Source organism: Mycobacterium hippophais (assembly GCF_027529605.1).
Taxonomy (GTDB): Bacteria; Actinomycetota; Actinomycetes; order Mycobacteriales; family Mycobacteriaceae; genus Mycobacterium; species Mycobacterium arseniciresistens.
Map to the genome: position 1 here is coordinate 55,512 of NZ_JAPZPY010000017.1, position 53,841 is coordinate 109,352.

Below are 53,841 nucleotides of genomic sequence, written 5' to 3' on the forward strand. Positions count from 1 at the left end.
GAACTGGCCGAGTCCGGCGCCGAACTGCTCAAGGCGGGCAGCCCGGACCTCGCCGTCGCCACCTCGAAGACGTTCCGGTCGCTGGCGCGGCTCACCGGCGCGGCGCCGTCGGGAGCAGGGCCGCGGGTGAAACGGACACTCACGGCCACCGGGTTGCGGCAGCTCATAGCTTTCATCTCTAGGATGACGACGGCCGACCGTGCCGAACTGGAAGGGGTGAGTGCCGAGCGGGCGCCACAGATCGTGGCCGGAGCTCTGGTAGCCGAGGCGAGCATGCGCGCACTTTCGATCGACTCCGTGGACATCTGTCCATGGGCATTGCGGGAAGGCCTGATTCTGCGGAAACTCGACAGTGAGGCCGACGGCACCGCCCTGGTGGAAACGTCCGTGCGAGATGCGCGACGAGAGGTTCTCAGGCCCAAAGGCAGCACACGATGACAGGACCAGAAGACAACGCCGGCGGCACCCGGCCCATTTCGGTTGCCGAGTTGCTGGCGAAGAACGGAACGATCGGCGCCCCGCCCGTCGGCGGCCGGCGCAGGCGTCGGCGCGGTAATACCGACTCGGTGACCGTCGCAGAGCTGACCGGTGAGATCCCGATCATCTCCGACCGCGACGTCTCGCACGACGACGTCCGCGACGACGTCCGCGATGACGACCACCATGAGGACGCGCCCGTCGACACCGACGGCGGCAACGACGTCACCGGCAGGCTCCCGACCAACGGCACCGTGGAACGGGCGCCGGAACCGGAGGCCGAACCGGAGACGCCGGTCGACGAGGACGAGGACCCCGAGGCCGACTACACGGCTCATCTGGGCAGCCGGGACGCCGACCCCGATCCGGTGGACTTCCAGCCGCCGCGCAAGCCGCACTACGCGCACGCAATGCGCCGCCAGCCGTCCACGGCTGCCGCGGGCGCCGAGGACATGAGCCCGGACCCCGCGGTGCTCGACCTGGACGCCACCTATGGCGAGGCCTACGGCGACGACGCTCTCGACGCCCCGCTCGACCTGGCGGATCCGGCGGAGGCCGACTACGCCGGCTACTCCGGCACCGCGGACACCGACGACGACGAGCCGTCCTACATGCGGGGTTCCCAGAACCCGTTGTTCGGCGGTCAGACCGTCGCCGACGACCTGGCCCGCGGACGTGGCGCACCTGACGTCGACGACCTCGACCTGGACCTGCACGGCCCGGTGCGCGAGACGCCGGACACTCCGATGGCGGCGTTCATCCGCGGTGCCTGGATCGTCGGGCAGTGCATCCTCGCGGTGGTCTTCGGCGCCGGCCTCTTCGTCGCCTTCGACCAGCTGTGGAAGTGGAACAACATCGTCGCGCTGGTGCTGTCCGTGCTGGTGATCCTCGGCCTCGTCGTCGGGGTGCGGGTGGTGCGCAAGACCGAGGACATCGGCAGCACGCTGATCGCCGTCGCGGTCGGGGCGTTGGTCACGCTGGGGCCCCTGGCGCTGCTGCAGTCCGGCTAGCCGGCCAGTGCGTCCCGCCATCAAGGTCGGTCTGTCGACGGCCTCGGTCTACCCGCTGAGGACCGAGGCGGCGTTCGAGTACGCGGCGCGCCTCGGCTACGACGGTGTCGAGCTGATGGTCTGGGCCGAGGCGGTCAGCCAGGACATCGACGCCGTCGGCGAGCTGTCCGAGCGGTACGGAGTCCCGGTGCTGTCGGTGCACACGCCGTGCCTGCTCATCTCCCAGCGGGTGTGGGGCGCCGACCCGGTGGCCAAGCTCGAACGCAGCGTGCGTGCCGCCGAACAGCTCGGCGCGCAGACCGTCGTCGTGCATCCGCCGTTCCGCTGGCAGCGCCGCTACGCGCAGGGCTTCACCCAGCAGGTCGCCGATCTGGAGGCAGGCAGCGACGTCCTCGTCGCGGTGGAGAACATGTTCCCGTTCCGGGCCGACCGGTTCTTCGGCGCGGGTCCCACGTCGATTGAGCGGATGCGCAAACGCGGCGGCAGGCCAGGCCCCGGCATCTCGGCGTTCGCGCCCTCCTACGACCCGCTGGACGGCAACCACGCCCACTACACGCTCGACCTCAGCCACACCGCGACCGCGGGCACCGACGCCATCGACATGGCGCAGCGGATGGGCGACGGCCTGGTGCACCTGCACCTGTGCGACGGCAGCGGCGCATCGGTCGACGAACACCTCGTCCCCGGCCGCGGCACCCAGCCCACGGTCGAGGTGTGCGAGACGCTGGCCAACGGCGACTTCAGCGGACACGTGATCCTGGAGGTCACCACGTCCGGGGCGCGCAACGCGACCGAACGCGAGGCGCTGCTGCGCGAGTCGCTGCAGTTCGCCCGGACCCATCTGCTGCGCTGACCACGCGCCGACACCCGAAGGATTCCACCGTGCCCGGATCGACCTCGTTCACCGATGCCATGACGCTGACCGCGGTCGAGCAGGACGACCGCACCGGTGTGTACGACGGTGAGCTGAACGAGCACTGGACGATCGGGCCCAAGGTGCACGGCGGCGCGATGCTCGCGCTGTGCGCCAAGGCGGCGCACATCTCCTGCGGCGGTGCCGGAGAAGACGGCGGCTTCCAGCCGATCGCCGTCTCGGCCAATTACCTGTGGGCGCCCGATCCCGGGCCGATGCGGGTGCGCACTTCGATCCGCAAGCGCGGCCGCCGGGTCAGCCTCGTTGACGTCGAGCTCACCCAGGGCGACCGCACCGCGGTCACCGTCGCGGTCACACTGGCCGACGCCGAGCATCACGTCCCGCCACTGCTGAGCTTCAACCCGGTGGTGCCGCTGATGACGCCGGAGCCGCCGCCCGGGCTGGAGCCGATCGGCCCCGGCCATCCGATGGCCGACATCGTGCACCTCGCGCACGGCTGCGACATCCGGCCCGCCCTGCACACGCTCGGGCCGCGGTCGGACGGCGGGCCGCCGGTGTTCGAGTACTGGGTGCGGCCGAAGGACAGCGCGCCCGACGTGCTCTTCGCGCTGCTGTGCGGCGACGTCTCGGCGCCGGTGACATTCGCCGTCGACCGCAGCGGCTGGGCGCCCACGGTGCAGCTGACGGCCTACCTGCGTGGTCTGCCGGCCGACGGCTGGCTGCGGGTCATGTGCACGGCCGTGCAGATCGGTCAGGACTGGTTCGACGAGGACCACATCGTCGTCGACGTGGAGGGCCGCATCATCGTCCAGACCCGCCAGCTGGCCATGGTGCCGCCGCCCGCCTGATGCCGTAGGCGTCGATCGACGGGGTCGCGCTGCGGCATGGAATGCTGTGGCCCATGTCGAGGATCGCGATCATCGGTGGCGGCAGCATGGGCGAGGCGCTGCTGTCCGGACTGCTGCGGGCGGGCCGTCAGGTCAAGGACCTGGTGGTCGCCGAGAAGTATCCGGACCGGGCGAAATTCCTCGCCGAGAAGTACTCGGTGTTCGTCACCTCGGTCGCCGACGCCGCGGAGAACGCGAACTTCGTGATCGTCGCGGTGAAGCCCGCCGACGTGGAGAACGTCATCGACGACATCGCCCAGGCCGCCGCACACGCCGAGACCGACACCGCAGAGCAGGTCTTCGTCACCGTCGCGGCCGGCGTCACCACGGGCTTCTACGAGAACCGGCTGCCCGCGGGCGCGCCGGTGATCCGCGCGATGCCCAACGCCCCCGTCGTCGTGGGCGGCGGCGTCAGTGCGCTGGCGCCAGGCCGTTTCGCCACCCCGGCGCACCTGAAGGAGGTGTCGGCGATCTTCGACGCCGTCGGCGGCGTGCTGACCGTCCCGGAGAGCCAGCTCGACGCGGTGACCGCGGTGTCTGGCTCGGGGCCGGCGTACTTCTTCCTGATGGTCGAGGCCCTCATCGATGCAGGGGTCGCCGCCGGCCTCAGCCGCTCGGTGGCCACCGATCTGGTGGTGCAGACGATGGCCGGATCGGCCGCGATGCTGCTTGAGCGGCTCGACGAGGCGCAGCCGGCCGGGGAGGCGGCGATGGGCACCACGATGAACACGACCGCCGCGCAGCTGCGTGCCACCGTTACCTCGCCTGCGGGCACTACCGCCGCTGGGCTGCGGGAACTCGAACGCGGCGGTTTGCGGGCGGCGGTGGCCAGCGCGGTCGAGGCCGCGAAAACACGCTCTGAGCAGCTAGGAATTACATCTTCGTAGTTCGGCGATTTGAAATTGATTAGCCCACACCCGTCGCAGTAACCCCACCCGCCACGCTATTCTCCTCGTGTATGCACGGGTCGGTGCCAGCGGTGGGGAAGCCGCTGGAACTGCCCGGCCTGATGGATTGGGTTGCGATGACGTCTATGAACGGGCCATCGGCACGGGATTCGGCTGGCGGGAAGCGGGACGGCGGAGGTTCCGACGGTCAACCGCCACGAGCCCAATTCCTCACCGTCGCCGAAGTGGCGAGCCTGATGAGGGTGAGCAAGATGACGGTGTACCGGTTGGTGCACAACGGAGAGCTGCCCGCAGTGCGCGTTGGCCGCTCGTTCCGGGTGCATGCCAAGGCCGTTCACGACATGCTGGAGAGCTCGTACTTCGACGCAGGCTGATCGGCTCTCCGCGCTGAAGCCGGCGCAGGGACGGGCGTTTTCCCTTCACGGGGGCCGCCCGGGTAAAGTATGCCGGTCGAGTCAACGCGGCTCGGGGAGACTTTAGGTAGCGGAGTACATGGGTTCAGTCATCAAGAAGCGGCGTAAGCGTATGTCGAAGAAGAAGCACCGCAAGCTGCTTCGTCGCACTCGGGTGCAGCGCAGAAAACTCGGCAAGTAGCTTCGAGCTTCCGCCTATAGGCTGGCCGGATGGAGAGTTCTGGCGACTCCGCCTCGGGCGACGCGGTGCACTACCCGAAGGTCGTGCTGGTCACCGGAGCCTGCCGGTTCCTCGGCGGTTACCTGACCGCCCGGCTTGCGCAGAATCCGTTGATCAACCACGTCATCGCGGTGGACGCGATCGCGCCGAGCAAGGACCTGCTGCGGCGGATGGGCCGCGCCGAGTTCGTGCGCGCCGACATCCGGAACCCGTTCATCGCGAAGGTGATCCGCAACGGCGACGTGGACACCGTGGTGCACGCCGCGGCGGCGTCCTACGCGCCCCGCTCGGGTGGGCGGGCGACGCTCAAGGAACTCAACGTGATGGGCGCGATCCAGCTGTTCGCCGCCTGCCAGAAGGCGCCGTCGGTGCGCCGCGTGGTGCTGAAGTCGACGTCGGAGGTGTACGGGTCGACCTCGCGCGATCCGGTGATGTTCACCGAGGACAGCAGCGCCCGCCGGCCACCAGGCGAGGGGTTCGCCCGCGACAGCATGGACATCGAGGGCTATGCGCGCGGCCTGGCCCGCCGCAGGTCGGACATCGCCGTGACCATCCTGCGGCTGGCCAACATGATCGGGCCCGCGATGGACACCGCGCTGTCGCGCTACATCAGCGCACCGGTGGTGCCGACGGTCGTCGGTCACGACCCGAGGTTGCAGCTGCTGCACGAGCAGGATGCGCTCGGCGTGCTCGAGCGGGCCACGATGGCCGGCCGGGCGGGCACGTTCAACGTGGGCGCCGACGGGATCATCATGATGAGCCAGGCGCTCCGGCGGGCCGGCCGGGTCCCGCTGCCGGTGCCCCGTTCGGCCCTCTGGGCAGTGGATTCGCTGCGGCGCGCGACTCGGTACACTGAGCTTGATCGTGAGCAGCTCAACTACCTGAGCTACGGCCGGGTGATGGACACCGCGCGCATGCGCAAGGATCTCGGTTATAGCCCAAAGTGGTCGACCGTGGAAGCTTTTGACGATTACGTTCGCGGTCGAGGTTTGACGCCGATCATCGACCCGCGGTGGGTACGCTCAGTGGAGAGTCGCGCCGTGTCGGCAGCACAGCGCTGGGGAAGATAGACACTCAAGAAATCGGGTGGGAAGAGGTACCAACGTGCCGGGCGAGCCAAAAGCCAAAGTCATTCCGTTACATGGAAGTTCGGGCCGCGCGGCGGCCTCGCGGCGTGCCGCGCAACGCACCGAGAGTGCTCGCAGACATCCCTCGCTGATGGCCGACCCCGGCGGTCGGGCGTCGGCCGAGCAGATCGCTGCGGTGGTCCGTGAGATCGACCAGCGGCGCGGCGGTCCGGCCGCCTCCGGCCCTGTCGAGGAGACCCCCACCGAACTCGCCAAGCGCATCGCCGCGGCCGCCGAGTTCGTCCGCAAGCGGATGTCGGGCGACTACGTCGTCGACGAGTTCGGGTTCGACAAACACCTCAACGACGCAATCTTTCTGCCTTTGCTGCGGGGGCTCTTCAAGTCGTGGTTCCGGGTCGAGGTCAGCGGCATCGAGAACCTGCCGGAGACCGGTGCGGCGCTCGTGGTGGCCAACCACGCCGGCGTGCTGCCGTTCGACGGCCTGATGACGTCGGTCGCCGTGCACGACGAGCACCCGGCGCACCGGGACCTGCGACTGCTGGCCGCCGACATGGTGTTCGACCTGCCGGGGGTGGGTCAGGCCGCCCGCAAGGCCGGCCACACCATGGCCTGCACGTCCGACGCGCACCGGCTGCTGGCCGCCGGCGAGCTCACCGCGGTGTTCCCCGAGGGCTACAAGGGCCTCGGCAAACACTTCAAGGACCGGTACAAGCTGCAGCGCTTCGGCCGGGGCGGGTTCGTGTCGGCGGCGCTGCGGACAAAGGCGCCCATCGTGCCCTGCTCGATCGTCGGGTCCGAGGAGATCTATCCGATGATCGCCGACGTCAAGCTGCTCGCCCGGCTGCTCGGGCTGCCGTACTTCCCGATCACGCCGCTGTTCCCGCTTGCCGGACCGCTCGGCTTGGTGCCGCTGCCGTCGAAGTGGCACATCGAGTTCGGCGAACCGATCGAGACCGCGGGTTACGAGGAGTCGGCCGCCGACGATCCGATGGTCACCTTCGAACTGACCGACCAGGTACGCGAGACCATCCAGCAGACGCTCTACCAGCTGCTGGCCGGTCGCAGGAACATGTTCCTGGGCTGAGCCGCCGGGCCGGGCCTATGCGCCGGTGGATCTTTGCCCAGCAACCATTTTGGCGATGGCTTCGTCGCGCCGCGCCTTGATGGTCGCCGACACCTCGTCGGCCTCGCCCTCGTGGGCGGCTTCGCCGATCACGGTCACCACGCTGGTGAGCACCGGTTCACCGCGCTCGTCGCTCACCTCGCCGCGGACCTCGGTGACGACGGTTCCGTGCGCCTCGATCACCGAATCGAGGTAGGAGTCGAAGAACAGCTTGTCGCCGTCGACGATGGGGCGGTGGTAGGTGATCTTCTGGTCGCGGTGCAGCACCCGCTCCATGTTGATCGGCACGTCGAACTGGTTGAAGATCTCCGCCTGCACCTTGCGGCCGGCCACCGCCAGGAAGGTCAGCGACGCGATGAGGCCGTCGTAGCCGCTCTCCTTGGCCGCCTCCTCGCTGTGGTGGGCGGGGTGCTCGTCCTTGACCGCGCGCGCGAATTCACGGATCTTCTCCCGGCTGACCTCGAAGTAGTCGGGATACCGGTAATGCGTGCCGATGATGTCTTCAGCGATGGCCATGACTGCGCTTGCTCCCCACTAGACCGTCCTGCGGTGGCCTGTTCAGCGCGCGAGCCTATCAGCGCAGGTGCCAGCGACTCTCCTGGCGGCGGGACACGACGGCGGCCAGCGCTCCGCCCAGCGCGCCGAGGGCGACGGCCGACGGCACGCCCACCTTGGCGGCCTTGCGCGCGGTGCGGAAGTCGCGGATCTCCCAGCCCCGTTCCCGCGCGACGCTGCGCAGCGCGGCGTCCGGGTTGATCGCGACGGCGGTTCCCACCAGCGACAGCATCGGCACGTCGTTGAAGCTGTCCGAGTAGGCGGTGCACCGTCGCAGGTTCAGGCCCTCGCGGATGGCCAGCGACCGCACCGCATGCGCCTTGCCGCTGCCGTGCAGGATGTCGCCGACCAGCCGGCCGGTGAACACCCCGTCGACCGATTCGGCGACGGTGCCCAGCGCGCCGGTCAGGCCGAGCTTCCTGGCGATGGTGGCGGCCAGCTCGTACGGCGTCGCGGTCACCAGCCACACCTGCTGGCCCGCGTCGAGGTGCATCTGGGTCAGCGCTCGGGTGCCCGGCCAGATCTTGTCGGCGATGATCTCGTCGTAGATCTCCTCGCCGACGGCCGCCAGCTCGGCGGTCGAGCGGCCCTCGATGAACGACAGCGCCTTGGTCCGGCCTGCGGCCACGTCCTCGCTGTTCTCCCGGCCGGTGAGCTGGAATTTCGCCTGCGCGTAGACGAAACCCAGGACATCGCCGTAGGTGAAGTACTTGCGGGCGGCCAGCCCCCGCGCGAAGTGCACCAGCGACGACCCGTGCACGAGGGTGTTGTCGACGTCGAAGAACGCCGCCGCGGTCAGGTCCGGCGGCGGGGCGGGCGCTGTCGACGGGGCTTCGGCCTCCAGGTGGGTGACGGCGGCCTCCGCGCTGGCGTCACCGGCGATCTGCTGGCGTGCGGCCTCCGCGGAATCGGACACGGATTCACCCTAGGTCACCGGCGCCGCATACTTGCGGGGTGCACCGGCGGGCAGTGACGTTGCTGACGAGGGAGGGCTGCCCGCTGTGCGCGCAGGCGGCGGGACGGCTCGATGCGCTGGCCGGCGAGCTGGGATTCGCGCTGTCGGTGGTCGACGTCGACGCCGCCGCGGCGGCCGGGGACGCCGCGCTGCGTGCCGAGTTCGGCGACCGGCTGCCCGTGGTGCTGCTCGACGGCGTCGAACACAGCTACGGCGAGGTCGACGAGGAGCGGCTGGCCGACGACCTGCGCAAGCGTTAACCCCGTCACGAATTTGGTGACCTGACCACCTGGCGATTAACGTGGTTATGTGGTGATGAGGCCATGAGTGTGCTGCTCTTCGGGGTTTCGCACCGCAGCGCGCCGGTGTCGGTGCTCGAAAAGTTGAGCACCGATGAATCGGATCAGGCGAAGATCGTCGACGAGGTGCTCCAGTCGCCCCTCGTGACAGAGGCGATGGTGCTGTCCACCTGCAATCGTGTCGAGGTCTACGCCGTGGTCGAGGCGTTCCACGGTGGCCTGTCGGTGATCGGGCAGGTGCTGTCGGAGCACTGCGGCATGTCGCTCAACGATCTGACCAGGTACGCCTATGTGCGGTACGCCGAAGCCGCCGTCGAGCATCTGTTCGCGGTGGCCAGCGGCCTGGACTCGGCCGTGATCGGCGAGCAGCAGGTGCTCGGCCAGGTCCGGCGCGCGTACGCCGCGGCGGAGGCCAACCAGACCGTCGGCCGCACCCTGCACGAACTGTCGCAGCGCGCGCTGGCCGTCGGTAAGCGGGTGCACTCCGAGACCGGGATCGACGCCGCAGGCGCGTCGGTCGTATCGGTCGCGCTGGGAATGGCCCAGAACAAGCTCGGGACGCTCGCGGGCCGCACCGCGGTGGTGGTCGGCGCCGGCTCGATGGGCGCCCTGTCCGCGAAGCACCTGATCCGCGCCGGTGTGGGCTACGTGCACGTGGTCAACCGGTCGCTGCCGAGGGCCCGCCGGCTGGCGGAGGTGCTGACCCGGCACGGCTTCGCGGCCGACGCGGTGGCCCTCGACGACATCGCCACCGTGCTGGCCGACGCCGACGTGGTGATCACGTCGACCGGCGCTGTGCGTCCGGTCGTGTCGCTGGCCGATGCCCACCGCGGACTGACCGGCCGGCCGGAACAGCGCCCCCTGGTGATCTGCGACCTGGGCATGCCCCGCGACGTCGACCCGGCGATCGCCGGCCTGCCCGGCGTCTACGTCATCGACATGGACCGCATCCAGCGCGAGCCCTCGGCGCGCGCCGCGGCCTCCGACGCCGACGCCGCCCGCGCGATCGTCGCCGCCGAGGTGTCGGCCTACCTGACCGGCCAGCGGATGGCCGAGGTCACCCCCACCGTCACGGCGCTGCGCCAGCGTGCCGCCGACGTGGTGGAGGCCGAACTGCTGCGCCTGGACAACCGGCTGCCCGGCCTGGAGGCCGCGCACCGCGACGAGGTGGCCAAGACCGTGCGGCGGGTGGTCGACAAGCTGCTGCACGCGCCGACGGTGCGGGTCAAGCAGCTGGCCAGCGCACCTGGCGGGGACAGCTACGCCGAGGCGCTGCGGGAGCTGTTCGAGCTCGACCCGCAGGCGGTCGACGCCGTGGCGGCAGGCGAACTGCCGCTGGTGGCCGGGGGCGACGCGATGAGCGCCACGGCACTCGACTTCGACAAGTCCGAGTAGCGCTTGACGCCTTCACAGGATCCCGGGCCCATCCGGATCGGCACCCGCGGCAGTCTCCTGGCGACCACTCAAGCCGGCTCCATCCGGGACGCGCTGGTGCAGCGCGGGCACCGGGCCGAGCTGGTCATCATCTCCACCGAGGGCGACCGGTCGTCAGCACCGATCGCGGAGATCGGCGTTGGCGTGTTCACCGCGGCGCTGCGCGACGCGATCGCCGACGGCCGGGTCGACATGGCCGTGCACTCCTACAAGGATTTGCCGACCGCACAGGACGAGCGGTTCGTCATCGCGGCGACACCGCGGCGCGAGGACCCAAGGGATGCCCTGGTGGCCCGTGACGGGATGGTGCTGGGGGAGTTGCCCGTCGGCTCGGTGATCGGCACGTCGAGCCCGCGGCGGACGGCGCAGCTTAGAGCACTGGGTCTCGGTTTGGAAATCCGCCCCCTAAGAGGCAACCTAGATACCAGGTTGAACAGGGTTACAGGCGGTGATCTCGACGGCGTCGTCGTCGCCCGGGCGGGACTGGCTCGCATCGGACGATTGGGCGATGTCACCGAGACCCTCGAGCCGGTGCAGATGTTGCCGGCGCCGGCTCAGGGGGCGCTCGCGGTGGAATGCCGCGCAGCGGATTCCGGGCTGGCGGCGCTGTTGGCGGAGCTCGACGACGCCGACACGCGTGCTGCGGTCACCGCCGAACGGACTCTGCTCGCCGAACTGGAGGCGGGCTGTTCCGCACCGGTGGGCGCGATCGCGGAAGTGGTCGAGTCCATCGATGAGGAGGGCCACATCTTCGAAGAGCTGTCGCTGCGCGGTTGTGTGGCGACGCTGGACGGATCCGACGTGATCCGTGCGTCCGGCATCGGAACTCCGGGTCGGGCCAGGGACCTGGGCGTCTCCGTGGCCTCGGAGCTGTTCGAACTGGGCGCGCGCGAGCTCATGGCGGATCTCAACTGAAGCTGTAGAGCGGAGTGAGCGACAGATGACTCGGCAAGTGGGCGTACGAGGCCGTAAGACGAAGCCCGGCCGCATCACGTTCGTGGGCTCAGGCCCGGGGGACCCCGGCCTGCTGACCTCGCGGGCGCAGACCGTGCTCGCCAACGCCGCACTGGTCTTCACCGACCCGGACGTGCCGGGTGCGGTGCTGGCGCTGGTCGGTACCGCGCTGCCGCCGCCGGCGGGACCGGCACCGGCCGAGGTGTCCGCGCCCACCGACCCGGACTCCGTCGTGGGCACGGAAACGGCTGCAGCGCAGACGATCCCGGGTGGTCCGGAGGTGCGTCCCGCGCTCGGCGATCCGGCCGAGGTGGCCAAGACGCTGGTCGCCGAGGCGCGTCACGGCGCCGATGTGGTCCGGCTGGTCTCCGGTGACCCGCTGTCGGTGGACTCCGTCATCACCGAGATCAACACGCTGGCCAAGAGCCACCTGGACTTCGAGGTGGTGCCCGGACTGCCGGACACCACCGCCGTGCCGAGCTACGCCGGCTTGCCACTGGGCTCCACCCACACCGTCGCCGACGTGCGCGGGGACGTGGACTGGGCCGCGCTTGCCGCCGCACCCGGACCGCTGATCCTGCACGCCACCGCGTCGCACCTGCCTGACGCGGCGCGCACGCTCATCGAATACGGCCTGGCCGATGCGACGCCCGCCGTCGTGACCGCCAACGGCACCACCTGTCAGCAGCGCTCGGTGGAGTCGACACTGAGCGGCCTGATCGACAAGTCGGTGCTGACCGCACCCGACGCCAGCGGCGCGCTGTCCCCGCTGACCGGGCCGCTGGTGGTGACCATCGGCAAGACCGTCGCGCACCGCGCCAGGCTGAACTGGTGGGAGAGCCGCGCGCTGTACGGCTGGACCGTGCTCGTCCCGCGCACCAAGGACCAGGCCGGCGAGATGAGCGACAAGCTGGTCGGCCACGGCGCACTGCCGATCGAGGTGCCCACCATCGCCGTCGAGCCGCCGCGCAGTCCCGCGCAGATGGAACGCGCGGTCAAGGGTCTGGTGGACGGCCGGTTCCAGTGGGTCGTGTTCACCTCCACCAACGCCGTGCGTGCGGTGTGGGAGAAGTTCAACGAGTTCGGCCTCGACGCCCGGGCGTTCTCCGGGGTCAAGATCGCGTGCGTCGGACAGGCCACCGCGGACAAGGTGCGCGCGTTCGGGATCAATCCCGAGCTGGTGCCGACCGGCGAGCAGTCCTCCCTGGGCCTGCTCGACGACTTCCCGCCGTATGACGAGATCTTCGACCCGGTGAACCGGGTGCTTCTGCCGCGCGCGGACATCGCCACCGAGACCCTGGCCGAGGGCCTGCGCGAGCGCGGCTGGGAGATCGAGGACGTCACCGCCTACCGGACGGTGCGCGCCGCACCGCCGCCGGCGAACACCCGCGAGATGATCAAGACCGGCGGCTTCGACGCGGTCTGCTTCACCTCGAGCTCGACGGTGCGCAACCTGGTCGGCATCGCAGGCAAGCCGCACGCCCGCACCATCGTCGCGTGCATCGGGCCCAAGACCGCGGAGACCGCGGCGGAATTCGGACTGCGCGTGGATGTGCAGCCCGAGATCGCCGCGGTGGGTCCGCTGGTCGACGCGCTCGCCGAGCATGCGGCGCGGCTGCGTGCCGAGGGCGCGCTGCCCCCGCCGCGTAAGAAGAGCCGCCGGCGGTAGCGGTGGCCTTCCCCCGGCACCGGCCGAGGAGGTTGCGCTCGACGCCGGCCATGCGCCGGCTGGTGGCGCAGACGTCCCTGGAGCCACGGCACCTGGTGTTGCCGATGTTCGTCGCCGACGGCATCGACGAGCCGCGCCCCATCTCCTCCATGCCGGGCGTCTTCCAGCACACGAGGGACTCGCTGCGGCGGGCGGCCGCGGACGCGGTGGCGGCCGGGGTGGGTGGCCTGATGCTGTTCGGGGTGCCCCGCGACGAGGACAAGGACCCACTGGGCTCGGCCGGGTCGGCGCCCGACGGCGTCCTCAACGCCGCGCTGCGGGACCTGGCCGCCGACCTCGGTGAGCAGACCGTGCTGATGGCCGACACCTGCCTCGACGAGTTCACCGATCACGGGCACTGCGGGGTGGTCGACGAACGCGGCAGGGTGGACAACGACCTGACCAATGAGCGATACGTGAAACTTGCTGTCGCGCAGGCGGATGCGGGCGCCCACGTCGTCGGCCCGAGCGGCATGATGGACGGTCAGGTGGCCGCCATCCGCGACGGACTCGACGCCGCCGGGCACACCGACACCGCGATCCTGGCCTACGCCGCCAAGTTCGCGTCCGGCTTCTACGGCCCGTTCCGCGAGGCGGTGGCGTCGAGCCTGCAGGGGGACCGGCGCACGTACCAGCAGGAGCCCGGCAACGCCAGGGAGGCGCTGCACGAGGTGCGGCTCGACATCGACGAGGGCGCCGACATCGTGATGGTCAAGCCGGCGATGAGCTATCTCGACGTGGTGCGGGCCGCCGCCGACATCTCGCCGGTGCCGGTGGCGGCCTATCAGGTGTCCGGTGAGTACGCGATGATCTGCGCCGCCGCGGCCAACGGCTGGATCGACGAGCGCACCGTCGCGCTGGAGACGCTCACCGGGATCAGGCGCGCCGGCGCCGACCTCGTCCTCACGTACTGGGCGGCCGACGTGGCCGACTGGCTGGCGTGACGGAGACGACCGACCGGCCGCCTGACGTCGACACCGGATTCTGGCTGTGGATGGTCGCGCTGCCGCTGATGGTGATCGGCTACGTGGTGGACGTCGTGGTGTCGCCGGTGGGCCCGGCGGTGCTGCGGTACGCCTCGGCGGGCCTGGTGGCGGTGGTGCTGTCCGCGGTGGTGGTGACGTTCCTGATCCTGATGCGCTCCGGCTACCGCTGGGCGCGCACACTGCTGACCGGTGGCGGCGTGGCCTCGGTGGTGTACGCCGCGGCGAACCTGTTCACCACCGAACGGGAGACCCCCGCGGCGCTGCTGTACGCCGTCGCGACCATCGTCGGGTCGGTGCTGATCGGCGGCGGGATCTTCCTCCTGCACCGCAAGGACGCCCACGGCTGGTTCACCAGGTGAACCGTTAGGCTGGCCCGGATGTCGGCACCGCAGCAGCCCCTGAGCAGACCACGCGTCGTCGACGTGGCGTTCTGGCTGCTCGCCGTCGGCGCGGTCGTCCTCATCGGCGGTGGCATGCTGGCGGCCACGGTGAGCTTCGACGCGGCCCGCGGCGCGATCGACTCGGCCGTCTCCGACGAGCAGGTCCGCCAGTACCTCATGCTCTACCGCGGGATGGGGATCGGGTCGGTGCTCAGCGGCGCCGGGCTGGCCTTCCTGGCCGGTCGGACCCGGGGCGGCGATGCGCGGTTCCGTCGCGCCACCATCGGTCTCGGGTTGGCGGTCACGGTGCTCCTCGCGATCCTGGCCTTCGTGTTCGCCGTCGCTCAACCGGTCACGCTGGCGGCGGTCCTGCCGATCGTGGCCGGTGTGATCCTGTTGACCCGCCCGGCTTCGTCGGCCTGGTACACCGCGAAGGACCCAACGTGAGCGACAACGCCGCGCCCGTGCAGGTGCTGTTCCGCGAGCCCGGTGCCAGCTGGTGGTGGCTGCTCGCCGGTCCCGTGGCCGGGGTGACGATGGCCATGATCCAGCTGTCGGCCGGCTACGGGATGCAGCCCCTGGTGCCCGGGATGTTCCTCGTGCTGGTCACCGGCTTCCTCGCCATCCAGGTGAAGGCCGCGCGTATCCACACCTCGGTCGAGTTGACGCCGTTGACCCTGCGGCAGGGCGCCGAGACCATCCAGATCGTCGACATCGTGCGGATCTTCCCGCCCGCGGAGGGCAGGGAGATCCTGCCGTGGCAGTCCTCGCGCGCCCTCGGCGAACTCACCGGGGTACCGCGGGGCCGCACCGGTATCGGCCTCAAGCTCAGCGGCGGCCGCCATGCCCAGGCGTGGGCGCGACGGCACGCCGATCTGCGTGCGGCGCTGACCGGTCTGGTCGGCGAGCAGGCGGCGTGAAGACGCGCCTGCGGGCGACGGTCGAGCTGGTGCTGGCCGGCGTCGCCGCCGTCGGATGCGTGCTGAGCTGGCTCTCGGCCCGATCGACGGTGGTGGTGGCTCCCGTCGTCGCGGGCGAGCCGGCGACCTCCCAGCCGGTGTACTCGGCCCCGGCGCTGGTGCTGGCGCTGCTGCTGGCGACCGTCGCCGGCGTGCTGGCGGTGCTCGCCGTCGCGCGGCTGCGGCGCCGCTGACCTCGGGTGAGCCCCGTCACAACCCTGTTGGTACAAAGTGCAAAATCTGTAACATTGTTCCTCATGACCGAGCTGGCCGAGAACGACGCCGCGAACGACACGCCCCCCGACGCGCTCCCGCTGGGGCCGCAGTCGCTGGTGTGGCGGTACTTCGGCGACAACCGGATGTACCTGATCGGGCCGCGGCCCGCCGTGCTGCAGAACATGCTCGCCGAACTCGGCCAGGGCGTGCTCGACCATTCGGTGTTCTTCGACGACACCGCCGCGCGGGTGAAGCGGTCACTGCCGCCGATCTTCATGACGGTGTACGGCGCCGACGACGCCAACGAGGGCTTCAACGTGCGCGACTTCCACCACGACATCAAGGGCGAGATGCCCGACGGCCGCAGGTACCACGCGCTGGACCCCGAGACGTACTTCTGGGCGCACGCCACGTTCTTGGAGCAGGTGCTGTACTTCGCCGACACCTTCGTCAAGAGGTTGTCGCGGGCCGAGAAGGAACAGATCTACGCCGAGTCGAAGACCTGGTACCGCCGCTACGGTGTGAGTGACCGGCCCATGCCCGCCGACTACGCCGAGTTCGAGCGCTACTGGCAGCGGATGCTCGACGAGACCGTCGTCGCGCACAAAACGGCCCAATACGGCGTCGGCTACGTCACCAAGGGGTTCCCCTGCCCCAAGGGCGTGCACCCCGCCGTATGGCGGGTGGTGTCGGTGGCCTTCGATCCCCTCGCGGCATTCCTGACGACCGGAGGTCTGCCGCCGCAGGCACGCCGGCTGCTCGGGCTGCCGTGGTCGGACCGCCAGGAGCGCCGGTATCAGCGCTTCGCCGCGCTGTGGCGGTCACGGCCGGTCAACTGGCTGTGGGACCGACTGCCGATGTCGGTGCGCTACAACAAGTACGCACAACAGGGCTACTCCCGTGCCGGCGCAGGCGCCTGACCCGGCCACCGAGGCCGTGCTGGACGCGGCCGTCGCCGAGTTCGAGCAGCACGGCTTCCGCCGGGTCGCCCTCGACGACGTCGCCCGCCGCGCAGGGGTCAGCCGCACCACCATCTACCGGCGGTTCGCCAATCGCGACGAACTGGTGGCCGCGGTCGTCGAGCGGGAGAATCTCGCGCTGTTCGCCGACATCGCCGCCGAACTCGCCCGGTCGGGCCCCCAGGCGAACTACTACGTCGAGGCGTTCGTGCTGTCGATCCAGCGCTTCCGCACCCACCGGGTGCTGCAACGGATGATGACCGACGAACCCGGCTTCGTGATGGCGCTGGCGCACCAGCACTGGGCCGCCGCGATCGAGCGGATGGCCGAGGCGCTGCGGGTGATCTTCCCGGCGGGGTTCGCCGATCGGATCGGGCCGCAGGCCGTCAACGAGTTGGCCGACACGATCCTGCGCTACGCCGCCATGGTGCTGTTGCTGCCGAGCGCCGCACCGCTCGACACCGACGAAGATCTGCGCGCATTCGCCACCCGGCACTTCCTGCCCAGCCTGCCCGCCGCGCTGCGAGCGGTCCCTGCCTGACCAGCTTCCTGTTTCCTGGGTCACACTTTCGGGCAGTCTGCTGCCATGGCTACCGAACAGCAGGAACAGCAGGACCAGAGTGACAACGCCGACGGCGACCAGCAGGACGTGGAGAAGAACGACGCCGGCCAGTTGACCGAGAAACCCGAGGTCACTGACGAGCACAAGGAAAAGGCCAAGGAGATGCGCAAGGCCTACGAGGAGGATCTGGAGACCACCACGCTGCCCGGCAGCGACGGCACGGTCTCCGGGACCGCGGTCTCCGACTGGGTCGACGAGAAGGACAAAGGAAACATCGAGACCTCCGCCGAGGAGGGCAAGGTCGAGTACCGGAAGTCCGACGAGTTCAAGAAGCTCCAGGAGGGCTGACGTCCTAGAGTGGGCGCCGTGACGGCCCTGGATCGCATCGCCCCCGAGTTCGTCGAGATGGCCCACGCGATCGTGTGGGCGTCGGTGGCCACGGTCGGTCCCGACGGCCGGCCCCGCACTCGCATCCTGCATCCGATCTGGGAGTGGGACGGCACGGATCTGGTCGGGTGGATCGCGACATCGCCCACTCCGCTGAAGGAATCGCATCTCGCGGCGCATCCCGATGTCTCGGTGAGCTACTGGACCACTACGCACGACACCTGCAGCGCCGAATGCGCCGCCGAGTGGGTCTTCGACGACGAGCGCCGCTCCAGGGTCTGGCAGCTGTTCGAGAACGGACCCGAACCGGTCGGTTACGACCCGGCGATCATCGAGCCGTGGCGCGACGGGCCCACGTCCGCGGCGTTCGCGGCGTGGCGGCTGACGCCGTACCGGCTGCGCGTGATGCCCGGCACCGTGATGACGCAGGGCGAGCGGCACCGGCTGCTCACCTGGTCGGCGGGCGGCTAGTCCTGTGCCGTCGGCCTGATGGTGAGGTCACCGATCTCGACGTCGTGCGGCTGCTCCACGGCGAATGCGATCGCCCGCGCGACGGCGTCGGGCGGCATCCCGAATTCCTCCATGGCACCCCGGATTCGGCCGCGCAGAGCGACGTCGTCGATCGAGCTGTCCAATTCGGTGTTCACGTAGCCAGGAGAGATCGACGTGGTGCGCACGACGCCGTCCGTGGACTCCGTACGCAGGCCTTCCATCACCGTGCGTACCGCGTTCTTCGTCGCCGCGTAGACCGCCATTGTCGGCGCGATCTTCAGGCCGGCGGTCGAGACCGTCGTGACCAGGTGCCCGCGGCCCTGCCTGCGGAAGATCGGCAGGACCGCCGCCACGCTGTTGAGCACCCCCCGCAGATTGACGTCAATCATCGCCGACCAGCCGTCGACGTCGAGGTCGCTCATGGGCCCGATCTTGCTGATGCCGGCGTTGCTGACGAGCACGTCGACCGCGCCGAACTCGCGCAACCCCGTCTCGGCGAGTTCCCGCACATCGCCGGGCCGCGTCACGTCGGTCGCCCGGTACACCGCCGCCCCGCCTGCGGATCCGATGTCGCCGACGAGCCGGTCCAACCGCTCGGTGCGCCTGGCTCCCAGCACCACGGAAGCGCCGCGGTCTGCGAGCAGCCGGGCGGTCGCCTCCCCGATGCCGCTGCTGGCGCCGGTGATGACGACGACTTTCCCTGCAACACCCGACACAACCGCCTCCTCGACTAAAGTGGACACGTATCCGGTTACTGGATTCACCGTAGCGGACACGTGTCCGCTTAGCCAGTCTGGGGGAGTGCGGTGACGCGACCGCGCCGTCGGGCCGACGCCGAACTGAACCGCGCCCGCATCGTCGCCGCCGCCCGATCGCTGGTGCAGCAGCCCGACGAGCTGAAGCTCAACGAGGTGGCGAAGGCCGCCGGAGTCGGCCAGGGCACGCTCTACCGGCACTTCGCGAGCCGGGAGGAGCTTCTCGTCGAGGTGTACCGCGACGACGTACACGAACTCGTCGAGGCGGCGTCGGTGCTGCTGGCGCACCACGATCCGCTGAGCGCACTGGCCGCCTGGTTCCGGCGGGTGACGGAGTACGCCCGGATCAAGCGCGGGGTGTTCGCGGCGGTGACGACCTCGGTGCGAACCGATCTCGCCGACCACAGCATCGGCAGCATCGGTGAGGCGATCACCTCGCTGCTCGACGCGGGCAAGGCCGAGGGCGTGATCCGCGGCGACGCCGACGCGCGGGATGTGCTCCTGCTGATCGGCGCCCTCACCCGGCTCGACGACGACGAGTGGGACACCCGCGCAGACCGCCTGCTGAGGATCGTCCTCGACGGCCTGCGCGCCAACGGGTAGACGTCATCGCACGGCGAACTCGAGAGCCACGAGCCGTTCGGACATGTCCCAGAGCCGGGCGGCGTCGGCGGGATCGCCCGCCGGTTCGTAGATCGCCTGTTCGGCGGGTGCTCCCGTCAGATGCCGGAACCCACTCGGTCCGTAGAACCTGCCGCCCTCGGCGTCGGGGTGGGCGGCCGCGTACAACGCAGGCAGCAGGCCCTGGTCCACCGTCTGGGTGAGGCCCATCCGGGTGAACAACCGGACGACCCGCACCGCGAGGGTGTCGCCGTTGCGTCCCATGTGTGGTTGTGCGGCAAGCAGATTGGTTGCCGTCACGCCCGGATGCGAGACGTTGCTGGTGATGCCCCAGCCGCCGCGCTCGCTGCGGCGGTTGAGCTCGAGGCCGAACATCAGGTTGGCGATCTTGGACTGACTGTAGGCCTTGCCCGCAGAGTACGATCCCTCGAAATTCGGGTCGTCCCAGTTGATCGCGTGCGACGCGGCCGCGATGCTGGACTGCGTCGTCACCCGCGCGCGGCCGGCCCGCAGCAGCGGCAGCAGCCGCGCGGTGAGCGCGAAGTGTCCGAGATGATTCGTGCCCCACTGCAGTTCGAATCCGTCGACGGTGGTGAGGCGCGTCGGCGGGTTCATCACCCCGGCGTTGTTGACCAGGAGGTGGATCGGCCGGCCCTCGGCGAGCAATTCGCCGGCGAGGTCGGCGACCGACTGCAGCGACGACAGGTCGAGACGCCGCAGGCTCACCCGCGCACTCGGCACCGCGGTGGCGATCCGGTCCAGTGCGGCCTGTCCTTTCGCGGCGTTGCGTACCGGCAGGATGACCTCCGCGCCGGCGGCGGCCAGCCTTTCGGCCAGTCCGAGACCGATACCGTCGCTCCCGCCGGTGACGACGGCCGTCCGGCCGGTCAGGTCCGGCACCTCCACCACTGCTCTGCCCGACATGCTGTGCTCCCTCGTGCTCGATCGATTGCTGTGCTGTCGACGCTGCCAGCTTCGCGGGAGTGCATTCAGGGGCCGGTTATCCGGTGATCGGTGATCCCCCGTTGAGCAGTGCGGGTTCGCGACGATCGCCGCGGGAGTAGGCGTCCGGATCGGCGCCCAGTGCGGCGAGCTTGGCGTGGCTGGCCGATCCCGGGTCGGCGGTGAACACCAGCAGCGTGTGCAATTGTGCTGCGTCGTAGAGGATCTGGCACTGCACGTCCAGCACGCCCAGCTTCGGGTGCGCGATCCGCTTGCTCTGTTCCCTTGTGGTCGAGACATCGTGGCGCTTCCACAGATCGGCGAACGCGGCGCTGCGGTCCAGCAGCGTCTCGACGATCTGCGCCGCCCGCGAACCGGCGCCGTCACGGGCGTAGGCCACCCTGGCGTCGGCGACGAACCGGCGCCCGATCATCGCGTGGTCCTCGGACGGGTACACCTGCCGGGCATGCTCGTCGGTGAACCACCGGTAGACCACGCTGCGCGCCATGCCCTCGAACGCGGTCTCGTCGCCGAGCAGTGCTCGCGCGGCCGGCGTCTGCACCAACGTCTCGCCGAGCGCCGACATCACCTGCGCCGGGGTGTCCTGCAACCGGTCCAGGATGCGCATCGTGGCCGCGCTGACGTGCTCGCCGCCCAGGGTGCGCGCCGGCGCGTTGTGCCCCGCCAACCGGAACAGATGGTCCCGCTCGTCCAGCGACAACCGCAGCGCCCGCGCCAGCGATGCGAGCACCTCCGTCGACGGTTGCGGTGCGCGCCGCTGCTCCATCCGGGTGTAGTAGTCCGTCGAGATCATCGCCAGCGCGGCGACCTCCTCGCGGCGTAACCCGGTCGTCCGCCGCCTGCGCCCGGCGGCCAGGCCCAGCTCCTGCGGACTCAGCGCCGCGCGTCGGGTGCGCAGGAAATCGGCCAACTGCCCCTGATCCATCGACCCAGTCTCCCCGGGGACCGGTTCGCGATCCAGGGATCGGCAGTCCCCGGCTCGCCGCTCACGCGTCGGTGCGGTCGGCGGCCCACCACGTGAGGACCCGGGTCGCGAAGAGCGTCAACCACTTCGACGGCTCACCGGCTGCGACGTCGACTTCGAACCACACCCGTCCGGGCTGGCGACCGGCCTGCAGCCAGGTGCCGTCGGGCTGTTCGGCCGCCCGGATGCGGTCGATCGCGTCGGCCATCCGGGGATCGGGCCGCACACCGTCGTGCAGCGCCGCACCGCGGAAGTAATCGGCGGCGTTGAGCACGCTGTAGGCCCACCGGAACGGATAACGGAACCGGTCCACCCACGGCCCCACCGGTTCGCCGGTGGACAGCCGCCGGAACAGGCCACGCCGCAGCAGGTACTCCTGCCCGGCGTGCCGCGCGGTCCGCGTCGCGGCCGAACCACCGGTCGCGATCTCGTCGGCGAGCAGCCCCTTGAGCGCGTTGAGCGTCGAGTGGAACGACGATCGCGTCGACCCCTCGACCCACTCGCAGTTCCAGCCGCCGTCGGGCAGTTGATGGTCGACGAACCATTCGGCGACGCCCCGCACGTCGACACCGAGCCACGCCCCGTTGGCGAGGGTCCAGCCGTTGATGCAGCAGTCCACCTCGCCGTCCCAGTACGGCAGGTCGTCGTACTCCCAGCGGCAGTTCGCGGCGAGCAGTTCGGCCGTCCGCCGCTCACGCAGCACCGCGGGGTCGAGGCCCCACTCGCGCAGGGAGTTGAGCGTCCAGGTGGTCGCCGTCCACGGCTGACCCTCGTCGTCGGCTCGAGCTTCCGAGAAGTCGGCAGGAAAGAACGCGCCACCGGCCCATTGGCCGTCACCGTCCTGCAGCGCCAGCAGCCGCGCACCGAATCCCTCGGTGGCGATCCGCGCCCTTGTCGACTCCCACACCGGCGGCGGTTCCCCGAGCAGATCGCGTTCGACCTGCCAGCGCAGCGCCGGATCCGAGTCGAGCAGCCATGCGGTCAGGTTCGTCATGGCCGGTCCAGGTGGACCAAGGCGCCGTCGGCGCGCTCGCAGGTCATCATGTGCTGGTCAGGCAGCCGGTCCTGCCAGTCGCCGGTCGCGGTGCAGTCCCAGTCCTCGATCTCCTTGAAGGCGCCGGCCGACCGGCCACCCGGCGCGGCGTCCCACTTCTCGATCACCCGGAGCGCCTCGGGGCAGTCGATGTTCGTGGTGCCCCGCACGACGTGGATGTCCCGGCCGGTGCTCGGGCGGGACAGCGGCGCGAGGCCGCAGTCCTGCAGGGCCGCGGTGACCGTCGGCGGGGGAGCGGGCGTCGGGTCGCCGTCGGTGACGTCGGCGCCGCAGCCGGTGAGGGCGGCCGCCGCGGACAGCAGAACGGCCGCACACCATCGCGGATGTCGCATGCCGAAGATCAAACTCATTTCCATGGCCTACCTCAAGCCGCGGCCCTGACCACTACACCCTGTAGTTGACGCGCCGGAGGCGACTGGGACACTGGTGTGCATGCATGCTTCGGCCGGGACCGAGATATCGGCGAAACTGTTCGCCGATGCGTCCGCCGTCATCCCAGGCGGGGTCAACTCGCCGGTCCGGGCGTTCAACGCGGTCGGTGGCACCCCGCGGTTCATCACCTCGGCGAACGGCTACTGGCTGACCGACGCCGACGGCAACCGCTACGTCGACCTGGTGTGTTCGTGGGGGCCGATGATCCTCGGCCACGCCCATCCCGCCGTGGTCGAGGCGGTGCAGCGGGTGGTGGCCGACGGCCTGTCGTTCGGCGCCCCGACACCGTCGGAGACCCAGCTCGCCGCGGAGATCGTCGACCGGGTCGGCCCCGTCGAACGGCTGCGGATGGTCAACTCCGGCACCGAGGCCACCATGAGCGCGATCCGGTTGGCCCGCGGTTTCACCGGCCGGCCCAAGATCGTCAAGTTCTCCGGCTGCTACCACGGTCACAGCGACGCGCTGCTGGCCGACGCGGGTTCCGGGGTCGCCACGCTCGGCCTGCCGTCGTCACCGGGTGTCACCGGCGCGGCCGCCGCGGACACCATCGTGCTGCCGTACAACAACGTCGCCGCCGTCGAGGAGGTGTTCGCCCGGTTCGGTGACGAGATCGCCTGCGTCATCACCGAGGCAAGCCCCGGCAACATGGGCGCGGTGCCGCCGCTGCCCGGGTACAACGCGGCGCTGCGCCGCCTCACCGCCGAGCACGGCGCGCTGCTGGTGATGGACGAGGTGATGACGGGCTTCCGGGTCAGCCGTTCCGGTTGGTACGGCATCGATCCCGTCGACGCCGACCTGTTCACCTTCGGCAAGGTGATGAGCGGCGGGCTGCCCGCCGCGGCGTTCGGCGGCCGCGCCGAGGTGATGGAGCGGCTGGCGCCGCTGGGCCCCGTCTACCAGGCCGGCACGCTGTCGGGTAACCCGGTGGCGATGGCCGCCGGGCTGGCCACGCTGCGCGCAGCGGACGACGAGGTCTACGCCGCGCTCGACGCCAATGCCGACCGGCTGGCCGGCCTGCTCACCGGGGCGCTGACGGACGCCGGTGTCGCACACCGGGTTCAGCGTGGCGGGAACATGCTGTCGGTGTTCTTCACCGCCGAGGAGGTCGGTGACTTCGCCGCCGCGCGCGCGGCCGAGACGTGGCGCTTCCCGCCGTTCTTCCACGCCCTGCTCGACGCGGGCGTCTACCCGCCGCCGAGCGCCTTCGAGGCGTGGTTCGTCTCCGCCGCCCTCGACGACGACGCCTTCGAGCGCATCGCCGCCGCCCTGCCCGGTGCCGCCCGCGCCGCCGCCGAAGCGACGCAGCCCGCATGACCGCCGAGAAGACCATCGTGCACGTGATGCGGCACGGCGAGGTGCACAATCCCGAGGGCGTTCTCTACGGCCGCCTGCCCGACTACCACCTCTCCGAGCGCGGTCGCGCGCAGGCGCAGCGGGTGGCGGACTGGCTGGCCGACCGCGACATCGTCTACGTCGTGGCCTCCCCGCTGGAGCGCGCCCAGGAGACCGCCGGGCCGATCGCCGCGGCGCACGGCCTGTCCATCGACACCGACGACGAGCTGATCGAATCGCTGAACGTCTTCCAGGGCGAGCGGGTCTCCCCGGGTGACGGCGCCCTGCGCGATCCCCGTAACTGGTGGCACCTGCGCAACCCGCGCGTGCCGTCCTGGGGTGAGCCGTACACCGACATCGCCGCCCGGATGACCGGTGCGCTGCACCGCGCCCGCGACAAGGGTCGGGGTCACGAGTCGGTGTGCGTCAGCCACCAGCTCCCCGTCGAGACGCTGCGGCGCGCCATCACCGGAAAACCGTTGCACCACTTCCCGACCCGCCGGTTGTGCAACCTCGCGTCACTGACGTCCTTCTACTTCCACGGTGACGAGTACGTCGGCTGGGGTTACGCGGAGCTGGCCGGGCAGTGACGCGGTTGGTGGTCCTGCTGGTGAGCGCGGTGATCGCGCTCGCCGGCTGTTCCACCGGTGACGACGCCGTCGCCCAGGGCGGCACCTTCGAGTTCGTCGCGCCCGGCGGCAAGACCGACATCACCTACGACCCGCCGGACAGCCGCGGCCGCCCAGGGCCGCTGTCGGGTCCCGACCTGCTCGACCCGGACCGCACCATCTCGCTCGACGACTTCGCCGGCGACGTGGTGGTGATCAACGTGTGGGGGCAGTGGTGCGGACCGTGCCGCACCGAGATCGGTCAGCTGCAGCAGGTCTACGACGCGACCCGCGAGCGGGGCGTGGCGTTCCTCGGCATCGACGTGCGCGACAACAACCGCCAGGCCGCGGTCGACTTCGTCACCGACCGCAGGATCACGTTCCCGTCGATCTACGACCCGCCGATGCGCACGATGATCGCCTTCGGCGGGCGGTATCCGACGACGGTGATCCCGTCGACCGTGGTGCTGGACCGCCAGCACCGGGTGGCCGCCGTGTTCCTGCGCGAACTGCTGGCCGAGGACCTGATGCCGGTGGTCGAGCGGCTGGCCGCCGAGAGTCCGGCTCCGGCGCCGGGGACCCAGCCGTGACCGGCTTCGCCGAACTCGCCGCCGCCGGGCCGGTTCTGTTGGCGCTGGGCGCGTGCGTGCTGGCCGGCCTGGTGTCGTTCGCGTCGCCGTGCGTGGTGCCGCTGGTGCCGGGCTACCTGTCGTACCTGGCGGCCGTCGTCGGGGTCGACGAGCCAGCCGGTGAGGCCGGCGCGCAGGTGGCGGTGCGCACGGCGCGGCTGCGGGTGGCAGGCGCGGCGGCGCTGTTCGTCGCGGGGTTCACCGTCGTGTTCCTGCTCGGCACGGTGGCCGTGCTGGGCATGACCACCACGCTGATCACGAATCAGCTTCTGCTGCAACGCCTCGGCGGAGTGGTGACCATCCTGATGGGCCTGGTGTTCATCGGCCTGGTGCCCGCCTTGCAGCGCCAGGTGCGATTCACCCCGCGGCAGCTGTCGACCGTCGCCGGCGCGCCGCTGCTCGGCGCGGTGTTCGCCCTCGGCTGGACGCCGTGCCTGGGTCCGACGCTGACCGGGGTGATCACCGTCGCCTCGGCGACCGACGGCGCCAACGTGGCCCGCGGCGTGGTGCTCGTGCTGGCCTACTGCCTCGGGCTGGGAATCCCGTTCGTGCTGTTGGCCTTCGGCTCGGCGCGGGCGGTGTCCGGCCTCGGCTGGCTGCGCAGGCACACCCGCACCATCCAGGTGTTCGGCGGCATCCTGCTGGTGATCGTCGGCGCCGCGCTGGTGACCGGACTGTGGAACGACTTCGTCTCCTGGGTGCGCGACGCGTTCGTCAGTGACGTCAGGCTGCCGATATGACCGCCGTCTCCCCGCGAGCAGACACAGAATCGCGCAAACCACGGCGGTTCAGTGCGATTTCGCGTCTGCTCGCGCTGATCCGCAACACCTGGCGGACGCTGACGTCGATGGGCACCGCGCTGGTGCTGCTGTTCCTGCTGGCGCTGGCCGCGATCCCCGGGGCGCTGCTGCCGCAGCGCAGCCTCAACGAGTCGAAGGTCGCCGAGTACATCGCCGCGCGCCCCACGCTGGGCCCGCTGCTGGACCGGCTGCAGGCGTTCGACGTGTTCTCGAGCTTCTGGTTCACCGCGATCTACGCCCTGCTCTTCATCTCCCTCGTCGGCTGCCTGACACCGCGGCTGTTCGAGCACATCCGCAGCCTGCGGGCGGTGCCGGTGCCTGCGCCGCGCAACCTGGGCCGGCTGCCCAAACACCACACCGGCGAGGTGGCGGGCGATCCGCAGGCGGTGGCCGCGGCCGTCTCGGAGCGGCTGCGCGGCTGGCGGCAGGTGACCCGCACCGAGGGCGGCACGACCGAGATATCGGCGGAGAAGGGGTATCTGCGCGAGTTCGGCAACATCGTCTTCCACTTCTCGCTGCTCGGGCTGCTGGTGGCGATCGCCGCGGGCAAGCTGTTCGGCTACGAGGGCAACGTGATCGTGATCGCCGACGGCGGCCCCGGCTTCTGTTCTGCCTCACCCGCGGCGTTCGACTCGTTCCGGGCGGGCAATACCGTCGACGGCACCTCGCTGTATCCGATCTGCCTGCGGGTCAACGAGTTCGACGCGGAGTACCTGCCCACCGGCCAGGCCACCTCGTTCGCCGCGGACATCGAGTACCAGGCCGGGCAGGACCTCGCCGACGACGTCTGGCAGCCCTACCGGTTGCGGGTCAACCACCCGCTTCGCGTCGGCGGTGACCGGGTGTACCTGCAGGGCCACGGCTACGCGCCGACGTTCACCGTCACGTTCCCCGACGGCCAGAGCCGCACCCAGACCGTGCAGTGGCGGCCCGACGACCAGACCACCTTCCTGTCCTCGGGGGTGATGCGCTTCGACCCGCCCGCGGGCACCTACCCCGACCCCGACCGGCGCCGCGAGCAGCAGATCGCGATCCAGGGCCTGTTCGCCCCCACCCAGCAGCTCGACGGCACGCTGCTGTCGTCGAGCTTCCCCGCGCTCAACGATCCCGGCGTGGCGATCGACGTCTACCGCGGCGACACCGGCCTTGACACCGGCAGGCCGCAGAACCTGTTCACCCTCGACGAGCGGCTCATCGGTCAGGGGCGGCTGAGCAGGGTGGCGCGGGTCAACCTGAGCGCCGGCGCCGAGACCCGCCTCGACGACGGCACCGTCGTCCGCTTCGACGGCGCGGTGCCCTTCGTCAACGTGCAGGTCTCGCACGACCCTGCGCAGGTGTGGGTGCTGGTGTTCGCGATGACGATGATGGCCGGGTTGCTGGTGTCGCTGGTCGTGCGCCGCAGGCGGATCTGGGTTCGGATCGAACCCGCTGCGCCGGGTACGGTGAGCGTCGAGCTGGGCGGGCTGGCCCGCACCGACAACTCCGGCTGGGGCGAGGAGTTCGAGCGGTTGGTGTCGCGGCTGCTGGCCGCCCACGCGAGTGACGAGGCGCGTGCCGATGCGGGCACGCGCTCAGGAGAGAAGGTCACATGAACGGGCAGATCGACATCGGGCTGGCGCGGTACTCCGATTGGGCGTTCACGTCCGCGGTGGTGGTGCTGGTGGTCGGGCTGTTGCTGCTCGCCGTCGAACTCGCCTACAGCCGCAGCCGCAAGGTCGAGCAGCGCGAACTGGTCGGAGCCGCCCCGGCGGCGACATCCAACCGGCGGGCCGCCGTCGGGGCCGACAGCGCCACGCCCGGCGTCGTCGCCGATGTGCCGAGGCGCCCGGCCGACGAACGCATCGGCGCGGCAGGCCTGTCGCTGACCTATGTCGGCATCGCGCTGCTGCTGGCGTGCATCGTGCTGCGCGGGCTGTCCACCTCGCGGGTGCCGTGGGGCAACATGTACGAGTTCATCAACCTCACCTGCCTGTGCGGGCTGGTGGCCGCCGCGGTGGTGCTGCGCAAGCCGCAGTACCGCGCGCTGTGGGTGTTCGTGCTCGTGCCCGTGCTGATCCTGCTGACGGTGTCGGGTCGGTGGCTGTACTCGCACGCCGCGCCGGTGATGCCCGCCCTGCAGTCCTACTGGCTGCCCATCCACGTCTCGGTGGTGAGCCTGGGATCCGGGGTGTTCCTGGTCGCCGGTGTGGCCAGCATCCTGTTCCTGGTCAAGATGTCGCGGCTGGGCACGCCCGGCACCGACGGGACGTGGGCACGCATCGTCGACCGGCTGCCCGACGCGCAGACCCTCGACCGGATCGCCTACCGCACCACCATCTTCGCGTTCCCGGTGTTCGGCTTCGGAGTCATCTTCGGGGCGATCTGGGCCGAGGAGGCGTGGGGCAGGTACTGGGGCTGGGACCCCAAGGAGACCGTGTCGTTCATCGCCTGGGTGATCTACGCTGCGTACCTGCACGCCCGCTCGACCGCGGGCTGGCGCGACCGCAAGGCCGCCTGGATCAACGTCGCCGGCTTCGTGGCGATGGTGTTCAACCTGTTCTTCATCAACCTCGTCACCGTCGGACTGCACTCCTACGCCGGGGTGGGCTGAGTGGCTGACCAACCGGCCGGTTTTCGCGCACAGCGTCGGTTCAGCGATCCGGCGGCCGGAGGTGCGTACACCGAGACGCCGCCGGAGTGGACGGCGCCGACGCCGCCGAACGGCCTGCCCGTCGCCGAGATCCAGGCGGCCGCCACCGAGGCGCCCCAGGCCCCCGCTCCTCCGGCGCCGGTGTTCCCGCCGGCGGCGCCACCGCCAGCCGCCGCGCCGCCGCTACCCGCTCCGCCGCCACCGCCCGCACCGCCCGTGGTCGTTCCGCCGCCACTGCCGCCGGTGCCCGTCGCCGCGCCCCTTCCGCCGCTGCCCGCCGACGCGCCGCAGCCCCAACCGCACGTGGACCTCACGGCCGTCGCGCTGCTCGGCCGGCCGAAACCGGCGCCGTCGCACGGCTGGCGCAAGTGGCTCTACCTGGCGTCGTTCAAACTGATCAACCTGGGCGAGGGCCCGAAAGCCACCCACCGTGACAGCCTGCTCGCACAGGTCAGGCAGCCGCTGCACGGGTGCTACCGCATCGCCCTGCTGTCGCTCAAGGGCGGCGTCGGCAAGACGACCATCACGGCCACCCTCGGCGCGACGTTCGCCTCCATCCGCGGGGACCGGGTGGTGGCGGTCGACGCCAACCCCGACCGCGGCACGCTGAGCGAGAAGGTGCCGCTGGAGACCCCGGCCACCGTGCGCCATCTGCTGCGCGACGCCGAGGGCATCGAGCGCTACAGCGACGTGCGCGCCTACACCTCGCAGGGCCCGAGCCGGCTGGAGGTGCTGGCGTCCGAGAGCGACCCGGCCGTGTCGGAGGCGTTCAGTTCCGACGACTACTCCCGCACGCTGGAGGTGCTCGAGCGGTTCTACAGCCTGGTGCTCACCGACTGCGGCACCGGCCTGATGCATTCGGCGATGTCGGCCGTGCTGTCGAAGGCCGACGTGCTGGTCGTCATCAGTTCGGGTTCGGTCGACGGCGCCCGGAGCGCGTCGGCGACCCTGGACTGGCTCGACGCCCACGGCCACGAGGACCTGGTGAAGAACTCGATCGCCGTCGTCAACGCGGTGCGCCCGCGCTCGGGCAAGGTGGACATGCAGAAGGTGGTCGACCACTTCGGACGGCGCTGCCGCGCGGTGCGGCTGGTGCCGTTCGACCCGCATCTGGAAGAGGGCGCGGAGATCAGCCTTGACCGGCTCAAGCCCGCGACGCGGGAGGCACTGATCGAGCTTGCGGCGGTGGTGGCCGACGGGTTCCCCGGCGCATCGCGCACCGGCAACCCGGCCTGACCGCTACGGACGGGGGTTGTCGCCGTCGCGGAGCCGCCGCAGGAAATCCGGATCGTCGTCCGGCCCGATCACACGCGGACGGGGCCGGCTGGCGTTCGCCCGGGTGAGCCGCCAGCCGACGTAGACCAGGCCTGCCAGGACGAGCAACAGGATGAGATACGCCACCAAAACCTCCTGCTACCGAATATACGCGCCGTCGGTAGGCTCGTGACCGTGTCAGATGACCGGCCCACAGCACGCCTCATGGTCGACGTGGCGCTCTACACGGTGGCGCGCCTGGTCTTGGTGGCGGCGCTCGCCGCGGCCATCTTCCTCACCGGCCGGCTGCTGGGAATCGAGCAGTTCCCGATCGTGGTGGCGATCCTCTTCGCGATCGTGATCGCTCTGCCGCTGGGCATCTGGTTGTTGGCGCCGCTGCGCAGGCGTGCCACCGCGAGCATCGCGGTGGTCGACGAACGCCGCCGCCGCGACCGCGAGCAGTTGCAGTCCCGGCTGCGGGGTGACGACGACACCGCCGCTCCGTCGTGACCCACCGCGAGGCGTTCGGAGCTGAATTCCTCGGCGCCGAAGGGTTTCTCAACTCTCCGACCTACGGGTTGCCGCCTCGGTTCCTGGCCGACGCGCTCGACTCCTGCCTGCGGCAGTGGCAGACCGGGACGATGGAACCGGTCACCTTCGACGAACCGGTGACCGCCGGGCGGGCCGCATACGCGGCCCTGACCGGGGTGCCGGCCGAATCGGTGGCCATGGCCGGGTCGGCGTCCGCGGCACTGGGACTGGTCGCCGCCGCGATCCCCGACGGCGCCGCCGTCGCCACGCTGGCCGGTGAGTTCACCAGCACCACATTCCCGTTCGCCGCCCAGGCCGGGCGAGGCGTCACCGTCACCGAATTGTCACAACCCGACCTGCTGGCCCGCGCCGCCGAATTCGACGTGGTGACCGTCAGCCTCGTGCAGTCCGCAGACGGCGCCGTGCTCGACGCCGACGCACTGCGGTCGTCGGTCGCCGGCGCCGCGACGCTCACCGTCGTCGACGTCACCCAGGCGGCCGGCTGGAAGCGTCTGGACCTCGGCTGGGCCGACGTCACCGTCGCCGCGGTGTACAAGTGGCTGCTGGCGCCGCGCGGGACGGCGTGGATGTCGTTGAGCGACAGGATCGCTGGGATCATGACGCCGCACGCCGCGAACTGGTACGCCGGTACGCAGCCGTGGCAGTCGATCTACGGGTTGCCGCTCCGGCTGGCCGACGACGCGCGGCGCTTCGACACCTCGCCCGCATGGTTCGGGGTCCTCGGGTCGGGGCTCACACTGCCGTGGCTGGCCTCCCTCGACCCGGTCGCCGTCGAGGCGCACACCGTCGGTCTGGCCACCAAGCTGCGCACCGAACTCGGTCTGCCGGCGTCGGACTCGGCGATCGTGTCCATCCCGGTGTCCGGCCCGGCGACGTCGGCCACCGACCGGCTTCGCCACGCGGGCATCCGGGCGTCGGTGCGCGCGGGCGCGGTGCGGGTCGGTTTCCACCTCTACAACACCGACGACGATCTCGATCGGCTGCTCGACGCGCTGGGTGTTTGACCTTTCCGGCTAGCGGTAATGCCCCTGCAGGCGCGCTCTGCGACGCTGACGTCATGAGGAGTTCGAGGGGGGTGTGCGGTGCGCTGCCTGATCGTCGATGACAGCGCTGACTTCCGCGCTGCCGCCCGTTCGATGCTCGAGCGCGGCGGGATCACCGTCGTCGCGTCGGCCGCCGACGGCGACGAGGCACAGCGGCTGTGCGGCGAGTTGCGGCCCGACCTCGCCCTTGTCGACATCGACCTCGGCGGCGAGAGCGGCTTCGACGTCGCCGAGCGGCTGTGCGGCGCCGATGCCGGACACCGCCCGGCGGTGATCCTGATCTCCACGTTCGCCGAGCAGGACCTCGCGGAACTGATCGCCGCCAGCCCGGTGGCCGGGTTCGTGTCGAAGATGGCGTTGTCGGCCGACGCGATCCGCGATGTGCTGGCCGGGGTGGTCGGCCTCAGCGGGCCTCAAGGTAGGTGATCACCGCACGGACGCGGCGGTGATCTTCGGGGGTCTCCTGCAGGTTCAGCTTCGTCAGGATGGCGCGGACGTGCTTCTCGACGGTGCCCTCGGTGACCCACAGCTGCCCCGCGATGCCGGAGTTGGAGCGGCCCTCGGCCATCAGCACCAGCACCTCCCGCTCGCGGGCGCTCAGGGCGGCCAGTGGATCGTCGCGCCTGCGCGCGGAGACGAGTTCCTGCACCAGAGCCGGATCCACCACCGACGCGCCCCTGGCCACCCGCTGCAGGGTGTCGACGAAGTCGTCGACGTCGGTGATCCGGGTCTTCAACAGGTATCCGATCGCGTGGCCGCCGGCGAGCAGTTCGGTGGCGTGCTCCACCTCGACGTGTGCGGACAGTACCAGGATGCCGATGTCGGGCCACTCCTCGCGGATCACCCGCGCGGCGTCGAGACCCTCGGTGGTGTGGGTGGGTGGCATCCGGATGTCGACCACGACGAGCGCCGGGCGGGACTCCCGCACCATCGTGAGCAGTTCACCGGCGTCCCCGGCGCGGCCCACGACGTCGAATCCCGACCGGTCGAGCAGGCTGGCCAGTCCCTCGCGCAGCAGCACGTCGTCGTCGGCCACCACCACCCGCAGCGACTCCATCGCAGTCCTCTCCCGGGCGCACCGGAACGCACCCGATGCATCATCTTGCCCCGCGCACCGGTTTCCGGCCGCCGTCGACCGGGCACCCGTAGGAACGCCGATCGACAACGCCCGACGAAGGAGTATCAGCGATGGCAGTCTGCGATACCTGCGGAAACGACTACGACAAGGCGTTCCAGGTCAGCTGGCCCGACGGCCGGACCGCGACGTTCGACAGCATCGAGTGCGCCGCGGTGCAGGTGGCGCCCGAGTGCGCGCACTGCGGGTGCCGCATCCTGGGCCACGGTGTGGAGGCCGACGAGGGCATCTTCTGCTGTGCCCACTGCGCCCGCAAGGCGAGCAACGCCGACATCAACGACCGGTACCCGGTGCCCGCGGGCGGCTGAGCCGCGGCTACGGCGCGAAGGCCAGCGCGGCGGCCACCGTCACCGCCCACACCAGCATGGTCAGCCCGGTGTCGCGCAGCACGGAGATCAGTTCTCTGCCGTGCTGGCCGCCGCGCACCGGCCGCGCGGCGCGCAGTGCGAGCGGCGCCGCCAGCAGGCCGACGGCGCACCACGGCGTCGCGGCGATCAGCGCCAGCGGGATCAGCAATGCGACCGCGACGAGCACCTGGTACAGCACGCGGGTGCGCGCATCGCCCAGTCGCACCGCGAGTGTGATCTTGCCGGACTCGGAGTCGGTCGGGATGTCGCGCAGGTTGTTGGCGACCAGCACCGCCGACGACAGCGACCCCATCGCCACGGCGAGTGCGACACCGACCCAGTCGATGCGCAGCGCCTGGGTGTACTGCGTGCCGAGCACCGCGACCAGTCCGAAGAACACGAACACCGCGACCTCGCCGAGGCCGAGGTAGCCGTACGGCTTGCGCCCACCGGTGTAGAGCCATGCCCCGGCGATGCACACCGCGCCGACCGCGATCAGCCACCAGGCGCTCACCACGGCGAGCGCCAGACCGGCGGCCGCGCCGATGGCGAGGCTCACCACCGCGGCGGCCAGCACCGCTCGCGGCGATGCCAGCTTCGCACCGACCAGCCGTAGCGGCCCGGCCCGCGCGTCGTCGGTGCCGCGGATGCCGTCGGAGTAGTCGTTGGCGTAGTTGACGCCGATGATCAGCGCCACCGCGACCAGCAGTGCCAGCAGCGCCTTCCACCACACCGCGGCGTCCAGCCAGGCGGCCGCGCCGGTGCCGGCGATCACCGGTGAGATCGCGTTGGGCAGGGTGCGCGGACGGGCGCCCTCGATCCACTGCGCGATGCTGGCCACGCCGGTCAGTGTTTCACGCGACGCGCGACGGGCTATGGAGCGGTGGTGAGCATCGGCGGCACCGCAGCGACAGTCATCGGCAACACCGTTTCGGCCGTCGCCGGTGGATACGGCGGGCTGTTCGACGCCGACGCCCCCGTCCATCAGGCGCAGCTGAGCTTCGACGACGACGCGAAGCTGCCGGGCGGCACCGAACTGCTGCGGCCCGGCCTGCGCGCCGACGCGCTGGTGCGGATCGCGCCCCAGAGCGACGACGAGGCGATCCGCACCATCTGCATCAAGCTGCCCGACGTCTACGGTCCCGGTCGCGATCAGGACTTCCTGCTCGCATCGTCGATGGACGGCGTCCCGTTCCACCACGCCACGGTGCCGGCCGCCCGCCCCGGGGACCGGCTGTACTCGTCGCTGTGGCTCTACCTCGCGGGCCTGTCCCCGGTGCTGTTCGGCGCCCGGATGGACGGCGAGGCGCCGGGACAGCTGACGTTCCTGATGTGCGGTGTGCTGAGCCGGTTCCGGCGGGTCGGCACGCTGACCGTCAACTCCGGCGCGACCGCCGACGACGCGGACGCCGGCTTCGTGGCCCGCAACAGTGGCGGTGGCATCCGCCCGCTTCCTCCGGTCCTCGCCTACCGGGGTTAGCGCCCATGGGGGCGGCGCGGACATGACGGACAATGGGCGAATGCTCGGAGTGATCGGTGGCAGCGGCTTCTACTCGTTCTTCGGCGCCGATGCGCGCAGCATCAGCCTCGACACCCCCTACGGCGAACCGAGCGCGCCGATCACGGTCGGCACGGTCGGCGAACACGAGGTCGCATTCCTGCCGCGGCACGGCGTGAATCACGAGTTCTCGCCGCACACCGTGCCGTACCGGGCCAACATGTGGGCGCTGCGGGCGCTGGGCGTGCGACGCATCTTCGGTCCCTGCGCGGTCGGCAGCCTGACACCCGAACTGGGCCCCGGCGCGATGGTGGTGCCCGACCAGCTCGTCGACCGCACCAGCGGACGCGCCGACACCTACTTCGACTCCGGCGGCATCCACGTCGAGTTCGCCGACCCGTACTGCCCGGAGCTGCGTGCGGCCGCCAAGGATCTGCCCGGCGTCGTCGACGGCGGCACCATGGTGGTGGTGCAGGGGCCGCGGTTCTCCACCAGGGCCGAGAGCCGGTGGTTCGCCGGTCAGGGCTTCACGCTGGTCAACATGACCGGCTACCCCGAGGCAGTGCTGGCGCGTGAACTCGAGATGTGTTACGCGGCAATCGCTCTGGTGACCGATCTGGATGCAGGCATCGAGACCGGCGCAGGCGTCAAGGCCGTCGACGTGTTCGCGGAGTTCGAGCGGAACCTGGTGCCGTTCAAGAAGCTCGTGCACGAGGCGATCGATCAGGTCACCGCGGAGCGCACCTGCACCCACTGCCTGCCGCACGAAGGTGTCACCCTGCCGATCGAACTGCCGTGAGGGTGTTGCTGACCGGCGCCGCCGGCTTCATCGGCACCCGGGTGGCCACCATGCTGCGCGACGCCGGCCACGACGTGATCGCCGTCGACGTCATGCTCCCGGCCGCCCACGGCCCCGGTGCCCGGCCGCCGGGCGACTGCCGGGTGCTCGACATCCGTGACTCCGCCGCGCTGGCCCCGCTGCTGCGCGGGGTGGACGTGGTGTGTCATCAGGCCGCCGTCGTCGGCGCCGGGGTGAACGCCGCGGACGCACCCTCCTACGGCAGCCACAACGACTACGGCACCACCGTGCTGCTGGCCGAGATGTTCGCCGCGGACTGCCCTCGGCTGGTGCTGGCGTCGTCGATGGTGGTCTACGGGCAGGGCCGCTTCGACTGTCCGGAACACGGACCGGTCGACCCGGTGCCGCGCAGTCGCGCCGACCTCGACGCCGGGGTGTTCGAGCACCGCTGCCCGGTGGGCGGCGAGGAGTTGCAGTGGCGCCTGGTCGGGGAGGACGCGCCGCTGCGGCCGCGCAGCCTCTACGCCGCCAGCAAGACCGCGCAGGAGCACTACGCGTTGGCGTGGGCGGAATCGACCGGCGGCGCGGTGGTGGCGCTGCGCTACCACAACGTCTACGGCCCGCACATGCCGCGCGACACACCGTATTCGGGGGTGGCGGCGATCTTCCGGTCCGGACTCGAATCGGGCGACGTGCCACGCGTTTTCGAGGACGGCGGGCAGATGCGTGACTTCATCCACGTCGACGACATCGCCGCCGCCAACCTCGCCGCCGTCGAGGGCGCAGATCCGGGCTTCGCGGCGTTCAACGTCTGCTCGGGCAGGCCGATCTCGATCCGCGAGGTGGCCGCGGAACTGTGCGAGGCCCGCGGCGCGCCGCCGCCGGTGGTCACCGGGCAGTACCGCAGCGGCGACGTCCGGCACATCGTCGCCGATCCGGCCAGGGCCGCCGAGAGGCTGGGCTTCCGGGCCGCGGTCGACCCGCGCGACGGGTTGCGCGAGTTCGCGTTCGCCCCGCTGCGGGATTGAGATGCGCTGGGTGCTGGTCGTCACCCTGGTGGTGTCGGGGCTCGCGGCGCTCGCCTGGTCGCAGCAGCGCCGGCTGATCTACTTCCCGGCGCCGGGTCCGGTGCCGTCTGCCGCGCTGTTGATGCCCGACGGCCGCGATGTCGAGTTGGCCACGGCCGACGGAAAGACGCTGGGCGCCTGGTACTTTCCCGGCCGCGTCGCCGGGCGCGCGGTGCTGGTGTGCAACGGCAACGGCGGTGACCGGTCCGGTCGCGCCGCCCTCGCGCTCGCGCTGCACCGGATGGGTGTCGCGGTGCTGCTGTTCGACTACCGCGGCTACGGCGGCAACCCGGGACGGCCGACGGAGGACGGCCTGGCCGCCGACGCCCGGGCCGCGATCGACTGGCTGGCGGACCGGCCGGAGGTCGACCCGTCGCGCATCGCCTACTACGGCGAATCCCTGGGCGCTGCAGTCGCTCTCGGTCTCGCCGTCGACCGCCCGCCGGCGGCGCTGATCCTGCGGTCGCCGTTCACGTCGCTGGCCGACGCCGGCGGGGTGCACTACCCGTGGCTCCCGGTGCGGCGGTTGCTGATCGACGCCTACCCGTCGATCGACCGGATCGGCTCGTTGCGGGCGCCGCTGCTGGTGCTCGCCGGTGACCGCGACGACGTCGTGCCCGAGACGATGAGCCGACGGCTGTTCGACGCCGCGCCGGAGCCCAAGCGCTACGTCACCGTGCCCGGTGCCGGACACAACGACCCGCCGCTGCTCGACGGCGCGGTGATGACGGTCGCGATCGAGCAGTTCCTGGCCTCGACGCCGGTGCTCGAGCGCTAAGCGGGTTCGGCATCGTCGTCGCGTTCGGTGAGATAGCGCTGTGGATGGTGGTAGTTGTTGATACGGGTTTGTCCGGTGTCGAGTGCTGCGGGCGGGATCCATTCGGTGCGGCCGGCCTTGCGGCAGGTGGTCCATTGGGTCTGTTCGATGAGGTTGTTGTCGGGTGGGCAGGCCAGCGTCATGTCGGTGGTGTTCGTCAGTCCGCCGCGTTTCCAATCCTGTTCGGCGTGGTGGACCTGGCAGTCGAAGGCGTTGCGGGTGCATCCAGGGCGGGTGCAGCCAATGTCGCGGGCGAACAGCGCCAACCGTTGCGCGGTGGTGGCGCAGCGCCTGGCGCGACCGAGGTGCAGCACCTCTCCGGTGTGGTCGTCGAACACCGCCAGGTAGTGCCGTGATTGGCCGGCCAGCCGAATGAGGTCTCGGATCGGCAGTCTGGTGCCGCCGGCGGTGTCTGCGTATCCGGCCCCGGATTCGAGGTCTTTGACGGTGGTGGTGGCCACGATGGTGGCCGGTAACCCGTTGACCTGACCCCCGGCTGCCACGGCGTGCCGCATCGCGGATTTGAGCGCATCGTGGTGGCGTTGTTCCCGCGTGCGGGGATCGGGGCGGCCGGTGATGTCGCGTTCGATGACCTCGGCCGCACCCGGGTCCTCGGGCAGGTTCTGCCCCGGGGCGCCGTCTCTGACCAGCACGACGTCGAGCAGGGCGGCGGTTTCTGGGTCGAGTTCGCCGCGGACCGGGGTCATCCCGTCACTGCGTTGCTTGCCCATCCTGAAGCTGCGTTTGGCCTGTTGCCCATCGTGGTCGGGTTCGGCGCCGTCGGGATCGATGACCTCGACCAGATGATCGGCCAGTTTTTGCAGATCCTCCGGGCACATGCCCTGCGCCCACCGCGCGAGGTCGCGCTCAGCGTCGGCGCGGGCCGCCTGATCGACCCATGGCGCAAGCTTGGTGAAGAATTTGCGAATCACCTCGATGTGCGCAGGATCGATCAGCCCTTTCGTCAAGGCGGCCGACGTGTTGTCCCATTCCGCAGGTAGTTCTTCACCGGTGAACGTCCATCGGGGTCCGAGCATGCCGGCAGCGTCGAGGCGTCTCTTCGCATCGGCGGTGTCGAGGTGCAACCGTTGGGCCAGCACGTCTTTCAGGCTGGTATTGCCATACGCGTCGGGCTCGAAGCGTTCCCGCAGATGAGCCAGGACCGTGTGATCGAAGGCCATGTCGTGTCGATGGGTGTACTGCCGACGCTCGTACACCGCCAGCAACTCCGTAGCGCTCAAGGCGTCGAGAGGCAGGGCGGCCAGGTTGGCACGCGCGGCATCCCACGCCTCCAGCGCCTGCTCCCATTCCATACTTCGAACACTAGTGCGACGGTCTGACACATTTGGCCGTGATGTGACGTCAGAAACGAAAGTGGCACAAGTGATTCGGGGCTCATGCCGGCTGCCGGAGAAATCGCCGAACGTGCGCCCACTGCGAGAATCCGGCCCGAAAATCGCAACCACCGCACGTTCGGCGCAACCGGGGGGTCGATACTGGCGGTGTGAAACTCGCCATCTGTGAACAGTTCGGCATCGACTTCCCGTTGTTCGCGTTCAGCCACTGCCGCGATGTCGTCGCCGCGGTCACCAACGCCGGCGGCTTCGGCGTGCTGGGCGCCACCGCCTACACGCCCGAACAGCTCGACCGGGAACTCAGCTGGATCGACGACCACGTCGGCGGCAGGCCCTACGGCGCCGACATCATCGTGCCCGCGAAGTTCGAGGGCAAGGGCGAGAACCTGTCGACCGGCCAGCTCGCCGACCGCATCCCCGCCGAGACGAAGGACTTCGTCGCGAAGCTGCTCGCCGAGCACGACATCGAACCGGAGGAGCGGCCGCGCCTGGGCGGCTCGTCGCTGTCCGGCGACACCGGCCGCGACCTCCTCGACGTCGCGATGAGCCATCCGATCAAGCTCGTCGCCAATGCCCTCGGGGTGCCGCCGGATTACATGATCGAGGCGGCGGGGGAGCGCGGCATCCCGGTCGCGGCGCTGGTCGGGGCCCGTGAGCACGCCGTGAAACAGGTGAACGCCGGCGTCGACCTGATCATCGCGCAGGGCACCGAGGCGGGCGGACACTGCGGCGAGGTGTCGACGCTGGTGCTGGTGCCCGAGGTGCTCGAAGCCGTCGAGGCGACGGGAAAGCGGGTGCCGGTGCTGGCCGCGGGCGGCATCGTGACGGGCAGGCAGATGGCCGCCGCGGTCGCGATGGGCGCCGACGGCGCGTGGACCGGTTCGGTGTGGCTGACCACCGAGGAGGCCGAGACCGCGCCGCACACTCAGCAGAAGATGCTGGCCGCGTCGTCGCGAGACACCGTCCGGTCGGCGGGTCGCACCGGAAAGCCGTCGCGCCAGCTGGTCTCCGACTGGACCGACGCGTGGCTGCCGCACGACGGCGGTGCCCGGCCGCTGCCGTTGCCGCTGCAGTCGATGCTCGTCGAGCCGGTGCTGCGGCGCATCGACGGCCTTGCCTCGCAGGGGCATTCGGGCGCGCAGGCGCTGTCGACGTACTTCGTGGGGCAGGGCGTCGGCCTGATGAACAAGGTCAAGCCGGCCCGCGAAGTGGTGCGCGAGTTCATCGAGGACTACCTGGCGGCGGCCGAACGGCTCAGCGGCACCCTGCCCGACTGATCTACTCGGCGAGCGGGAGCCGCACCTCGAAGCGCGCCCCGGTGTCGAGGTTGCGCGCCGAGAGCGTGCCGCGGTGGGCCTGCACCAGACCCGCGGCGATGGCGAGGCCGAGGCCGGAGCCGCTGGGCAGCGACGAGTCGGCGCGCGGCACCCGGTCGTTGGAGCCGCGGTAGGCGACGTCGAACACCCGCGGCAGGTCGGCCTCGTCGATGCCGACGCCGGTGTCGTCGACGCGGGCCCATGCGCCGTTCTCGTCGGCGCCCAGCGCCAGGTGCACGCGGCCACCCGCCGGGGTGTGTGCGATCGCGTTGGCCACCAGGTTCGACAGCACCCGCACCAGTGCGCGGTCACTGCCCAGCACCCGCACCGGCTGTTCGGGCAGCTCGGCCTGCAGCTGGACGCCCGCGCGCTCGGCGGCGATCCGGTGTGCGGCCAGCACGTCGTCGATCACCTCGTCGAGCGCCACCCGGTCGAGGGCGGGCTGCACGGCGCCTGCGTTGATCTTCGACATCTCGAACAGGTCGTCGACCATCTCGGAGAGCCGGATCGACTCCTGCTCGATCACCTTGGCGTGCGCCCGGATCTCGTCCTCGTCGACCAGGCCGTCGGCGATGGCCTCCGCCACCGCGCGGATACCGGCCAGCGGGGTGCGCAGGTCATGGCTGACGAACGCGACGAGCCGGCGCCGGGAATGCTCGGCGGCCCGCTCGGACTCGCGGATCTCCTGCTCCCACACGGTGCGACGCGCCTGATAGCGGGCCAGCATCACTGCGGCGGGAATGGTCACGATCGACACGATCACCAGCACCACGATCGTGCGCTCGTAGGACGGTGAGTCCATCAGACCGCTGGCGCCCATGATGCCGGTGAACGTCGCCACGGTCGGCAGCAGCACGAGCGCCACCATGCTGGCGGCTAGCGACCACGACCGCGCCAGCCGGATGACGAGGGCGCCAACCAGGACGACGGGCAGTGAACAGGCCAGCGCCCATCCGGCGATCTCCCAGAGGTCAGGCGCCGGCATCGGCGCTCTGTTCGCCGCTGCTCCACAGGTAGCCGCGGCCCCACACGGTCTGCACGCGGTGCTGGTCGCCGAGCTTGGAGCGCAGCCGTTTGACGTGAACGGTGACGGTGGACAGATCGCCGAAGTCCCAGTGCCACACCTGCTTCAGCAGTTCCTCGCGAGTGAACACGGTGTCGGTGTGGGTGATGAAGAACAGCAGCAGGTCGAACTCGCGGTTGGTCAGGCTCACCGGGATCCCGCTGACGGTGACCGACCGGGACGCGGCCGAGACGGTGAGGTCGCCCACCGCAAGGTCGACGGGAGCCGCGCCCACCGGCGCAGGGGCGCGCCGCAACACCGATCGCACGCGCAGCGCGAGTTCCCGTGGGCTGAACGGTTTGGTCAGGTAGTCGTCGGCGCCCGCCTCGAGTCCGGCGATGCGGTCGTCCTCCTCGCCGAGGGCGGTCAGCAGGATCACCGGCACTGTGTAGTCGCCGCGCTGACGCAGCGTGCGGCACAACGTGAGACCGTCCGGGCCGGGCATCATCACGTCGAGCACCGCGACGTCGATGCGTTGTGTGCCGAGGAGCCGCAGCGCCTCGTTTCCGTCGTGGGCTATCGAGACGTCGAGGCCGTCCCGCTCCAGGTACCGGCGCACGACGTCGCGCACGACGTTGTCGTCGTCGGCGATCAGTACGCGCGTCATCCCTCCGAGGTTAGCCGTGCATGGCCGCTACCTGCGCTGATGTCAGAGATTCGTCACCGATGAACCGATTGCCGGTTGCGGGGTCTGGCTACTGTCGATGGCATGCCCGACTGTCCGGTGACCGTGGTGCTGCCGTGCCTGAACGAGGCGGAGTCGCTGCCCGGCGTGCTCGCGGCACTGCCGTCCGGATACCGGGCCCTCGTCGTCGACAACAACTGCACCGACGGGACCGCGGACGTGGCACGCAGTCACGGGGCCGACGTGGTCGCCGAAGCCCGCGCGGGGTACGGCGCTGCCGTGCACGCCGGCGTGGTCGCGGCGGACACCCCGGTGGTGGCGGTCCTGGACGCCGACGGCTCAATGGACCCGCGGGAACTGCCCGCCCTGGTCGCCGCGCTGGAACGCGGGGCCGACATGGTGGTCGGCCGCCGCCGACCGGTGCGCGGGCTGCGCTGGCCGTGGCACGCCCGGCTCGGAACGGCGGCGGTGTGCTGGCGGCTACGTCAGAAGCACGGGCTGGCCGTCCACGACATCGCGCCGATGCGGGTCGCGCGGCGCGACGCCCTGCTGGGGCTGGGTGTCGTCGATCGGCGATCCGGGTATCCAGTGGAATTGCTGGTGCGAGCTGCCGCTGCGGGCTGGCGAGTGACCGAATGCGACGTCTCCTACGGGCCGCGCACTGGGGGCAGGTCCAAGGTCAGCGGCTCGCTGCGCGGCAGTCTGGTGGCCGGGCTCGACTTCTGGAAGAGGATCTCGTGATCCCGGTGACGCTTCTGGTGATGGCCAAGGCCCCGGTGCCCGGCCTGGCCAAGACGCGGCTGGCCCACACGATCGGCAACCATCTCGCCGCAGTCGTCGCCGCGGCGGCACTGCTCGACACGCTCGACGCGGTGTGCCTGGCCGGCGTGCGGTCACGGGTGGTCGCGCTGACCGGTGACCTCGACAGCGCCGCCTGCAGTGCCGAGATCAGGGAACGGCTGGCGGACTTCATAGTCATCGCGCAGCGCGGTGACACGTTCGCCGACCGGCTCGCCAACGCCCACGCCGATGCGGCCGCCGCAACAGACGGCGCCCCGGTGCTGCAGATCGGCATGGACACCCCGCAGGTCACCGGCGATCTGCTGACCCGCTGCGCCGGCCGGCTGCTCGATGCCGAGGCGTTGCTGGGGATGGCCGTCGACGGCGGCTGGTGGGTGCTCGGCGTCCGCTCCGCGGCTGCGGCCGACTGCCTGCGTCAGGTGCCGATGTCGCAGTCCGACACCGGCGCGCTCACCCGGCAGGCGCTACAGCACAAGGGACTGGAGGTCACGATGGTCGACGAACTCGCCGACGTCGACACCGCGGCGGACGTCGACGCGGTCCGGCGACGATGTCGCCCCGGCGCGAGGTTCCCGTTCGCGACCGCGGCGGCGGGACTGTAGCCGATGCTGGGAAACCTCTACGACCGCGCCCTGGACGGCGAACGATGTTGGCTGCGCAGCGATGACGGAGATGTGCGGACCCTGCCGGTGCGCAGCTGGCTCGGCGGCAGGCATGCCGACCAGGCGTTCGACGAGGCGATCGTCGATCTGTGCGAGGGGCCGACGATCGACCTGGGTTGCGGGCCGGGACGTCTGGTGGTCGACCTGATCAAGCGCGGCATCCCCGCCCTCGGTGTGGATCAGTCGGCGACGGCGGTAGAGCTGGCCCGCCGCAACGGCGCACCTGCGCTGCGGCGCGACGTGTTCGGTGAACTGCCCGGTACGGGACGCTGGCAGACGGCGCTGCTGGCCGACGGCAACGTCGGCCTGGGCGGCGATCCGCGGCGGGTGCTGCGCCGGGCGGCCGAGCTGCTGCGTCCCGACGGCCGCTGTGTGGTCGAGTTCGACGCGTTGGCAACGGGTGTGCGTGCGCGCATGGTGCGGCTCGAGTCGTCCGAGACGATCGGGCCGTGGTTCCGGTGGGCGTCGGTCGGCATCGACTGTGCGGCGGCGCTGGCCGACGAAGTGGGCCTGGCGTTGGCGTCGATCCATCCGGTCGGCCGTCGGGTGGTCGCTATTCTGGTGTCGCCGTAGGGGATCGACGCGTGGTGGCCAGCCTGACCGCGTAGACGACGGCGCTCGCGCCGAACATGGCCGCGGTGAGCAGCAGCCAGCGGCCGAGGAACGGTTCCTGTGTCTGCCCGGTGGCGGCGGTGTACGCGGGCCCGCCCTGGGCGATGATGCCGGGCAGGAACATCAACAGGGTCAGCCCGGCCCCGAGGGCGGGGATCCGCAGGTGGTTCAGTACCGGAACGGGCACCGGGATGCGTCGTGTCAGCGTGAGCACGCGGTCGGCGAGCGCGTACAGCGGGAACAGCAGCAGGTCGTGCAGGATCACCGCGGCGGCGAACCACACGGCGATCGACTGCCACCACACGTTCGGATTCCACAGCGCGCGCCAGCCGATCGTCGCGATCACCGCGCCGAAGAGCGTGAAACCGGCGATCAGCGTGAGCAGGTGCAGCGGATGTGAGCCGTACACCGCACGGAACCGGGCGACCATCTCAGCGCCTCACGAAGTCGATGCCGGACACCCACTTGGTGTTGTGCACACCCGGCAGCGCCGGGACGATGACCCGCGCGGGATAGCCGTGATCGAGCGACAGTTCGGCGCCGTTGACCCGCAGCGCCAGCAGCGCGTCGGAGTGTGTGACCTGATTGGCCTGCAGCGCAGCACGATTGAAGGCGCCCCGACGCTCCACCGAGAACACCCTGGCCGACGCCGGGCTCGGCACGCCCGCCCGCTGCGCCAGGTCGCGCAGCCGCACGCCGGTCCAGGTCTCGGTGGTCGACCAACCCTCGACGCAGGCGATCGGCAGCCGCGCGGTGTGCTGCGGCATCGCACGCAACGCCGCCAGGTCGAGGACGACGGGTGCGGGTCCGCCGCGCAGCGTGAGCCGCCAACCCGCACCGGTGTTCTCGGCCGTGATGCGCGCGGCGGCCGCGGTGCGGTTGACCTGGAAGTCGTTGGGCCCGTCCCCGCGGCTGCGGCCGCGCGGCAGCAGCAGTGCCGCCTGACGGGTGACACCGCCGAGGGTCTGGCCGGCCGTCAGCACGGCGACCAGCAGGGCGCCGCCGCCGACGAGGGCGAGCGCGCCGCGGCGGCTCATCGTCGGCGGCGCGGGGTCGATGGAGACCAGCCCGTCGGAGTCGAAGCGCTCTGGCCGGGTGTCGGCGCGGCTGGTGCGCAACACCTCACGCATCGACATCGACCGAAGACCGGCCAGCATCCTGGGCAGCTTGATTGCGACGTGGACGACGAAGCCGGCGATGAACACCCAGGCGCCGAAGTAGTGGGCGGTGTAGAAGCTGAACCCGAAGATGTAGTCGTACTGGATGTTCAGCACGCCGGTGACGATCTCGAACAGGATGCCGCCGACCAGCATCAGCAACGAAACCCGTTCCAGCAGTTGTGCGATCGAGCGGGCGGGCGGCCAGACGAACAGCTTCGGGATCACCGACCACAGCTTGGCGAGCACCACCGGCACGATGATCAGGCCGAGCCCGACGTGCAGACCCTGGTTGAGGCGGTACAGCCAGGACGGGTCGGTGGGCCAGTCGAAGGTCGGCAGCTTCAGCCATCCGACGTCGGCGGGCGCGGCCTGGCCGAACTGCGGCCCGTACGCGATGTAGGACAGCAGGCCGGTCAGGGTGATGATCGGCAGCGCGATCAGCAGCACCGCACCCAGCGTCGACGTCAGCCACAGCCCTCGCAGCGGACTGCGCCAGCGCGGGGGACGGTGGCCGCCTTCCGGCCGCTTCGCCATCGGATCATTGTCGCCCACATGGCGGGTTCCGGCGCTGTCGGGCGCAGCGTGTCACCGAACCGTCAGCCGGTCAGCGGTTGAGTGGAGCGGAGATCAGCCGGCTGCCCACGGCCTTCACCGTGTCGGGCAGCACCCGGCTGACCGTGCCCATGATCTTCGAGGACACCCCGCCGCCGACCACCTTCTGGTCGCCGCGCATCAGCGCCTCGAAACCCTGGCGGGCGACCTGCGCGGGATCGTCCTTGCTCATCTTGCCCACCGGGGCGCCGTCGAGGTTGGCGCGGTGGAAGAAGTCGGTGTCGGTGGGGCCGGGCATCAGCGCGGTGATCGTGATGGAGGTGTCCCGCAACTCGTCGCGCAGCGCCTCGGCGAAGGACTGGACGAACGACTTCGACGCGTTGTAGACGGTCTGGTAGGAGCCGGGCATCATCGACGCCACCGACGAGGTGAACAGCACCTTGCCCTCCTCACGGTTGGCCATGTCCCGCAACACCAGTTTGGCGAGGTGCACGGTGGACCGGACGTTGAGGTCGATGATGCTCAGGTCGTCGGCGAGTTCGGTCTCGATGAACCTGCCGCCGCGGCCGATGCCGGCGTTGAGCGCCGCGGCCGACAGCACCCGGCCGCCTTCGATCGCGCTGTGGTAGACGTGCTCGACGCCGTCGGCGGTGCGCAGGTCCGCCTGCACGGCCTGGACGGCGGCGCCGAACTCGGCGAGCCGGTCGGGCACGTCGTTGATGCCGTCGTCCTCGGCGGTGACGACCAGGTCGTAGCCGTGCTGCGCGAACTGCTTGGCCAGTTCGAATCCGATTCCGCTGGAGGCGCCGGTGATGAGCGCGGTGTTGGCTTCAGACATGTCGGTCGGCTACCCGGGCGCGATGCCGCCAAACTGGCGCGGGCCGAATCACCAATTGGTGAATATGAAGTGGTTCAGCGCCAGTGCTCCGAGCACGTTGAGCGCGAGCCAGTACGGCTGCGTGCGTGGCGGCAGCAGTGCCCCGGCCGCGGTCAGCCAGATCGTGAACGGCAGCCAGATGCGCTCGGTCTCGGCCTTGCTCAACATGCTCAGGTCCGCGCAGACGATGGCGAGCAGTGCGCCGATGAGCACGATGTGCAGCCCGCAGCGACGGCGGATCGCCGCGATGTCGAAGACCCGGCCGATGCCGGCCACGCTGCCGAGGCCGATCGCGCAGATCACCGACGCGAAATTGGCCCAGCCCCAGTACTGGAACGGCCGCTCGACGGCGATGCCCTGCCAATAGCGCTCCTGCACAAGGTGGTAACCGTCGAACCACCAGAAGCCGGCGATGGCGAACGCGCCGACCACGGCGAGTGCGGCGAGCACGGCAGGCACGAACGCGCGCAGGGCGCTGGGCCAGTCGGCCGCGCAGACCAGCACCGCGACGGCGAGCAGCGCGATCAGCCCGAGGCCGTAGTTGAGGAAGATGCCCCAGCCCAGCAGCGCGCCCGCGGCTAGTGCGGCCACCTCCGGCCATCGCACGGTGCGGCGGACGGCCAGCGCCAGCAGCGCGAGGCCCCAGGCGGCCACCCCGGCGAAGTAGCCGTCGGCGGACACCGCGATCCAGATCGCCGTCGGGGCGACCGCCACGAACGGCGCGGCCAGCCGCGCGGTGTGCTCGTCGGTGAGCGCGCGGACGGCCACGATGATCGCCGCCGCCGCACTCGAGCCGACCAGCACGCACCACACCCCGGCCCAGCCGCCACCGCCGAGACCGATGCGGTCCAGCCACACGAAGGTCAGCAGCGCGCCCGGCGGGTGACCGGACACGTGGGTGATCCAGGAGTCGGGCTGGAAGTCCAGGATCCGTCCGGCGAACGTGCGGACCATCTCCGGTGCGTCGGTGACGTGCGGCACCTCGAGCAGGTACTCGTGGCGCGCGGTGAGCCTGCCGGCGAAGCCGCGCTGCCAGCCGTCGACCATGGCCAGCGCGAACGCCCACGCCGCGGACGTCGCCCACACGGCGAGGGTCAGGGCCCGCCACGGCAACCGCTGCGCGAGTGCCGGTCCCCACAGCACCGCGGCGAGCGCGATGACGATCGCCGGCACGGTGCCCCAACCGGTGTGCGCCTCCCACCAGCCGAACACCGGTGATGTGGCGGCGAAGCTGCGGAACCGTTCCGGGGTGGCGTTCAGCAGCGGGGTCACCACGTCGAGGTGCAGGTGCGGGACGACGAATGCGGCCACCAGCAGCAGCACGCCGACGGTGACCGAGGTCGCCTCTCTGCGATACGCCCGCACGACCGCCAGCCTATGGGCTATGCCGGAGCGGCGGCCTGACCATTCGGTGACACCGGCTGAGCCGCTGCGGCCCGCATGGTGGTGGTGAACGTCATCCGGTCGCCGCGGTACAGCGACCGGCACCGTTCGATCGGCGTGTCGTCCTGGTCGTAGGAGACGCGGTTGATCAGGAACATCGGCGTGCGGGCGTCCACGGCGAGCAGCGCCGCTTCGCGGGCGTCGGGCAGCGTGGTCTCGATGGTGTCGGCCGTGCGGGTGAACGCGATGCCGCGCGCGGTGATCTCCGCGTACAGCGACGTCCGGCTGTCGAACCCGTCGACGAGTCCCGGATAGCGTTGCGCCGGAAGGTAGGTGGTCTCCAGGCCGATACGGAAGCCGTCGACGATCAGTACCCGTTCGAGCTGCCACACCTGTGCGCCGGGGTCGACGGCGAGGTGGGCCGCCAGCGCGTCGTCGGCCTCCAGGTCGGTCCACCCGAGCAGCAGCCGTTCGGCGCTCAGCCCGCGGGCGCGGGCGGCCTCGGTGTAGGACCCCATCGCCAGCGGCTGCACCAGTTTCGGCCGGGACACCACGGTGCTGCGGCCGCGCCGTTCGATGCGCCCGGCGAGCAGCAGTTCGCGCAGCGCCTGGCGCACCGTCTCGCGGGCGACGTCGAAACGCTCCGCGAGGTCGCGTTCGGAGGGGAACGCCTCGCCCTCGGTCATCCCGTCGAGCAGGCGGTCGAGGTGGGCGCGCACCATCTGGTGCTTGAGGATGCGGGGCTGCACGGCCGTCACGGTTCGACACTCTACCCACTCATGGTCTAGACCAAATGGCCAGCGGGTGTTCACCCCGCGTTCCGCTCACCGGTACCTCGCCGTACGTACCGCGGCCCAAGGTGTCGGTGTGCTGAATCAGACACCCGCCCTGGCAGTCCTCGACATGGCCGGAACCACCGTGGCCGACGACGGGTTGGTCATCCGTGCCTTCGACGAGGCGGCCACCGAGGTCGGTGTGCCGGCCGACGGCGCGGATCGCGAGTACGCCCGCCGCTACGTGCTGGACACCATGGGCCAGTCGAAGATCGAGGTCTTCCGTGCGCTGTTCGGCGCCGAGGAGCGCGCGCAGCAGGCCAACGCGGCCTTCGAGAAGACCTACGAACACTATGTCGACGGCGGAGTGCAGCCCATCGCCGGTGCCGCGGAGGCCATCTCGCAGCTGCGGTCGGCCGGGGTGAAGGTCGCGCTGACTACCGGGTTCAGCCCCAGAACCCAGCACCGGATCCTGACGGCGCTGGGCTGGGAGGACATCGCCGACCTCACCATCGCCCCCGGCGACGGCGTCCGCGGCAGGCCCCACCCGGACCTGGTGCTCACCGCGCTGATGCGCGCCGGGGTGGACGACGTCGCCCACGTCGCCGTCGCCGGTGACACCGCCAGCGACATCCTGTCCGGCCGTCGTGCCGGCGCCGGCCTGGTCGCAGGCGTGCTGACCGGCGCGCACGACGAGCAGGCGCTGCGCGGCGCAGGCGCCACCCACGTGCTCCGGTCGGTCGCCGACCTGCCGTCCCTTCTCCTGCCCGCCTGACCACCCTCCAGCCCGAAGGATTCCTGATGAAGATCCGTGCCCGCCGCTCCGCCCTCACCGCCGCCGCGGTGGTCTCCTCGTTCGCCCTTGCGCTGTCGGGTTGTTCGGGGTCGGACTCCGGCTCCGACGCCAAGACCGGACAGGGTTTCCCCGAGACGCTGACGCTGGCCGCCGTGCCCGCGGAGAACTCCGCGGACCTCAAGGCGAGCTATGAACCACTGATCAAGCTGCTGGAGAAGGAGACCGGCTCGAAGGTGGAGTTCGTGCAGGCCTCCGACTACGCCGGCGTGGTGGAGGGGATGATCGCCGACAACGTCGACCTGGCGTTCTTCGGGCCGTTCGCCTACGTCGTCGCCGGACTCAACGGGGCCAAGATCACCCCGCTTGGCGCCGTCATCGAGGAGAAGGGCGCGGAGCCGGGCTACCAGTCCTACGGCCTGGCCAAGGCGGACAACGCATCGGTCAACGGCCTCAAGGACTTCGCGGGCAAGAAGGTGTGCTTCGTCGACCCGAGTTCCACCTCGGGCTTCCTGTACCCGTCGGCCGGTCTGATCGAGGAGGGCGTGATCAAATCCGGTTCGGAGGCCGACATCTCGGCGGCGATGACGCCGATCTACGCCGGCGGCCACGATGCGTCGGCGCTGTCGATCAAGTCGGGTGACTGCGACGCCGGCTTCGCCTTCGACAGCATGGTGGACGAGACCATGATCGAGAAGGGTGACTTGGCGCCCGGCGACCTCAAGACGGTCTGGAAGTCGGAGATGATCGCCGGGTCGGTGTTCGCGGCCAACGACGATCTCGGCACCGAGGCCGTCGACAAGCTCAAGAGCCTGTTCACCGAGAAGGCGAACGCCGAGGTCATGCAGAGCGAGGGGTTCTGCGAGGGCGACGGCTGCCTGATCACCGACGAGCGGGCGTGGGGCGTTGTCGCCGTTGACGACTCGGCCTACGACGGGGTGCGCAAGGTGTGCGAGGTCACCGGCTCCGAGAAGTGCAAGAGCTGACGATGAGCACCACCGATCTGCTCCATCCCGACGTGGCTGGCGACGCGGTGGTGGTCGAGGCGCTCAACGTCACCAAGCGGTTCGGTGACACGCTGGCGCTCGACGACGTCTCCATCGAGGTGCGCCGCAGCGAGTTGCTGGTGTTGCTCGGCCTCTCCGGCTCGGGAAAGTCCACGCTGCTGCGCTGTCTCAACGGCCTGCATCCGGTCACCTCCGGCACGGTCGATGTCGGGGGCACCCGGGTGGACACGGCGAGCCGGTCGCAGTTGCGGGCGCTGCGGCGCAACGTCGGGTTCGTGTTCCAGCACTTCAACCTCGTCGGGCGGCTCAGCTGCCTGGAGAACGTGTTGATCGGCGGGCTGGGGCGGCTGGGCCTGCCCCGCTACGGCGCTCTGACGTATCCGAAGACGATGCGGGCCGAGGCGCTGGCACACCTGGACCGGGTCGGCCTGGCCGACTTCGCCGAACGCCGCGCCGACACGCTGTCCGGCGGTCAGCAGCAACGGGTGGCCATCGCGCGGACGCTGATGCAGAAGCCCGGACTGCTGCTGGCCGACGAACCCGTCGCGTCGCTCGACCCCGAGAACGCCGGCGTCGTCATGGATCTGCTGTTCCGGGTCTGTATCGAGGAGAAGCTGACCGTCGTGTGCACCCTGCACCAGGTCGACCTCGCGCTGGGCTGGGCACACCGCATGGTGGGGCTGCGCAACGGCCGAAAGGTGCTGGACCGCCCCGCCGTCGGCATGACGCGCGACGACGTGATGGCCATCTACCAGCGCGTCGACCCCGCCCTCGACGCGGACGCGGACTCCTCGGCCGCCCGCCGCGCACCGTGAGCACCGCGCTCGAGGACCGCCCCACCGAACCGGAACCCGCGCGCACCGCGGGCGGCCGCACGCCGCGGCCCGGCCTGCTGCCGACGGTGGCGATCGGCGCCGCGGTCCTGACGCTGGCGTCGGCCTGGTTCATCGACTTCGACCCGGTCACACTGGTCACCGGCTTCGACAAGGTGACCGCACTCGTCGAGCGGATGCTGCCGCCCCGCGTCGACGACCCCGGCCGCATCGGGATGCTGGCCTTCGAGACCCTGCTGATGGCGGTGCTCGGCACGGTGCTGGCCGCCGTCGCCTCGGTGCCGCTGGCGTTCCTGGCCGCCCGCAACACCACGCCCCATCCCGCGGTGTACGCCATCGCGCGCGGGTTCATCACCTTCTGCCGCGCGATGCCCGATCTGCTGTTCGCGGTGCTGTTCGTGCGCGCGCTCGGCATCGGGGTGCTGCCCGGAATCCTGGCGCTGGCACTGCATTCCATCGGCATGCTGGGGAAGCTGTTCGCCGACGCCATCGAGCAGACCGATCCCGGCCCCCGCGAGGCGGTGCGCAGCACAGGTGCCGGCTACTTCCGCGAGATGCTCAACGCGGTGGTGCCACAGGTGGTCCCGTCGTGGATCGGCACCTTCGTCTACCGCATCGACATCAACCTGCGGATGTCGGTGGTGCTCGGCTTCGTCGGCGCGGGCGGCATCGGCTTCGCCCTGCAGGACGCGTTGCGCGGCCTGATCTATCCGCGCGCGCTCGGCATCGTGCTGGTGATCCTGGTGATCATCGCCGCGATGGAGCTCATCGCGATCTGGATCCGCAGCATGCTGCTGGCGCCGACACAGAGCAACCCGCGGCGCGACCGGGTGATGCGATTCGTGTTCTCGGGCCTGCTCGTGGTGACCACGCTCGCCTCGCTGGTCGTGCTGGAGATCAACCCGCTGTCGCTGCTGAGCTGGGTGGGCCAGTCGATCGAGGTGTTCACCCGGATGATCCCGCCGAACTTCGACGCCCTCGGCGCCGACCTGTGGGAGGCCGCGGTGCAGACCGTGGCGATCGGAGTCGTGTCGACGGCCATCGGGGTGGTGTTGTCGATACCGGTGGGAATCGTGGCCGCCCGCAACGTGACTCCGCATCCGGCGGTGTACTGGGTGGCGCGTGGCTGGATCCTCCTCGTGCGTGCGGTCCCGGAGCTCATCCTGGCGGTCGTGTTCGTCGCCGCCCTCGGACTGGGGCCGGTAGCCGGTACCTGCGCGCTGGCCATCGCCTCGATCGGCTTTCTGGCCAAGCTGGTCGCCGACGCGGTCGAGGAGATCGACCGCGGCCCGCTGGAGGCGGTGCAGGCCGTCGGCGGGGGCTGGTGGAAGACGTTGTTCGCGGCGGTGATCCCGCAGGCGATGCCGGCGATCGTGGGATCGAGCCTCTACATGCTCGACGTGAATGTGCGCACGTCGACGATCCTGGGCATCGTCGGCGCCGGTGGCATCGGGTACCTGCTCTTCGAGTCGATCCGCACGCTGAACTTCGACGTCGCCGGGGCGATCGTGCTCGTCATCTTTGTGATCGTCTACGCGATCGAGAGGCTGTCCGGGTGGATCCGGTCGCGCCTCGTGTGACGCGGGCCGCGGTGTGGACGGCCGACGGCATCGAGCTGCGGCGGGTCGCCGTGCCCGACCTCGAGCCGGGCGACACCTTGGTGAAGGTGCGCCTGGCGACGGTGTGCGGCAGCGATCTGCACACCGTCTCGGGCCGGCGGCCGGGGCCGTGTCCGTCGGTGCTCGGTCACGAGGCGGTCGGCGACGCGATCGCCGGTCCCATGGCGGGCCGGCGCGTCGTCTGGTCGGTGACCGTGTCGTGCGGGCGGTGTGCGCGCTGCGCCGGGGGCCGGACGGCGAAGTGCACGTCGGTGCGCAAGGTCGGACACGAATCGTTCGACGGTGACTGGCCGCTGTCGGGCGGCTACGCCGACCACATCGTGCTGCCGGCGGGTGCGACGATCGTCATTGTGCCCGAATCAATTCCCGATCGGGTCGCCGCCCCCGCGGCCTGCGCGACGGCGACCGTGATGGCGACCTTGGAGGCCGCCGGACCCGTCGCCGGGCGCCGGGTGTTGATCTGCGGCGCCGGAATGCTCGGAGTGGCCGCCGCGGCGGCGTGCGACGAGGCCGGCGCCGACGTACGGGTCGCCGACATCGACCCGGGCAGGCGGGAATTGGCCGGGCGCTTCGGCGGAGCAGCCGACGCCGGCGGACAAATCGACGTGGCGATCGACTTCTCCGGTGCGTCGACGGCCGTGTCCGCGGCGCTCGGCCGGCTGGACGTGGGAGGAGTGCTGGTGCTCGCCGGCTCGGTGCTACCCGCCCCCGCTGTCGATGTGGACCCCGAACGTGTTGTACGGCAGTGGCTCACGATCACCGGCGTGCACAACTACGAGCCGCGGCACCTCGAACAGGCGGTGCGGTTCCTGGAGCGGACGCGCGGCCGCTACCCGTGGGCCGAGGTGGTGGCCGACCCCGTCGGCCTCGACCGGCTGTCGACGGTGCTGACGCCCGCGCCGCCGGGCATCCTGCGCGCGTCCGTCGCCCCCTGAGTCGGTCAGTAGAGCATCTTGCGGAGGCTGTCCTCGCTGTAGTAGTCGTCCAGCTCCTCCTGGCTCAGCGTCGGCTTGAACGTCTTGGCGAGCTGCGCCACCGACGGCACGACATCGGGTGTCCAGCTCTCCGGCTTCCACGCGTCCGACCGCAGAAAAGCCTTGGAGCAGTGGAAGAACACTTCCTCGACGTCGATCTCCAGCGCGAGGATCGGCCGCTTCCCCTTCACCGCCAGCGCGTCGAAGTAGTCGGCGTCCGCGAGCACCCTGGCGCTGCCGTTGACGCGAAGCGTGTCGCCACGACCGGGGATGACGAACACCGAGCCGACC

The 53,841-nt window shown here is 70.6% G+C and carries 66 protein-coding genes (2 of these 66 running past the window's edge); 47 read left to right on the forward strand and 19 right to left on the reverse strand.

The window, feature by feature from the left end:
- From O6P37_RS26435 to O6P37_RS26475, 9 genes are all read left to right on the forward strand, one after another.
- Positions 1-438, forward strand: partial view of a Ppx/GppA phosphatase family protein gene (locus O6P37_RS26435; RefSeq protein ID WP_269896865.1) — the end only. The gene continues 564 nt to the left of window position 1, outside the view; only the last 438 of its 1,002 coding nucleotides appear in the window; the start codon falls outside the window, past its left edge; its stop codon occupies positions 436-438.
- The gene (locus O6P37_RS26440; RefSeq protein WP_269896866.1) at positions 435-1,487 is read left to right on the forward strand and encodes a hypothetical protein; all 1,053 of its coding nucleotides are present in this window, start codon (positions 435-437) and stop codon (positions 1,485-1,487) included. The genes O6P37_RS26435 and O6P37_RS26440 overlap by 4 nt, the downstream gene beginning before the upstream one ends.
- 7 nt (positions 1,488-1,494) lie before the next feature.
- The gene (locus O6P37_RS26445; protein ID WP_269896867.1) at positions 1,495-2,340 is read left to right on the forward strand and encodes a sugar phosphate isomerase/epimerase family protein; all 846 of its coding nucleotides are present in this window, start codon (positions 1,495-1,497) and stop codon (positions 2,338-2,340) included.
- Between the two features lie 29 nt (positions 2,341-2,369).
- Positions 2,370-3,209, forward strand: coding sequence for a thioesterase family protein (locus tag O6P37_RS26450; RefSeq protein ID WP_269896868.1), 840 nt, complete (start codon positions 2,370-2,372; stop codon positions 3,207-3,209).
- Positions 3,210-3,262: 53 nt separating this feature from the next.
- Positions 3,263-4,135 carry a pyrroline-5-carboxylate reductase gene (gene proC, locus O6P37_RS26455; protein WP_269896869.1) on the forward strand — a complete coding sequence of 291 codons (873 nt, stop codon included), beginning with the start codon at positions 3,263-3,265 and terminating at the stop codon, positions 4,133-4,135.
- 137 nt (positions 4,136-4,272) lie between these two features.
- Positions 4,273-4,530 carry a helix-turn-helix domain-containing protein gene (locus tag O6P37_RS26460; protein WP_264013154.1) on the forward strand — a complete coding sequence of 86 codons (258 nt, stop codon included), beginning with the start codon at positions 4,273-4,275 and terminating at the stop codon, positions 4,528-4,530.
- 118 nt (positions 4,531-4,648) lie between these two features.
- Positions 4,649-4,750, forward strand: coding sequence for a 30S ribosomal protein bS22 (locus O6P37_RS26465; RefSeq protein ID WP_003402602.1), 102 nt, complete (start codon positions 4,649-4,651; stop codon positions 4,748-4,750).
- Positions 4,751-4,779: 29 nt separating this feature from the next.
- Positions 4,780-5,859 (forward strand): SDR family oxidoreductase, encoded by a 1,080-nt coding sequence (locus O6P37_RS26470; RefSeq protein WP_269896870.1) that lies wholly within the window; start codon positions 4,780-4,782, stop codon positions 5,857-5,859.
- A 16-nt stretch (positions 5,860-5,875) separates the two neighbouring features.
- Entirely contained in the window at positions 5,876-6,961 is a 1,086-nt protein-coding gene (locus O6P37_RS26475; protein ID WP_269896871.1) for a lysophospholipid acyltransferase family protein, read from the forward strand.
- 15 nt (positions 6,962-6,976) lie between these two features.
- Here O6P37_RS26475 and O6P37_RS26480 read toward each other — a convergent pair whose 3' ends face one another.
- Positions 6,977-7,516, reverse strand: coding sequence for an FAS1-like dehydratase domain-containing protein (locus tag O6P37_RS26480; protein WP_269896872.1), 540 nt, complete (start codon positions 7,514-7,516; stop codon positions 6,977-6,979).
- 58 nt (positions 7,517-7,574) lie between these two features.
- Positions 7,575-8,471 carry an HAD family hydrolase gene (locus tag O6P37_RS26485; RefSeq protein ID WP_264013125.1) on the reverse strand — a complete coding sequence of 299 codons (897 nt, stop codon included), beginning with the start codon at positions 8,469-8,471 and terminating at the stop codon, positions 7,575-7,577.
- Between the two features lie 38 nt (positions 8,472-8,509).
- Here O6P37_RS26485 and O6P37_RS26490 point away from each other — a divergent pair, with 38 nt between their 5' ends.
- The 13 genes from O6P37_RS26490 (at position 8,510) to O6P37_RS26550 (ending at position 17,825) form a co-directional block, all read left to right on the forward strand.
- On the forward strand, positions 8,510-8,770 hold the full coding sequence (locus O6P37_RS26490) for a glutaredoxin family protein (RefSeq protein ID WP_269896873.1): 261 nt from the start codon (positions 8,510-8,512) through the stop codon (positions 8,768-8,770).
- Between the two features lie 63 nt (positions 8,771-8,833).
- Positions 8,834-10,204 carry a glutamyl-tRNA reductase gene (locus tag O6P37_RS26495; RefSeq protein WP_269896874.1) on the forward strand — a complete coding sequence of 457 codons (1,371 nt, stop codon included), beginning with the start codon at positions 8,834-8,836 and terminating at the stop codon, positions 10,202-10,204.
- A gap of 30 nt (positions 10,205-10,234) precedes the next feature.
- Positions 10,235-11,158 (forward strand): hydroxymethylbilane synthase, encoded by a 924-nt coding sequence (hemC, locus tag O6P37_RS26500; RefSeq protein WP_269896942.1) that lies wholly within the window; start codon positions 10,235-10,237, stop codon positions 11,156-11,158.
- Positions 11,159-11,183: 25 nt separating this feature from the next.
- Entirely contained in the window at positions 11,184-12,866 is a 1,683-nt protein-coding gene (locus O6P37_RS26505) for a bifunctional uroporphyrinogen-III C-methyltransferase/uroporphyrinogen-III synthase (protein WP_269896875.1), read from the forward strand.
- 50 nt (positions 12,867-12,916) lie between these two features.
- A complete protein-coding gene (gene hemB / locus O6P37_RS26510) occupies positions 12,917-13,849 on the forward strand; it encodes a porphobilinogen synthase (RefSeq protein ID WP_408633254.1) in 933 nt (310 codons plus the stop codon).
- A 50-nt stretch (positions 13,850-13,899) separates the two neighbouring features.
- Positions 13,900-14,250, forward strand: coding sequence for a hypothetical protein (locus O6P37_RS26515; RefSeq protein ID WP_269896943.1), 351 nt, complete (start codon positions 13,900-13,902; stop codon positions 14,248-14,250).
- A gap of 18 nt (positions 14,251-14,268) precedes the next feature.
- Positions 14,269-14,718, forward strand: a complete 450-nt coding sequence (locus tag O6P37_RS26520; RefSeq protein WP_269896877.1) for a hypothetical protein — start codon at positions 14,269-14,271, stop codon at positions 14,716-14,718.
- Complete coding sequence (locus O6P37_RS26525; RefSeq protein ID WP_264013131.1) at positions 14,715-15,191, forward strand: DUF3093 domain-containing protein; 477 nt, start codon at positions 14,715-14,717, stop codon at positions 15,189-15,191. Before O6P37_RS26520 ends, O6P37_RS26525 begins: the two co-directional genes overlap by 4 nt.
- Positions 15,188-15,424, forward strand: coding sequence for a hypothetical protein (locus O6P37_RS26530; RefSeq protein WP_269896878.1), 237 nt, complete (start codon positions 15,188-15,190; stop codon positions 15,422-15,424). Before O6P37_RS26525 ends, O6P37_RS26530 begins: the two co-directional genes overlap by 4 nt.
- A gap of 63 nt (positions 15,425-15,487) precedes the next feature.
- Positions 15,488-16,366 carry an oxygenase MpaB family protein gene (locus O6P37_RS26535; RefSeq protein ID WP_269896879.1) on the forward strand — a complete coding sequence of 293 codons (879 nt, stop codon included), beginning with the start codon at positions 15,488-15,490 and terminating at the stop codon, positions 16,364-16,366.
- Positions 16,347-16,946, forward strand: a complete 600-nt coding sequence (locus O6P37_RS26540) for a TetR/AcrR family transcriptional regulator (RefSeq protein ID WP_269896880.1) — start codon at positions 16,347-16,349, stop codon at positions 16,944-16,946. The genes O6P37_RS26535 and O6P37_RS26540 overlap by 20 nt, the downstream gene beginning before the upstream one ends.
- Before the next feature lie 45 nt (positions 16,947-16,991).
- Positions 16,992-17,315 (forward strand): hypothetical protein, encoded by a 324-nt coding sequence (locus O6P37_RS26545; RefSeq protein ID WP_269896881.1) that lies wholly within the window; start codon positions 16,992-16,994, stop codon positions 17,313-17,315.
- An 18-nt stretch (positions 17,316-17,333) separates the two neighbouring features.
- On the forward strand, positions 17,334-17,825 hold the full coding sequence (locus O6P37_RS26550) for a pyridoxamine 5'-phosphate oxidase family protein (RefSeq protein WP_269896882.1): 492 nt from the start codon (positions 17,334-17,336) through the stop codon (positions 17,823-17,825).
- Here the strand turns inward: O6P37_RS26550 and O6P37_RS26555 are convergent.
- Positions 17,822-18,562: an SDR family oxidoreductase gene (locus O6P37_RS26555; RefSeq protein WP_269896883.1), complete on the reverse strand. Its 741-nt coding sequence runs from the start codon at positions 18,560-18,562 to the stop codon at positions 17,822-17,824. The genes O6P37_RS26550 and O6P37_RS26555 overlap by 4 nt on opposite strands.
- A 90-nt stretch (positions 18,563-18,652) precedes the next feature.
- On the opposite strand from O6P37_RS26555, the gene O6P37_RS26560 reads away from it, so the two are divergent.
- On the forward strand, positions 18,653-19,204 hold the full coding sequence (locus O6P37_RS26560; protein WP_269896884.1) for a TetR/AcrR family transcriptional regulator: 552 nt from the start codon (positions 18,653-18,655) through the stop codon (positions 19,202-19,204).
- 3 nt (positions 19,205-19,207) lie between these two features.
- Here O6P37_RS26560 and O6P37_RS26565 read toward each other — a convergent pair whose 3' ends face one another.
- The 4 genes from O6P37_RS26565 to O6P37_RS26580 form a co-directional block, all read right to left on the reverse strand.
- Positions 19,208-20,146 (reverse strand): SDR family oxidoreductase, encoded by a 939-nt coding sequence (locus O6P37_RS26565; protein WP_269896885.1) that lies wholly within the window; start codon positions 20,144-20,146, stop codon positions 19,208-19,210.
- A gap of 76 nt (positions 20,147-20,222) precedes the next feature.
- Complete coding sequence (locus O6P37_RS26570; protein ID WP_269896886.1) at positions 20,223-21,110, reverse strand: helix-turn-helix transcriptional regulator; 888 nt, start codon at positions 21,108-21,110, stop codon at positions 20,223-20,225.
- A gap of 61 nt (positions 21,111-21,171) precedes the next feature.
- Positions 21,172-22,143 carry a squalene cyclase gene (locus tag O6P37_RS26575; protein ID WP_269896887.1) on the reverse strand — a complete coding sequence of 324 codons (972 nt, stop codon included), beginning with the start codon at positions 22,141-22,143 and terminating at the stop codon, positions 21,172-21,174.
- Positions 22,140-22,535 carry a hypothetical protein gene (locus O6P37_RS26580; RefSeq protein WP_269896888.1) on the reverse strand — a complete coding sequence of 132 codons (396 nt, stop codon included), beginning with the start codon at positions 22,533-22,535 and terminating at the stop codon, positions 22,140-22,142. Before O6P37_RS26580 ends, O6P37_RS26575 begins: the two co-directional genes overlap by 4 nt.
- A gap of 100 nt (positions 22,536-22,635) precedes the next feature.
- Between O6P37_RS26580 and hemL the strand changes: the two genes are divergently transcribed.
- From hemL to O6P37_RS26615, 7 genes are all read left to right on the forward strand, one after another.
- Positions 22,636-23,949 (forward strand): glutamate-1-semialdehyde 2,1-aminomutase, encoded by a 1,314-nt coding sequence (hemL, locus tag O6P37_RS26585; protein WP_269896889.1) that lies wholly within the window; start codon positions 22,636-22,638, stop codon positions 23,947-23,949.
- Positions 23,946-24,557 carry a histidine phosphatase family protein gene (locus O6P37_RS26590; protein ID WP_269896890.1) on the forward strand — a complete coding sequence of 204 codons (612 nt, stop codon included), beginning with the start codon at positions 23,946-23,948 and terminating at the stop codon, positions 24,555-24,557. The genes hemL and O6P37_RS26590 overlap by 4 nt, the downstream gene beginning before the upstream one ends.
- A complete protein-coding gene (locus O6P37_RS26595) occupies positions 24,554-25,165 on the forward strand; it encodes a TlpA disulfide reductase family protein (protein WP_269896891.1) in 612 nt (203 codons plus the stop codon). The genes O6P37_RS26590 and O6P37_RS26595 overlap by 4 nt, the downstream gene beginning before the upstream one ends.
- Entirely contained in the window at positions 25,162-25,944 is a 783-nt protein-coding gene (locus tag O6P37_RS26600) for a cytochrome c biogenesis CcdA family protein (RefSeq protein WP_269896892.1), read from the forward strand. The genes O6P37_RS26595 and O6P37_RS26600 overlap by 4 nt, the downstream gene beginning before the upstream one ends.
- Positions 25,945-26,051: 107 nt before the next feature.
- Positions 26,052-27,596 carry a cytochrome c biogenesis protein ResB gene (resB, locus tag O6P37_RS26605; RefSeq protein WP_269896944.1) on the forward strand — a complete coding sequence of 515 codons (1,545 nt, stop codon included), beginning with the start codon at positions 26,052-26,054 and terminating at the stop codon, positions 27,594-27,596.
- Positions 27,593-28,594, forward strand: coding sequence for a c-type cytochrome biogenesis protein CcsB (gene ccsB / locus O6P37_RS26610; protein ID WP_269896893.1), 1,002 nt, complete (start codon positions 27,593-27,595; stop codon positions 28,592-28,594). The genes resB and ccsB overlap by 4 nt, the downstream gene beginning before the upstream one ends.
- Positions 28,595-29,869 carry a MinD/ParA family ATP-binding protein gene (locus O6P37_RS26615; protein ID WP_269896894.1) on the forward strand — a complete coding sequence of 425 codons (1,275 nt, stop codon included), beginning with the start codon at positions 28,595-28,597 and terminating at the stop codon, positions 29,867-29,869.
- Positions 29,870-29,872: 3 nt separating this feature from the next.
- Here O6P37_RS26615 and O6P37_RS26620 read toward each other — a convergent pair whose 3' ends face one another.
- Positions 29,873-30,034 carry a hypothetical protein gene (locus O6P37_RS26620; RefSeq protein WP_264011497.1) on the reverse strand — a complete coding sequence of 54 codons (162 nt, stop codon included), beginning with the start codon at positions 30,032-30,034 and terminating at the stop codon, positions 29,873-29,875.
- A gap of 48 nt (positions 30,035-30,082) precedes the next feature.
- Between O6P37_RS26620 and O6P37_RS26625 the strand changes: the two genes are divergently transcribed.
- The 3 genes from O6P37_RS26625 to O6P37_RS26635 all read left to right on the forward strand — a co-directional run bounded on the left by O6P37_RS26625 (position 30,083) and on the right by O6P37_RS26635 (position 31,908).
- Positions 30,083-30,397 carry a DUF4229 domain-containing protein gene (locus O6P37_RS26625; protein ID WP_264011498.1) on the forward strand — a complete coding sequence of 105 codons (315 nt, stop codon included), beginning with the start codon at positions 30,083-30,085 and terminating at the stop codon, positions 30,395-30,397.
- Positions 30,394-31,443, forward strand: coding sequence for an aminotransferase class V-fold PLP-dependent enzyme (locus O6P37_RS26630; RefSeq protein WP_269896895.1), 1,050 nt, complete (start codon positions 30,394-30,396; stop codon positions 31,441-31,443). The genes O6P37_RS26625 and O6P37_RS26630 overlap by 4 nt, the downstream gene beginning before the upstream one ends.
- A 78-nt stretch (positions 31,444-31,521) precedes the next feature.
- Complete coding sequence (locus O6P37_RS26635) at positions 31,522-31,908, forward strand: LytR/AlgR family response regulator transcription factor (RefSeq protein ID WP_269896896.1); 387 nt, start codon at positions 31,522-31,524, stop codon at positions 31,906-31,908.
- On the opposite strand, the gene O6P37_RS26640 is transcribed toward O6P37_RS26635, so the two are convergent.
- Positions 31,886-32,539, reverse strand: a complete 654-nt coding sequence (locus O6P37_RS26640) for a response regulator (RefSeq protein ID WP_269896897.1) — start codon at positions 32,537-32,539, stop codon at positions 31,886-31,888. The genes O6P37_RS26635 and O6P37_RS26640 overlap by 23 nt on opposite strands.
- Positions 32,540-32,670: 131 nt before the next feature.
- On the opposite strand from O6P37_RS26640, the gene O6P37_RS26645 reads away from it, so the two are divergent.
- Positions 32,671-32,925 (forward strand): hypothetical protein, encoded by a 255-nt coding sequence (locus tag O6P37_RS26645; protein WP_264011502.1) that lies wholly within the window; start codon positions 32,671-32,673, stop codon positions 32,923-32,925.
- 7 nt (positions 32,926-32,932) lie between these two features.
- Here O6P37_RS26645 and O6P37_RS26650 read toward each other — a convergent pair whose 3' ends face one another.
- Positions 32,933-33,805: a 1,4-dihydroxy-2-naphthoate polyprenyltransferase gene (locus O6P37_RS26650; protein ID WP_269896898.1), complete on the reverse strand. Its 873-nt coding sequence runs from the start codon at positions 33,803-33,805 to the stop codon at positions 32,933-32,935.
- 45 nt (positions 33,806-33,850) lie between these two features.
- Here O6P37_RS26650 and O6P37_RS26655 point away from each other — a divergent pair, with 45 nt between their 5' ends.
- From O6P37_RS26655 to O6P37_RS26670, 4 genes are read left to right on the forward strand one after another with little or no spacing between them, the layout of a single operon-like run.
- Entirely contained in the window at positions 33,851-34,444 is a 594-nt protein-coding gene (locus tag O6P37_RS26655; RefSeq protein ID WP_269896899.1) for a hypothetical protein, read from the forward strand.
- Positions 34,445-34,484: 40 nt separating this feature from the next.
- Positions 34,485-35,261, forward strand: a complete 777-nt coding sequence (locus O6P37_RS26660) for an S-methyl-5'-thioadenosine phosphorylase (RefSeq protein WP_269896900.1) — start codon at positions 34,485-34,487, stop codon at positions 35,259-35,261.
- Entirely contained in the window at positions 35,258-36,289 is a 1,032-nt protein-coding gene (locus tag O6P37_RS26665) for an NAD-dependent epimerase/dehydratase family protein (protein WP_269896901.1), read from the forward strand. Before O6P37_RS26660 ends, O6P37_RS26665 begins: the two co-directional genes overlap by 4 nt.
- 1 nt (position 36,290) lies before the next feature.
- Positions 36,291-37,106 (forward strand): alpha/beta hydrolase, encoded by an 816-nt coding sequence (locus tag O6P37_RS26670; protein ID WP_269896902.1) that lies wholly within the window; start codon positions 36,291-36,293, stop codon positions 37,104-37,106.
- Here O6P37_RS26670 and O6P37_RS26675 read toward each other — a convergent pair.
- Positions 37,103-38,611 carry an HNH endonuclease signature motif containing protein gene (locus tag O6P37_RS26675; RefSeq protein ID WP_269896903.1) on the reverse strand — a complete coding sequence of 503 codons (1,509 nt, stop codon included), beginning with the start codon at positions 38,609-38,611 and terminating at the stop codon, positions 37,103-37,105. The two genes, O6P37_RS26670 and O6P37_RS26675, sit on opposite strands and share 4 nt — an antisense overlap.
- A 38-nt stretch (positions 38,612-38,649) precedes the next feature.
- On the opposite strand from O6P37_RS26675, the gene O6P37_RS26680 reads away from it, so the two are divergent.
- A complete protein-coding gene (locus O6P37_RS26680; RefSeq protein ID WP_269896904.1) occupies positions 38,650-39,777 on the forward strand; it encodes an NAD(P)H-dependent flavin oxidoreductase in 1,128 nt (375 codons plus the stop codon).
- Between the two features lies 1 nt (position 39,778).
- Here the strand turns inward: O6P37_RS26680 and O6P37_RS26685 are convergent, their stop codons facing one another.
- Both O6P37_RS26685 and O6P37_RS26690 read right to left on the reverse strand, forming a co-directional pair.
- The gene (locus O6P37_RS26685) at positions 39,779-40,801 is read right to left on the reverse strand and encodes a sensor histidine kinase (protein WP_269896905.1); all 1,023 of its coding nucleotides are present in this window, start codon (positions 40,799-40,801) and stop codon (positions 39,779-39,781) included.
- On the reverse strand, positions 40,788-41,486 hold the full coding sequence (locus O6P37_RS26690) for a response regulator transcription factor (RefSeq protein WP_264011512.1): 699 nt from the start codon (positions 41,484-41,486) through the stop codon (positions 40,788-40,790). Before O6P37_RS26690 ends, O6P37_RS26685 begins: the two co-directional genes overlap by 14 nt.
- A gap of 102 nt (positions 41,487-41,588) precedes the next feature.
- Here O6P37_RS26690 and O6P37_RS26695 point away from each other — a divergent pair, with 102 nt between their 5' ends.
- From O6P37_RS26695 to O6P37_RS26705, 3 genes are read left to right on the forward strand one after another with little or no spacing between them, the layout of a single operon-like run.
- Positions 41,589-42,245, forward strand: coding sequence for a glycosyltransferase family 2 protein (locus O6P37_RS26695; protein ID WP_269896906.1), 657 nt, complete (start codon positions 41,589-41,591; stop codon positions 42,243-42,245).
- 20 nt (positions 42,246-42,265) lie between these two features.
- Positions 42,266-42,907 (forward strand): TIGR04282 family arsenosugar biosynthesis glycosyltransferase, encoded by a 642-nt coding sequence (locus O6P37_RS26700; RefSeq protein WP_269896945.1) that lies wholly within the window; start codon positions 42,266-42,268, stop codon positions 42,905-42,907.
- 3 nt (positions 42,908-42,910) lie between these two features.
- Positions 42,911-43,540 carry a methyltransferase domain-containing protein gene (locus O6P37_RS26705; protein WP_269896907.1) on the forward strand — a complete coding sequence of 210 codons (630 nt, stop codon included), beginning with the start codon at positions 42,911-42,913 and terminating at the stop codon, positions 43,538-43,540.
- On the opposite strand, the gene O6P37_RS26710 is transcribed toward O6P37_RS26705, so the two are convergent.
- From O6P37_RS26710 to O6P37_RS26730, 5 genes are all read right to left on the reverse strand, one after another.
- Positions 43,521-44,009 (reverse strand): hypothetical protein, encoded by a 489-nt coding sequence (locus O6P37_RS26710; RefSeq protein WP_269896908.1) that lies wholly within the window; start codon positions 44,007-44,009, stop codon positions 43,521-43,523. The genes O6P37_RS26705 and O6P37_RS26710 overlap by 20 nt on opposite strands.
- Before the next feature lies 1 nt (position 44,010).
- Positions 44,011-45,273 (reverse strand): molybdopterin-dependent oxidoreductase, encoded by a 1,263-nt coding sequence (locus tag O6P37_RS26715; protein ID WP_269896909.1) that lies wholly within the window; start codon positions 45,271-45,273, stop codon positions 44,011-44,013.
- Between the two features lie 70 nt (positions 45,274-45,343).
- Complete coding sequence (locus O6P37_RS26720) at positions 45,344-46,129, reverse strand: SDR family NAD(P)-dependent oxidoreductase (protein WP_269896910.1); 786 nt, start codon at positions 46,127-46,129, stop codon at positions 45,344-45,346.
- Between the two features lie 48 nt (positions 46,130-46,177).
- The gene (locus O6P37_RS26725) at positions 46,178-47,533 is read right to left on the reverse strand and encodes a hypothetical protein (protein WP_269896911.1); all 1,356 of its coding nucleotides are present in this window, start codon (positions 47,531-47,533) and stop codon (positions 46,178-46,180) included.
- A 17-nt stretch (positions 47,534-47,550) separates the two neighbouring features.
- Positions 47,551-48,273, reverse strand: coding sequence for a GntR family transcriptional regulator (locus O6P37_RS26730; RefSeq protein ID WP_269896946.1), 723 nt, complete (start codon positions 48,271-48,273; stop codon positions 47,551-47,553).
- A gap of 145 nt (positions 48,274-48,418) precedes the next feature.
- Here O6P37_RS26730 and O6P37_RS26735 point away from each other — a divergent pair, with 145 nt between their 5' ends.
- Genes O6P37_RS26735 through O6P37_RS26755 form a run of 5 tightly spaced genes read left to right on the forward strand, consistent with a single transcriptional unit; the run spans position 48,419 to position 53,511 of the window.
- Complete coding sequence (locus tag O6P37_RS26735; RefSeq protein WP_269896912.1) at positions 48,419-49,099, forward strand: phosphonatase-like hydrolase; 681 nt, start codon at positions 48,419-48,421, stop codon at positions 49,097-49,099.
- A gap of 26 nt (positions 49,100-49,125) precedes the next feature.
- Positions 49,126-50,103, forward strand: coding sequence for a phosphate/phosphite/phosphonate ABC transporter substrate-binding protein (locus tag O6P37_RS26740; RefSeq protein WP_269896913.1), 978 nt, complete (start codon positions 49,126-49,128; stop codon positions 50,101-50,103).
- 2 nt (positions 50,104-50,105) lie between these two features.
- The gene (gene phnC / locus O6P37_RS26745) at positions 50,106-50,939 is read left to right on the forward strand and encodes a phosphonate ABC transporter ATP-binding protein (protein WP_269896914.1); all 834 of its coding nucleotides are present in this window, start codon (positions 50,106-50,108) and stop codon (positions 50,937-50,939) included.
- Complete coding sequence (gene phnE / locus O6P37_RS26750) at positions 50,936-52,537, forward strand: phosphonate ABC transporter, permease protein PhnE (RefSeq protein ID WP_269896915.1); 1,602 nt, start codon at positions 50,936-50,938, stop codon at positions 52,535-52,537. Before phnC ends, phnE begins: the two co-directional genes overlap by 4 nt.
- Positions 52,513-53,511, forward strand: coding sequence for a zinc-binding dehydrogenase (locus O6P37_RS26755; protein WP_269896916.1), 999 nt, complete (start codon positions 52,513-52,515; stop codon positions 53,509-53,511). The genes phnE and O6P37_RS26755 overlap by 25 nt, the downstream gene beginning before the upstream one ends.
- 5 nt (positions 53,512-53,516) lie before the next feature.
- Here O6P37_RS26755 and O6P37_RS26760 read toward each other — a convergent pair whose 3' ends face one another.
- Positions 53,517-53,841: the 3' portion of an MSMEG_1061 family FMN-dependent PPOX-type flavoprotein gene (locus tag O6P37_RS26760; protein ID WP_269896917.1), read on the reverse strand. Its footprint extends 290 nt past the window's final position; 325 of the gene's 615 nt are visible here — the last part of the coding sequence; the start codon falls outside the window, past its right edge — the gene reads right to left on this strand; it ends in the stop codon at positions 53,517-53,519.

What these genes read in the sequence shown, in the direction of transcription:
- O6P37_RS26535 (WP_269896879.1), top strand. Translation starts at nt 15,488, where the DNA reads ATGACCGAGCTGGCCGAGAACGACGCCGCGAACGACACGCCCCCCGAC.
- O6P37_RS26570 (WP_269896886.1), bottom strand. Translation starts at nt 21,110, where the DNA reads ATGGATCAGGGGCAGTTGGCCGATTTCCTGCGCACCCGACGCGCGGCG.
- O6P37_RS26495 (WP_269896874.1), top strand. Translation starts at nt 8,834, where the DNA reads ATGAGTGTGCTGCTCTTCGGGGTTTCGCACCGCAGCGCGCCGGTGTCG.
- hemB (WP_408633254.1), top strand. Translation starts at nt 12,917, where the DNA reads ATGCGCCGGCTGGTGGCGCAGACGTCCCTGGAGCCACGGCACCTGGTG.
- O6P37_RS26545 (WP_269896881.1), top strand. Translation starts at nt 16,992, where the DNA reads ATGGCTACCGAACAGCAGGAACAGCAGGACCAGAGTGACAACGCCGAC.
- O6P37_RS26695 (WP_269896906.1), top strand. Translation starts at nt 41,589, where the DNA reads ATGCCCGACTGTCCGGTGACCGTGGTGCTGCCGTGCCTGAACGAGGCG.
- O6P37_RS26670 (WP_269896902.1), top strand. Translation starts at nt 36,291, where the DNA reads ATGCGCTGGGTGCTGGTCGTCACCCTGGTGGTGTCGGGGCTCGCGGCG.
- hemL (WP_269896889.1), top strand. Translation starts at nt 22,636, where the DNA reads ATGCATGCTTCGGCCGGGACCGAGATATCGGCGAAACTGTTCGCCGAT.
- O6P37_RS26480 (WP_269896872.1), bottom strand. Translation starts at nt 7,516, where the DNA reads ATGGCCATCGCTGAAGACATCATCGGCACGCATTACCGGTATCCCGAC.
- O6P37_RS26685 (WP_269896905.1), bottom strand. Translation starts at nt 40,801, where the DNA reads ATGCCGGCGCCTGACCTCTGGGAGATCGCCGGATGGGCGCTGGCCTGT.
- O6P37_RS26515 (WP_269896943.1), top strand. Translation starts at nt 13,900, where the DNA reads ATGGTCGCGCTGCCGCTGATGGTGATCGGCTACGTGGTGGACGTCGTG.
- O6P37_RS26710 (WP_269896908.1), bottom strand. Translation starts at nt 44,009, where the DNA reads ATGGTCGCCCGGTTCCGTGCGGTGTACGGCTCACATCCGCTGCACCTG.
- ccsB (WP_269896893.1), top strand. Translation starts at nt 27,593, where the DNA reads ATGAACGGGCAGATCGACATCGGGCTGGCGCGGTACTCCGATTGGGCG.
- O6P37_RS26700 (WP_269896945.1), top strand. Translation starts at nt 42,266, where the DNA reads ATGGCCAAGGCCCCGGTGCCCGGCCTGGCCAAGACGCGGCTGGCCCAC.
- O6P37_RS26720 (WP_269896910.1), bottom strand. Translation starts at nt 46,129, where the DNA reads ATGTCTGAAGCCAACACCGCGCTCATCACCGGCGCCTCCAGCGGAATC.
- O6P37_RS26740 (WP_269896913.1), top strand. Translation starts at nt 49,126, where the DNA reads ATGAAGATCCGTGCCCGCCGCTCCGCCCTCACCGCCGCCGCGGTGGTC.
- O6P37_RS26705 (WP_269896907.1), top strand. Translation starts at nt 42,911, where the DNA reads ATGCTGGGAAACCTCTACGACCGCGCCCTGGACGGCGAACGATGTTGG.
- O6P37_RS26520 (WP_269896877.1), top strand. Translation starts at nt 14,269, where the DNA reads ATGTCGGCACCGCAGCAGCCCCTGAGCAGACCACGCGTCGTCGACGTG.
- O6P37_RS26580 (WP_269896888.1), bottom strand. Translation starts at nt 22,535, where the DNA reads ATGCGACATCCGCGATGGTGTGCGGCCGTTCTGCTGTCCGCGGCGGCC.
- proC (WP_269896869.1), top strand. Translation starts at nt 3,263, where the DNA reads ATGTCGAGGATCGCGATCATCGGTGGCGGCAGCATGGGCGAGGCGCTG.
- O6P37_RS26690 (WP_264011512.1), bottom strand. Translation starts at nt 41,486, where the DNA reads ATGACGCGCGTACTGATCGCCGACGACGACAACGTCGTGCGCGACGTC.
- O6P37_RS26465 (WP_003402602.1), top strand. Translation starts at nt 4,649, where the DNA reads ATGGGTTCAGTCATCAAGAAGCGGCGTAAGCGTATGTCGAAGAAGAAG.
- O6P37_RS26730 (WP_269896946.1), bottom strand. Translation starts at nt 48,273, where the DNA reads ATGGTGCGCGCCCACCTCGACCGCCTGCTCGACGGGATGACCGAGGGC.
- O6P37_RS26660 (WP_269896900.1), top strand. Translation starts at nt 34,485, where the DNA reads ATGCTCGGAGTGATCGGTGGCAGCGGCTTCTACTCGTTCTTCGGCGCC.
- O6P37_RS26565 (WP_269896885.1), bottom strand. Translation starts at nt 20,146, where the DNA reads ATGTCGGGCAGAGCAGTGGTGGAGGTGCCGGACCTGACCGGCCGGACG.
- O6P37_RS26440 (WP_269896866.1), top strand. Translation starts at nt 435, where the DNA reads ATGACAGGACCAGAAGACAACGCCGGCGGCACCCGGCCCATTTCGGTT.
- O6P37_RS26590 (WP_269896890.1), top strand. Translation starts at nt 23,946, where the DNA reads ATGACCGCCGAGAAGACCATCGTGCACGTGATGCGGCACGGCGAGGTG.
- O6P37_RS26575 (WP_269896887.1), bottom strand. Translation starts at nt 22,143, where the DNA reads ATGACGAACCTGACCGCATGGCTGCTCGACTCGGATCCGGCGCTGCGC.
- O6P37_RS26460 (WP_264013154.1), top strand. Translation starts at nt 4,273, where the DNA reads ATGACGTCTATGAACGGGCCATCGGCACGGGATTCGGCTGGCGGGAAG.
- O6P37_RS26715 (WP_269896909.1), bottom strand. Translation starts at nt 45,273, where the DNA reads ATGGCGAAGCGGCCGGAAGGCGGCCACCGTCCCCCGCGCTGGCGCAGT.
- resB (WP_269896944.1), top strand. Translation starts at nt 26,052, where the DNA reads ATGGGCACCGCGCTGGTGCTGCTGTTCCTGCTGGCGCTGGCCGCGATC.
- O6P37_RS26645 (WP_264011502.1), top strand. Translation starts at nt 32,671, where the DNA reads ATGGCAGTCTGCGATACCTGCGGAAACGACTACGACAAGGCGTTCCAG.
- phnC (WP_269896914.1), top strand. Translation starts at nt 50,106, where the DNA reads ATGAGCACCACCGATCTGCTCCATCCCGACGTGGCTGGCGACGCGGTG.
- O6P37_RS26470 (WP_269896870.1), top strand. Translation starts at nt 4,780, where the DNA reads ATGGAGAGTTCTGGCGACTCCGCCTCGGGCGACGCGGTGCACTACCCG.
- O6P37_RS26505 (WP_269896875.1), top strand. Translation starts at nt 11,184, where the DNA reads ATGACTCGGCAAGTGGGCGTACGAGGCCGTAAGACGAAGCCCGGCCGC.
- O6P37_RS26640 (WP_269896897.1), bottom strand. Translation starts at nt 32,539, where the DNA reads ATGGAGTCGCTGCGGGTGGTGGTGGCCGACGACGACGTGCTGCTGCGC.